Consider the following 46,302-nt stretch of genomic DNA (forward strand, 5'->3'; position numbering starts at 1 on the left):
GCCACCTTTGCCCCGTGCTCAGATAGAAAAACTGGTGCCGCAGCCGCAGCTTGCGACCGCGTTGGGGTTCTGGATCTGGAAGGACTGGCCGAGAAGGTTGTCCACGAAGTCGATTTCGGAGCCGGCCATGTAGACCAGCGAAATCTCGTCGATCAGCACTTTTGCATCGCCGCGGGTAATCACCACGTCATCGGCTTCCTCCTCTTCGGCGAGATCGAACTTGTAGGAGAAACCGGAGCAGCCGCCGCCTTCCACGGCAACGCGCAGGGCTTTCTTGCCGTCTTCGGCTGCGATGATTGCGGCGATCCTCTTGGCCGCCGCCTCTGAAAGCGTGACAGTCTTGGTGTCCATTGTCAGTCTCCTGAGCCCGGCAGGCGGGCTGAAATCGGTGTTTTGGCGCACGGAATGATCCACGCCTTCCAATGGCCTTTGATCTTAGTTAAGAACGGCGATGACAGCCGTCAACGGTCTATCTGCAACCGGGTGGCCGGCAGGACGCAAGCAGGAACACTTCCCGCGACAGGAATAAGCATGACAATCGACAAATCGGCATTGGGTTTCGGCGATGTGGCGCTCGCGCCCTATGCCTGCAATCCGTGGCAGAGCCGCGGCCGGCTCTATCCCGAGCCCGACAGCCTGACGCGCTCGCCGTTTCAGCGCGACCGCGACCGGATCATCCATACCACCGCCTTCCGCCGGCTGAAACACAAGACGCAGGTCTTCATCGCCAATGACGGCGATCATTACCGAACCCGCCTGACCCATACGATCGAGGTGGCGCAGGTGGCCCGTTCGCTCGCCCGCGCGCTCCGTCTGGACGAGGATCTTGCCGAGGGCGTGGCGCTGGTGCATGATTTCGGCCATACGCCGTTCGGCCACACCGGCGAGGACGCGCTGCACGAGAAGATGGCGGCCTATGGCGGCTTTGACCATAATGCGCAATCGCTCAGGATCGTGACCAAGCTGGAGCGCCGTTATGCCGAATTCGACGGCATCAACCTGACCTGGGAGGCGCTTGAGGGGCTGGTCAAGCATAATGGCCCTCTGCAGGACGCGGAGGGGAAGGGCGTTGGCGGGCCGGTTCCGCAGCCGATCCTCGATTATTGCGCCCGCCACGATCTCTGGCTTTCGACCCATGCCAGCATGGAAGCGCAGGTGGCTGCGATCGCCGACGATATCGCCTACAACACGCACGATATCGATGACGGGCTGCGTTCGGGCTATCTGAGCTACGACATGCTGGAGGAGGTGCCGTTTCTGGCCGGCCTGATGTATGAGGTTCGCGATCGCTATCCCGGTCTGGAATCGAGCCGGTTCACCAACGAGATCATGCGTCGCCAGATCACCGCCATGGTCGAGGATGTGATCGGCGTTGCCCAGGAAAACCTGCGCACGGTCGCGCCGCAATCGGCCGATGAGGTGCGCCGCGCCGGCATGACGCTGGCAACCTTCTCGCCCGCGATGGCGGAGATCGACCGGCAGATCAAGAAACTGCTGTTTCATCATATCTACCGCAATCCGGATATCATGGTGATCCGCAAGGGTGCGGCCCAGATCGTGACCGACCTTTTCGACGCCTATATCGCCGACCCGAAGCTGATGGGTGCGCATTCATGGAGCGAGGGGATCGAGCGGCTGGAGGACGCGCAGCTTGCCCGCCATGTGGCCGACTATCTCGCCGGCATGACCGATACCTACGCCTACAACACGCACCGCCAGTTGTTTGACCATACCCCTGATTTACGGTAGGAGCCCGGCAAACTGCGCCCTTTTGCGCCGGCCGCGTGGCGGCGGATGGAAATTGACATGAACCTTTTTACCGATTTCGAACAGAGACTGAACGAACAACTGCTGACGATTGCCGAAATCGCCGAAAAGCGCGACACGCTGGATTTCACCCGCATCGTGGTGGAGCCGCCGCGCGACCCGAGCCATGGCGATATTGCCGTCAACGCCGCGCTGGTGCTGTCCAAGCCGCTGCAGACCAAGCCGCGCGACCTTGCCGAAAAGATCGTCGCCGCGCTTGAGGCCGATGAGGATATCGCCGAGCTTTCGATTGCCGGTCCGGGCTTCATCAATATCCGGTTTTCTGCGCGCTACTGGCAGCGCGTTCTGCTTGCGCTGGTCCGCGAAGGTGAGGATTTCGGCCGCAGCGAAATCGGCAAGGGCCGCAAGATCAACGTCGAATATGTCTCCGCCAACCCGACGGGGCCGATGCATGTCGGCCATTGCCGCGGCGCGGTGGTGGGCGATACGCTCGCCAATATCCTGGATTACGCCGGCTTTGCGGTGACCAAGGAATATTACATCAACGATGCCGGCGCGCAGGTCGACGTGCTCGCCCGCTCCGCATTCCTGCGCTATCGCGAGGCGCTCGGCGAGACGATCGGCGACATCCCCGAGGGGCTTTATCCAGGCGATTATCTCGTGCCGGTCGGTGAGGCGCTGAAGGCGGAATTCGGTCCGTCGCTGCACAATCTGCCGGAAGACCAGTGGATGCCGATCGTCAAGGAAAAGGCGATCGACGCCATGATGGAGATGATCCGCGCCGATCTCGCCGCGCTCAACGTCACCCATGAGGTGTTCTTCTCCGAGCGTCAGCTTCACGCCGACGATGCCGCGGCGATCCGGTCCGCGATCAATGACCTCACCTTCAAGGGCCATGTCTACAAGGGCACGCTGCCGCCGCCGAAGGGGCAGACGCCGGAGGACTGGGAGGACCGCGAGCAGACGCTGTTCCGCTCCACTGAAGTTGGCGACGATATCGACCGTCCGCTGATCAAGTCCGATGGCAGCTACACCTATTTCGCCGCCGACGTCGCCTATTTCCGCGACAAGTACGAGCGCGGCTTCGACGAGATGGTCTATATTCTTGGGGCCGATCACGGCGGCTATGTGAAGCGGCTGGAGGCGCTCGCCAAGGCGGTGTCTGGCGGCAAGACCAAGCTGACGGTGCTGCTGTGCCAGATGGTCAAGCTCATGCGCGATGGCCAGGAGCTCAAGATGTCCAAGCGGTCGGGCAATTTCGTGACGCTGCGCGAGGTCGTCGACGAGGTTGGCCGGGATTCCGTGCGGTTCATGATGCTTTATCGCAAGAGCAGCGAGCCGCTCGATTTCGACTTCGCCAAGGTGACAGAGCAATCGAAAGACAATCCTGTATTCTACGTACAGTATGCCCATGCGCGCTGCATGTCGGTCCTGCGGCAGGCCCAGGAGAACTTTCCGGGACTGGATATTTCACAAAAAACACTGGAAGATGCGGTAAAGCAGGCGACTTATGAGCCGGAAGAACTTAGAGTTGTGGCCAAGCTTGCGGAATATCCGCGGGTAGTCGAATCGGCGGCGACAATGCGCGAGCCGCATCGGCTGGCGTTTTATCTCTATGATCTGGCGTCGCAATTCCATTCCCACTGGAATAAAGGGAAGGAAAAGCAGGAGTTACGCTTTATTAATGAGAGTGACAGACAATCAACGATTGCGAAGCTCGGACTCGTATCTTCTGTCGCTGCCGTATTGCGTTCCGGACTGGCTCTCACGGGAACCGACGCGCCGCAGGAAATGCGTTAGGTCCACCTGCACTCTCCCGTCGGCCTTTTAGGCCGATGGCAGCCTCGGTGGTTTGAAAATGGCAGACAAGAACAAGCCGGGTAACGGCAATAATGGCGGCTTTGACGAGGACGATCCCTTTGCCGAACTGGCGAGGCTGATCGGCACGTCCGACAATGAGCCGCCGCGCCGACAGGAAGGTCCGTATCCGCCGGAAACGGCAGATGACCTGACGGACGAGCTTCTGCGCGAGTTCGACAACTTTTCCGCTCCGTCCGAACGGTCCGAGCCGCCGTCGCGCCACGCGGCCGAGCCGTCCTTCGCGCCGGAAGAGGAGGACCGTTACGACGAGCCTCCGCCCTTTGAACCCGAAGAGAGGCCGGCTTCGATCTGGGACAGCATGCCGGCCGAACCCGCGCCCGAGAACGAGCAGCCGGATGATTTCGGAAGCTTCGAATTGCGCGGTTCGCTTGGCGGATACCAGCCGGAAGAACCCCGCCAGACCGATGTGACGCCGCCCGCCGAGGAACCTGTCGCGCCCCCGCCGCCATATCAGCCGGAGCCGAGCTACGCGCCGACGGCGGAATACGAGCCGGAGCCGCCGCACCAACCGGAACCGGAATACCAGACGGAACCCGCATACGAGCCCGAGCCGCGGCAGCCGGCGGCGCATGAGGATCAGGAGCTCGATCTCGACCTCGACGAAATCGCGCTTGAGCTTTCGGAGCTCGAACTGGCCGATGACGGCCCGGGACCGCTGGACGAGGTGGCGGCTGGCGACGACGATCGCGACGGCGATTTCGATCCGGCCGCGCTGATTTCGACGGAGGAACCGCCCGCGCCGGTCGATGAACTCGACCTGCCGCCGATGGGCGACGACGAGGTCGTGCCGGCCCGCGCCTCCGCCGAGCCCTACGAATTCGACCTCGACGAGGAGCTTGCCGATGTGCTGGCGAGCCAGCCGGCTCTGGTCGATCCACTGCAGGAGCCGCCCGCCCAGCCGGACCTGCCGGAGGAGGTCGACTATTACGCCGCCGCTCACAGCGAAGCCTATGACGAACCCCTCAGGCAGGCCGTTCCGCCGCAGGCCGGCTACAATGAGGCTGCCGAGGGCTTTGAAGCTGCGGTCGATGACGATTATTACGACTTTGACGATCGCGAGCGTCGTCCGGGCCTGCTGCCCGCCACCTTCCTCGGAGCAGGGCGTGTCGCCCTGATCGGCATCGCCGCAATTGCGCTGGCCGTGTTGTTCGTGTTCGCGGGCATGCGCTATTTCGCCGGCGACGGCGGCGGCGAACCGGTGGTCATCACCGCTGACAATTCAAGCGTCAAGGAAGCGCCGGAGGATCCGGGCGGCGAGGTTGTGCCCAACCAGGACAACGCCGTTTTCAACGATGTGTCCGGAACGCTGGCCGAACCGCCGCGCCAGGGCAGCCTGATCGCCTCCGATCAGCAGCCGACCGATGTTGAAAGCGTCGCGCCCAATCCGTTGGCCGGCAGCGCGTCGAGCGGCACTGCCGATACCGGTGGTCTCGAGCCGCGCAAGGTCAGAACCATGATCGTGAGGCCCGATGGCACGCTGGTCGAACGCGATGCGGCTCAGCTCAGCCCGTCGTCGTCGACCGGGATCAGAAGAATTGAGACGCAGACGGCGCTTCCCGATGAAACCGGTCAACTCGTCACCTCCGTGCCTCAGGACAGCGTAAACGCCGGATCCAGCGGCGAGAACGCGGCGCCCTCGCTGGCGCCTCCGTCATCGCAGGCGACCGAGACCCCGCCGGCGTCTGCAACGCCCGAAGACACGGCAATTTCGCCGGTTACCGAACCCAGCACTGTGGCTGAGGCTGCTGCCGCGAATACGGCCGAAGCGACGGAAGAACCGGAACAACCGGCTGCCGAGGACGCGCCAGTACAGGATTTCGGCATCGCCAACGTGCCGCTGCCGACGCGGCGGCCGCCCGGCGGCGCGCCCGCGCGCGTTGCCGCCGCCAGCCCGGCTCCTGCGACGACCGCGCCTGCCGCAGCAGCGCCTGCCGCGGCAGCGCCGCAGGCGAGCGCGCAGTCGACTTCCGCCTATGCGATGCAGATAGCATCGCTGCCTTCGGTGGAAGAGGCGCAGCAGGCCTATCGGCGGCTCAGCGCCCAGCATCCTTCGGTGCTGGGGCGGCGACCGGTGGAGATCGTTCCTGCGACGATTGCGGGCAAGGGGACGTTCTATCGGGTGCGCATCGGCGCTTCCAGCCTTTCAGAAGCGCTTTCGCTGTGCGAACGCTACAAGGCGGAAGGCGGAAGCTGCTTCGTACCGCGCTGATTCTGGCCGCGCCGCGCGTAGAAGTGGCGCTTTTGCCGTGCAGAGCCGCACAAAATTGTGCATGAATGTCGGGGCTTATTCGTGCTTTGGTCCCGATCTCATATGATTCGCTCATGACAAACGCCCCGAAAGCCACGATTCTCGGTTGCGCCGGCGCCCGCCTCAGCGACGAGGAGAAAGCATTCTTCCGCGCGGAGCAGCCCTGGGGCTTCATCCTGTTCGGCCGCAATGTCGAAACCATGGAGCAGGTAAGGGCGCTGACCGCGGAGCTGCGCGCGGCTGTCGGCCGAAATGCACCGGTGCTGATCGATCAGGAGGGAGGAACCGTGCGCCGTCTGCGCCCGCCGCTGGTGCGCGATTATCCCGCCGCCTCGGTGATCGGGAAGCGCTATGCCGGCGCTCCCGATGAGGCGAAAGAGGCGGCTTACGCCTGCGGTCGGCTGATTGCGGCGGACCTTCTGTCGGTTGGCGTCGATGTCGACTGCGCCCCGGTTCTCGACATGCCGCCGGAACCCGATACCGGCTTCATCGCCAATCGCGCTTTCGGTTCGGATCCCGACCAGGTGCGGGTTCTGGCTCAGGCCATGGCCGACGGGCTGAAGGCCGGCGGCGTGCTGCCGGTGATCAAGCATATGCCGGGCCACGGGCGCGGCCTTGCCGATTCCCATATCGGACTTCCGGTGGTCAGGGAGCCGCTGGCGCTGCTCGCCGAACGCGATTTCCGGCCGTTCCGCGAGCTCACCGACATCCTGATGGCGATGACCTGCCATGTGCTTTTCGAGGCGGTCGATGCCGAAAACCCGGCCTCCACCTCGGCAAAGGTTGTCGAGCAGGTCATGCGCGGCGCGATCGGTTTCGACGGGCTGATCATCTCCGACGATATCTCGATGAATGCGCTGGCCGGCGATATCAGTGCGCGCGCCGGCGCGGTCGCGGCCGCCGGCATTGACATCATTCTTCACTGCAACGGCAAGATGGATGAGATGCGGGCCGTCGCCGATGCCGCCCCGGCGCTTGCCGGCGCAGCCCTGATCCGCGGCGAACGGGCGCTGGCGGCCCGGCCCGCGGCCGATGACGCCGATCTCGATGCGCTCTCCCGCAGGCTCGACGACCTTCTTCAGGCGGGGAGCTGATCATGCAGGAAAGCTTCTTCCCCGAAAGCGAAAACGCCACCGTCGAGGTGCGCGCGTCGGGCGAGGCGGTGCTGGTCATCGATGTCGGCGGTTTCGAAGGGCCGCTTGACCTGCTGCTGCATCTGGCGCGCACGCAGAAGGTGGATCTGGCGCGAATCTCGGTTCTGGCGCTTGCCGAGCAATATCTCGCCTTCATCGAGAGCGCGCGCCGCATCCGCATCGAGCTTGCCGCCGATTATCTCGTCATGGCGGCCTGGCTCGCCTATCTGAAATCGCGGCTGCTGATCCCCAAAAGGCCGAGCGACGAGGAGCCTTCGGGCGAGGACATGGCCGCCACGCTCGCCTTCCGCCTCAAGCGGCTGGAGGCGATGCGCGATGCCGCAAGCCAGCTCATCAACCGCAACCGGCTCGACCGCGACGTCTTCCGCCGCGGCGCGCCGGAGCATATCCCCGATGAAACCGGCTCCAGCTACATGGCGACGCTTTACGAACTTCTGGACGCCTATGCCAATATGCGCCAGCGCGAGGCGATCAGCGAGGTGACGATTGCCATGCGCCATGTCTGGTCGCTCACCGATGCGCGCGAGCTGTTGCAGGGCCTGATCGGCGAGATCGGCGAATGGACGGCGCTCGATCGTTATCTGCTGCGCTATCTCACCCGGCCTGAGGATCTGCGGACCGCGATCGCCAGCACCTTCGCCGCCTCGCTGGAACTGGCGCGCGAGGGCCGGCTTGATCTGAGACAGGACGAAGCCTTCGCGCCGCTGATGATGCGTCGCGGCAGAAGCAGGATCGAGCCCTTCCCCGGCGAGGCCGCCGAATGAGCGAGCCCGAGGACAACGAAGAATCGTTGAGCCCGGAACGCATGCTGGAGGCAGAGCGCATTGCCGAGGCGCTGGTCTTCGCCTCCGCCGAGCCGGTGAGCGAGGCCTATATCGCCGAGCGCATTCCCGAGGGCGTCGATGTCGCGGAGCTGATGGCGGGGCTTGCCGAGCAGTATCGCAATCGCGGCGTCAATCTGGTGCGCGTCGAGGATCACTGGGCGTTCCGCACCGCAGCCGACCTTTCCTTCGTCATCCACCGCGGCGAGCGCGAGGCGCGCAAGCTCACCCGTGCGGCACTCGAAGTGCTGTCGATCATCGCCTACCACCAGCCGGTCACCCGCGCCGAGATCGAGGAAATCCGCGGCGTCCAGACCTCCAAGGGCACGCTCGACGTGCTGATGGAGGCGGGCTGGGTGCGGTTTCGCGGGCGCCGGCGCACGCCCGGCCGCCCGGTGACCATGGGCACGACCCGCAGCTTTCTCGATCATTTCGGCCTTGAGGAAATCCGCGATCTGCCGGGGCTGGAGGAACTGCGCGGCGCGGGTCTGCTGTCCGGCCGGATACCGCCCGGCTTCCAGATACCGCTGCCGCTCAATGACGACGAAGACCTCACCGATGACGAGGAGCCGTTGGATGCCGCGGACCTTGAGGATCTGGGGCTTTTGACACCGGGCGGTAAACATGATGAATAAGCTCTAGAAAAAGTGGCCACGCCATTGTAAGGCGAGGCAAAACGTTCTGGAGCGGCGATGAATTTTGCCCGGCGCCCTATAGCCGAAAGCGGTTTGACCGCGCGGCTCGGTTTCGAAGATATCCGCCACGGCTATGGCCAGGGCGACGTCGTCAAGGGCGTGTCGCTGTCGGCCGCGCCCGGCGAGGTGTTGTGCCTGCTGGGGCCGTCCGGTTCGGGGAAAAGCACGCTTCTGCGCATCGCGGCGGGCCTCGAACGGCCACATCACGGCCGGTTGCTGATTGATGGCGTCGAGGTGACTGGGCCGTCGACCTTCCTGCCGCCGGAGCGGCGCGGCATCGGGTTGATGTTTCAGGATTTCGCGCTGTTTCCGCATATGACGGTCGCCGACAATGTCGCCTTCGGGCTGCAGCGCCTGCCGAAAGCCTCCCGTCAGGCCGCCGTCGGCGAAGCGCTGGCGCGCGTCGGGCTTGCCGGCTACCGCGACAAATATCCGCATATGCTGTCGGGCGGCGAGCAGCAGCGGGTGGCGCTTGCGCGTGCCGTCGCCCCGCGCCCTTCCGTACTGTTGATGGACGAGCCGTTCTCCGGCCTCGATTCGCGGTTGAAGGATCAGGTGCGGGCCGAAACGCTTGCCGTTCTTCGTGAGACCGGCGCAACCGTCATGATCGTCACCCACGACCCCGGCGAGGCGATGGGGGTGGCCGACAGGATCGCCTTGCTGAAGGACGGATATCTGGTGCAGACCGGCACGCCGCGCGCGCTATTCTCCCGGCCGGAGAGCCTGTTCGCCGCCTCTTTCTTCTCTGAAATCAATCGCTTCGAGGGAAAAGTTGAAGCGGGAAGGGTCGAGACCCCGTTTGGCAACCGTCCGCTGGCCGTCGCCATGGCCAATGGTCCTGTCACGATCGCGATCCGCCCCGGCGATATCCGGGTGAACCAGGAAGCGACGCTTTCCGGCCAGCCGGCAGAGGTGCTCGAGCGCCGCTTTCTCGGGACCCAGGAACTCTTCCGGCTGAGGATCGAGGGCACGCCGCATGTTCTCGATGCCAGCGTTTCCGCCGGCGCGATCGGCGAGGGCGCGGAACGGGTTTTTGTCGAAGTCGACGATCAGACTATTTTGGTATTTGAAAATCGCGAGCAAACGCCTTACACCAGAGACACCTAAGTAACAGGAGATTTGGTTATGGGTAATCTCGGTATCTGGCAGCTGCTCATCATTCTGGCGATTGTCGTGCTGCTTTTCGGCCGCGGCAAGATTCCCGAACTCATGGGCGATGTCGCCAAGGGCATCAAGAGCTTCAAGAAGGGCATTTCGGACGACGACGAAAAGCCGGCGGACAAGGACAAGACCGTCGAGCACACTGTTGAGCACAGGGCAGACGAGACCAAGCAGGGCTGATGCCGGGCAGCCGGCAACGGCTGGCCGCAGGAGAATGTGAATGCTTGACATTGGCTGGACCGAGCTCTTGGTCGTGGCGATCGTGCTGGTCGTTGTCGTCGGGCCCCGCGAACTTCCGCATGTGCTGAGAACCTTCGGCAAGACCATGACGAAGTTCCGGCGCATGGCGTCCGATTTCCGCTCCCAGATGGACGATGCGCTGAAAGAGGCGGATATGGAAGACGTCTCGACGGCGATCCGGGACGTCAGAAAAATCAATCCCGCCAATCAGTTGCGCGACGCGATCAATCCTTTGCGACAGACCGCTCGCGATATCGATTCCGACCTCTGGAAATCGACAGCCCTCGATAACAAGCCGAAGTCCAAAGCCGATGGGCCGGAGCTGAAGAAAGCGTCCTATCCCACGCCGGGCGTCAATCCCGATTTCTCCTCCGTCAACGCCTTCGACAAGGCTGCGGCGAAAAAGGACGAGGCGGAGCCCGTGCTGGTGTCCAAGCGACAGGAAGAACGGCTCGTCAGCCACAGGCCCGGCTTCAAGGCCGCCCCGAGGCCCGTCAAGCCGAAATCGTCCGGTGGACGCAGGAGCGGACGATGAGCGCGAACAACGATATCGATGACAAGCCGCAGCCGCTTGTCGAGCATCTGATCGAGCTCAGGAAGCGCCTTGTCTGGTCGCTGGTGGCCTTCTTCCTTGGCTTCCTGCTCTGTTTCGCCTTTGCGAAGGATCTCTTCAACATTCTGGTGCTGCCCTATAAATGGGCGGTGATGTGGTCCGGGCATGACCCGGAGAAGATGCAGCTCATCTATACCGCGCCGCAGGAATTCTTCTTCACCCAGATCAAGATCTCGCTGTTTGGCGGCCTGCTGCTGGCCTTCCCGGTGATCGCCTTTCAGGTCTACAGTTTTGTGGCGCCCGGTCTTTACCGCAACGAGCGTTCGGCCTTTCTGCCGTTTCTCGTAGCCTCGCCGATCCTGTTCATCATCGGCGGCGCCATCGTCTATTTCTTCCTGATTCCCGTGGTCATGCTGTTCTTCCTCGGCATGCAGCAATCCGCGGGAGAGGGCGAGGTGGCGATCTCGCTGCTGCCGAAGGTGTCGGAATATCTCAGTCTTATCATGTCGCTGGTGCTGGCTTTCGGCCTGGTGTTCCAGTTGCCGGTGGTCACCACGCTGATGGCGCGCGTCGGGCTTGTCTCGTCGAAATGGCTTGCCAAGCAGCGCAAATTCGCGATCGTGATCGCCTTCATTATCGCCGCCGTCCTGACCCCGCCCGACCCGCTTTCGCAGCTCGGTCTCGCGCTTCCGACCGTGCTTCTCTACGAGGTCGCGATCTACGCGGCGCGGATCGTGGAACGCAAGCGCGTCGAAGCCGCAGAGGAAGAGAGCGCATCGGAAGAGGACGAGGCTTAAGCCTTTCACTTGCGCTTTCGATATGAGTTGGGCACAAGAGGGCCGCCGGTAAATCGACCGGCGACCCTTTTATTTTTCTGGAAGCTTCATCATGCTCGATATCAAATGGATTCGCGAAAACCCGGAGGCGCTCGACAAGGCGCTGGCCGCGCGCGGCGCCAGGCCGCTTGCCGCAGAAATCGTCGACCTGGATGAGAAGCGCCGCTCCGTCGTGCAGCGCCTCCAGGAAATGCAGTCCCGCCGCAACGCCGCATCCAAGGAAATTGGCATGGCGATGGGCAAGAAAGATACGGAGCTTGCCGAAAAGCTGAAGGCCGAGGTCTCGGAGATCAAGACCGCCATGCCGACGCTGGAGGCGGAGGAGCGCGAGGCCACGGCGGCGCTCGACGACCTTCTCGCCGGCATCCCCAACGTGCCGCTCGACGATGTGCCGGTCGGCGAGGACGAGGAGGCCAATGTCGAAATCCGCCGCTGGGGCGAAAAACCCGGCTGGAACCACGCCGCGAAGGAGCATTTCGAAATCGGCGAGGCGCTCGGCGGCATGGATTTCGAGCGGGCGGCGAAGCTTTCGGGCTCGCGCTTCACGGTGCTCACCGGCGCGTTCGCAAGGCTCGAGCGTGCGCTCGGCCAGTTCATGATCGACATGCATACCTCCGAGCACGGCTATCAGGAAGTCAGCCCGCCGCTTCTGGTGCGCGACGAGGCCCTGTTCGGCACCGGCCAGTTGCCGAAATTCGCCGACGACCTTTTCAAGGCCTCGGAGGATCGCTGGATGATCCCGACGGCGGAGGTGCCGCTCACCAATCTGGTCGCGGGCGAGATCCTGCCGGCGGAGGAGCTGCCGCTGCGCTATTCGGCGCTCACCTATTGCTTCCGTTCCGAGGCGGGGTCTGCAGGGCGTGATACTCGCGGCATGCTGCGCCAGCATCAGTTTCTGAAATGCGAGATGGTCTCGATTACCGATGCCGAAAGCTCGCTCGATGAACTGGAGCGGATGACGGCGGCGGCCGAGGACGTGCTGAAGAAGCTCGGCCTGCATTACCGCGTCATGGCGCTTTCGACCGGCGATATGGGCTTTTCGGCGCGCAAGACCTATGACATCGAGGTCTGGCTGCCGGGGCAGGATACCTATCGCGAAATCTCGTCCTGCTCGGTCTGCGGCGATTTCCAGGCGCGACGCATGAATGCGCGTTATCGCGGCAAGGAGGAGAAGCAGACCCGCTTCGTGCATACGCTGAACGGTTCCGGCGTGGCTGTCGGCCGCGCACTGATCGCCGTCGTCGAGAATTATCTGAATGAAGACGGTTCTGTCACCGTTCCGGATGCACTGGTGCCGTATATGGGCGGCATGACCCGCATCGAGAAGGCGAAGTGACATGCGCATTCTGCTGACCAATGACGACGGCATTCACGGCCCCGGCCTTGCGGTGCTGCAATCCCTTGCCGCCCAGCTTTCCGACGACGTCTGGACGGTGGCGCCGGAAACCGACCAGAGCGGCCTTGCCCATTCGCTGACCCTGTCGGAGCCCCTGCGGCTCCGACAGATGGGCGAGAAGGAATATGCCCTGCGCGGCACGCCGACCGATTGCGTGATCATGGCGGTGCGCGAGGTATTGCCCGAGCCGCCGGACCTGATCCTATCCGGCATCAACTCCGGGGCCAACATGGCCGACGACGTCACCTATTCCGGCACGATCGCCGCGGCCATCGAAGGCACGATGCAGGGCGTCCGCTCGATCGCGCTCAGCCAGACCGGCAATTACGATGATGGACGGCGCTATTTCCCCTGGGAGGTGGCCGAGCGCCATGCCCCGGCGCTGATCGACAAGCTGCTGACGCTCGACCTTCCCGATGGCACCTTCCTGAACGTCAATTTCCCGTGCTGCGCGCCGGAGGAGGTCAAGGGCGTGCGGGTCACCGCGCAGGGCAAGCTTGAGTCGGGCCTCTCTGTCGACAAGCGCACCGATGGCCGCGGACTTCCCTATTACTGGCTGACCTTCCGCGATCGGCTCAGCGCCTTTGCCGATGACAGCGATCTGCAGGCGATTGGCGAGAATTATCTCTCGGTCACGCCGCTCAAGCTCGACTTGACCGACCATGCGGTTCGCGACAGGATCAAGGCTGCGATCGGTTGATTTGAAGAGGGATGGCGGTGGCGACGAAGCTTCAGGAACGGGAAGGGTTTGCGGCCCTTGTCATGCGCCTTCGCGCCGGCGGCGTCACCAATCTCGACCTGCTGTCGGCGGTGGAGGCCACGCCGCGCTCGCTGTTCACGCCCTCGCATCTTTCGCCCTATGCCTATAGCGGCCGCTCCGTGCCGATCGAATGCGGGGCGTTCATGGAAAGCGCCGATCTCGCCATCCGCCTTATTGACATCCTCAAGGTGAAGCCCGGCCAGCGCGTGCTCGAGGTCGGCACGGGCTCGGGCTATACCGCCGCGATCATGGGCCGCATCGCCGAGCGGGTGCTGACGGTGGAGCGCTATCGCACGCTTGCCGATCTAGCGCGTCGGCGACTTGCCGAACTTTCGCTGCAACGCGTCGTCGTGCGCCAGGCTGATGGCCGCGAGGGCATGAGCGGCGAGGGCACCTTCGACCGTATCCTCTATACCGTGGCGCTGCCGGAAATTCCCCGCGCGCGCGTGGAACAGCTCGTCTCCAACGGCGTCATCATGGCGCCGCTGATCCGGGAGGGCGCCCGGCCGCTGATGGTGCGCATGACGCGAATCGGCAGCCGCTTCGAACGTGAGGACCTGTTCGAGGTGCCGTATCTTGCCGCCGAGCGCGGTCTCTCAAAGGCCTTGTAGGGCCCCGTTTTCCGGCTGACCGGACTTTTTGCGCCCGATTTTCACGCTTCACCGTCGGCTTTAACCGTGCGGTAACTCTGATGTGGTTAAAACCGGTGCAGTAAAGAGTTCAAGCGTACAGGGTCGGTTCATGCGTATTTCTGGGCTGCCGGAAGTCGGCAAAGCAACACAAGGCGTACTGCTCGTTTCGTCGCTGGCCATATTGGCCGCCGGGTGCAGTTCTGAAACCTCGCGCCTGAGCAACGGGCCGGACACGATGACCACCGGCTCGGTCGTTCCGCAATATCAGCAGCTCGTTCCCCCCGCCAATGTCGGCGGCGGCGGATATCAGGGCCTGCCATCCGCCTCGTCCGGCCAGGCCGTTTACAGCAACCAGCCGATCAATACCGCGACCACCGCCGGTTCGGGCGCGCGCATGGCAACCACGCCGGTGACGGTGCAGACCAACACGCTGCCGCCGCCGTCAGCGCCGACGCAGACCGCGGCGCTCGCGCAGCCGGCCAATCCCGCACCGCAGCCGGCCGCCGTCGGCGCGCCGAGCACGCTTCCTTCCAGCACGCAGGATGTGGCGACGCGCCGCGTGATGATGCGCTCGGACGAATCGCTTTCCGCCTTCGCCAGCCGCAATGGCGTCAGCGAGCAGGAAATCCTCCGGCTGAACGGCCTTACCAGCGCCTCGCAGGTGCGTCCCGGCCAGGTTCTCGTTATCCCGGTGGGTTCGACGCAGCAGTCGGTTGCCAAGTCCGCGAGCCAGTCCCAGGGTCTGCCGCCGGCAGCGCCGACACAGCTCCCCTCCGATACGCCCGATCAGCGCGTCGCGGTTCTGCCGGGAACGGCGGGCGTGCGCGAGCGCCAGAGCGTGGAGGCGACCAGCACGGCTTCAGCAGCCCGCAACGGCGAGAGCGGCGACGGCAACACCTACACCGTCAAGAGCGGCGACAGCCTCTACACGATCGCGAAATCCTATGGCGTCACGGTTGATTCGCTGAAGGCGGCCAATGGACTGACGTCGGCCAATATCCGCATCGGCCAGAAGCTCGCCATTCCGAGCAAGGGCGCGCCGGCGCAGACGACCGCGCCGGTGCAAACGGCTGCCGCCGCGCCGACCACCCCGGTCAACAAGACCGCTCAGACCACAGACAACCCCAAGCCCTATCAGCCCCCGGCCGCCGAAACGACCGCCGTCGTGGAAGAGGTTGCCGTTCGTTCCGATGCGGGCGAGGAGGTGCCGGAAGGCACCGGCATCGCCACCTATCGCTGGCCCGTCAAGGGCGCGGTGGTTGTCGGGTTCGGCCAGCCATATGGCGACGATATTTCCGAGGGCATAGACATTTCGGTTCCCCAGGGCACGCCGATCAAGGCCGCCGAAAACGGCGTCGTGGTCTATGCCGATGACGGGCTCTCCGATTATGGCAACGCCATCCTGATCCGCCACGACGACGGGCGGGTGACGGTCTACGGTTACGCCGAGGAACTGAAGGTCAAGCGCGGCGACAGCGTCCAGCGCGGCCAGACGATCGCCACATCCGGCATGAGCGGCAAGGCGCAGCGCCCCATGGTTCACTTCGAGGTCCGCGACAACACCACCGCCGTCGATCCGATGCCGTTCCTGAACGGTTGACGGGCCGCCATTTCACCACGCGATAGCTCTGCGGCGCCAAGGGCGCCGTCAGTTTGTTGACAAAGCACGTTGCAGACATTTTGAGCTTGCCGCCCCCTCTGTCCGTCACCCCGGACTTGATCCGGGGTCCAGGGCGGGAAAACACCTTACGTTCAAGGGGCTCTACTCGCGGTCGTTGTCGAAATTGGCCCTGGATGCCGGCTCAAGGCCGGCATGACGGAGGAGGAGGAAAAGGGACTTTGTCAGCAGTCTGACGGCGACAAGGAGCGCCGTTTTGCCTTTCCAGGCAATATGCGGCGGCCGGGTTCGCATTTCCGTCTCGCCGTCTCACAGCGGTCAGCGGTGTGCAGCGCCGCATCTCTGCTGTACCATGCTTCATCAAGGGCTTGCGCAAACTCGGCAAGCTATATAAAGACATCTTTATGTCTTGATGAAAGTCGGAAGATGGCGAAGTTCGATCTGGAGACCATGGTGGAGGTGCTGAAGGCGGTGGGCGAGCCCACGCGTCTCAGGCTGATCGCGCTGCTTTCGGCGGGCGACCTCACGGTTTCCGATCTTACCGATATCCTGGGGCAGTCGCAGCCGCGCATTTCCCGCCACCTGAAACTGCTGGCAGAGGCCGGACTGATCGACCGCTATCAGGAAGGCGCGTGGGCCTATTTCCGACTGAAGGACGAGGGCTTGCCCGCGCGGCTTGTGCGCCAGCTTCTCGATAACGTTTCGCCGGAGGATTCGGCGCTGAAACGCGACATGGCCCGTCTTGCAGCGGTCAAGCAGGCGCGGGCGGAAAAGGCGGAAGCCTATTTCGCCCAGCATGCCGGCGAGTGGGACCAGATGCGCCGCCTCCACATTTCCGAGGCCGAGGTGGAAAACTGCCTCGTGGGCCTGATCGGCAACAAACCGGTGCAGAACATGCTCGATCTCGGCACCGGCACCGGGCGCATGCTGCTGTTGCTGAAGGATGTCTATCGCCGCGCCGTCGGCATCGATGCCAGCCGCGACATGCTGGCCGTCGCCCGCGCCAATCTCGATGCCGAGGGACTGACCCGCGCCGTTGTCCGGCTCGGCGATATCCTGAACCTGCCGCTGGAGAGCGAGGATTTCGATCTGGTGCTCATCCATCAGGTGCTGCATTTCCTTGAAAACCCGGACGAAGCGATTGCCGAGGCCGCGCGCGTGATGCGGCCGGGCGGGCGGCTGGCGGTCATCGATTTCGCGCCGCACAATCTGGAATATCTGCGCGCCGACCATGCGCATCTGCGTCTCGGCTTTTCCCATCAGGCGATGGAAGACTGGATGCAGGCAGCCGGGCTCGATGTGGAAAAGGTGATCGATCTTCCCTTCGCGGCAGCAAACGAACCGTCGCTGACGGTGACGGTCTGGCTTGCACGCGATCCCCGTCTGCTGGTGGCCGGCGGCAATGAAAAGACTTTTGCTAGGAGTGTCTAAGGCAATGACCGATGGAACCGGCGCGCTGACGCGGCCGATCGAGTATTCGTTCGAATTTTTTCCGCCCAAGAGCGAGGACGCCGCCGCCGGCTGGTGGCGGGCGGTTCAGGCGCTCTCGGCCTATGATCCCGGCTTCGTCTCGGTCACCTATGGCGCCGGCGCTTCCAGTCAGGCCCCGACCTTCGACGCCGTCAAGCGCCTGATCGATGAGACAGATCTGGTCACCGCATCGCACCTGACAGTGGTCAAGGCCACCAGCGGCGAGGTCGATGATGTGATCCGGCGGTTCCGCGATGCCGGCGTGAGGCGTTTCGTCGCCCTGCGCGGCGATGCGCCGGATGGCGTCGGCGCTGCCTACCGCCCGCATCCGGGCGGCTACGCCAATGCCGCGGCATTGGTGGCGGGGCTGAAGGCGATCGACGATTTCGATATCTCGGTTTCTGCCTATCCGGAAAAACACCCCGAAAGCGCCGATCGCGCCGCCGATATCGCCATGCTCAAGGCCAAGGTCGATAACGGCGCCGACCGCGCCCTGACCCAGTTCTTTTTCGACAATGACGTGTTCGAGGACTACCTGAACGACGTCCGCAGGGCAGGGGTGTCGATCCCGGTTCTACCCGGCATCATGCCGGTGCAGAACCTCAACCAGCTCAAGCGCTTCGCCGCGATGTGCGGGGCGAGCATCCCGGATTTCCTCGAGAGGCGACTCGGAACCCTTGTGGATGACCCCGCGGCCCATTTCGAGGTGGCCGCCGATATCGCCGCCGAGCAGGTGCTCGATCTGCAAAGGCGCGGAATCTCAGAGTTTCATTTCTATACCATGAACCGCTCCAAGCTGCTGATCGCGGTATTCGAACGCCTCGGCATCGAGCCTTCCGAAAGCGCGTCGGATGAGAGGATGCTGGGGCGCACGGGATAGAAGCGAGGTGGCGCGTTCCCGGACAGATGCCGGTGATCACACCGGCAGCGCTTCCGCGGCTGTCAGTCAGTCCGCCATGCCGGCTTCGTATTTCGCCGATAGCGCCAGCCATTCCTCCTCGACCTTGGAAAGCTCCGCCGCCGCGTTGGCGCGCGCCTGGATCATCACCTTCGCTTTTTCGGGCGACTGGGTGTAGAGCTTGGGATTGGCGAGATCGGCGTCGAGCTTGGCGATGATCGCCTCGATCTTTGCCGTCTTCTTCTCGGCCTGATCGATCTGCTTCTTCAGCGGCGCGAGCGAAGCGCGCCGGTCGGCGGCGCTCCGGCGCTGCTCGGCTTTCGAGCGGGTGTCCTCGACCGGCGCCTTTGTTGCCTTCGGCTTGCCGCCGGAGATGATCAGCTCGCGGTAATCCTCGAGGTCGCCGTCATAATTCTTCACCGTTCCGTCGTGGACCAGCCACAGCCGGTCGACGGTGGCCTCGATCAGGTGACGGTCATGCGAGATCAGGATCACCGCGCCGGGATAATCGTTCAACGCCTGGATCAGCGCGTTGCGGCTGTCGATGTCGAGGTGGTTGGTGGGCTCGTCGAGGATCAGCAGGTTGGGCGCGTGGAAGGCGGCAAGGCCCATCAGCAGCCGCGCCTTCTCGCCGCCGGAAAGATCGCGCGCGGGCGTATCCATCTTTTCCGTCGCAAGGCCCATCTGGGCGACGCGGGCGCGCACCTTCGGCTCGGGAGCGGCCGGCATCAGCTTGCGCACATGGGCAATCGCGCTTTCCTCGGGCACAAGATCGTCGATCTGGTGCTGGGCGAAGAAGCCGGTCAGGAGGTTAGGCGCAAGCTTCAGCGTGCCGCTTTCCGGCTTCAGCCGGCCGGAGATGAATTTCGCGAAGGTCGACTTGCCGTTGCCGTTGGCCCCAAGCAGCGCAATCCGGTCGTCATTGTCGAGGCGCAGGTTGAGCCCGGTGAGAATCGGCTTGCCCGGCGCATAGCCGACCGCGCCGTCCTCGATCGCGACGATCGGGGAGGCGGGTATCTTTTCCGGCGCGGGGAAGGAGAAGCCCTGCACGTGATCCTCGATCACCGCCGAAACCGTACCCATCCGCTCCAGCGCCTTGACGCGGCTTTGCGCCTGGCGGGCCTTGGAGGCCTTGGCCTTGAACCGGTCGATGAAGCTTTGCAGGTGCTTGCGCTGGGCCTCGTTCTTGGCATGCGCCTTCATCTGCAATTCGTCCTGGGCCGCCTTCTGGCGGGCGAACTGGTCGTAGGAGCCGCGATAGAAGGTCAGCTTCTTCTGGTCGAGATGGACGATGGCATTGGCCGCGGTGTTCAACAGGTCGCGGTCATGCGAGATGATGATCACGCTGTAGGGATAGCGGCGGATGTAATCCTCCAGCCACAGCGTGCCTTCCAGATCGAGATAGTTGGTTGGCTCGTCGAGCAGCAGCAGGTCGGGCTCGGAAAACAGCACCGCCGCCAGCGCCACGCGCATGCGCCAGCCGCCGGAAAAGGACGAGGCCGGGCGCTTCTGGGCGGCTTCGTCGAAACCGAGGCCGGAGAGAATGCTGGCCGCGCGCGCTTCGGCCGAATGGGCGTCGATATCGGCAAGACGCGTGTGGATTTCGGCGATCCGGTCGGGGTCTTTCGCGGTCTCGGCCTCGGCAAGCAGGGCGGCGCGCTCCTTGTCGGCGGCGAGCACGATCTCGATCAGCGGATCTTCCGTGCCGGGCGCTTCCTGCGCCACCTGGCCGATGCGCGCGCGTTTGGGCAGTGACACCGTGCCGGTTTCGGGGGCAAGCGCGCCGGTCAGCACGCGAAACAGCGTCGACTTGCCGGCGCCGTTGCGGCCGACAAGCCCCGCCTTCATCCCATCGGGGATAGAGACGGAGGCGTTTTCGATGAGCAGGCGTCCGGCGACGCGGACTGTAAGGTCGGATATCGAGATCATGGTGGGGTTTTGTCTGAAACCGCACCGCTTGGCAAGCGATCTTCAGCCTTGCGGCAGCGCGCGTCCTTCAGGGGTGCGCAGGAAGTAGATCATGTCCAGCGCCAGCGACGGCTGGCCCAGCACGGTCAGCATCATATGCGCTTGACCGCGGTGGTGGGTCTGGTGATTGAAGAAATGCGCGAGCGTGGTGCCGAGCCTGTCGGTATAGGTCTTGGGCGGGTTGCCGCGCTGATAGGAAAATGTTCCTTCCACGCTTTGAAGCCCGTCGATGAAGCCGATGATATTGTCGTCCATCGCCGCGCGCGCCACCCTTAACGCCGTGAAGTCATCGAACAGGATGGTGTCGAGCACAACCGGGCCGGTGTCCTTGCCCGAAAACCGCGTCATCCACACCCCGTCGGCATAGAGAATATGGTTGAGCGTTGCATGCACGGAGGGAAAGAACGCGCCGAGATCGCGTCGGTATTCCTCGTCCGAAAGCCTGGCCACAATGTCATAAATCTGGCGGTTGGCCCAGGCATTGTAAGCGGCGAACCTGCGGTAGTGCTGCAACATCTCTTTCTCCGTTCTTTTGCGCGAGAATAACGCGGCCTTCGTCGCAAACCAGCGCCAAATTTTGATGGGTGACAGAAACAAGTTTCATGAGTCATCATCGGTAAACTTGCTAGGCTTGCTCCCAGGACGGAAGGAACTCATCCATGGCTCGTATTCTCTACACGCTTTGCGGCGCGGATCCGGACATCCGCTTTTCCCCCCATTGCTGGAAAATTATCCTGGCCCTCAGACACAAGGGGCTCGACTTTGAGGAAAAGCCCGTCGGCTTCACCGAGATCGCGAAGCTCGAGAACGGGTTTTCGAAAACCGTGCCGATCCTGAAGGATGGCGACAAGCTGATCGCCGACAGTTTCGCGATCGCGCTCTATCTGGAGCAGACCTATCCGGAAGCGCCGTCGCTGTTCAAGGGCGAGGGCGGAACCGGCATGGCGCGGTTCGTCGAGGCCTATTCCCAGTCGACACTGCATCCCGCCATCACCCGGATCGCGGTCAAGCATATCCACGACATGCTCTCCCCGGTCGATCAGGCCTATTTCCGCGAAAGTAGGGAAGCCCGTCTGGGAGCCACGCTGGAAGAGGTTGCGACCGGGCGTGAGGCGGAAATCGCCGCCTTCGCCGACAAGCTGAAGCCGCTGAGGGTGATGCTGGCGAAGCAACCCTTCATCGGCGGCAGCGAGCCGCTGTTTGCCGACTACATCATCTTCGGCGCGCTGCAATGGGCCTTCCTAACCGGCAATCCGGGGCTTCTCGATCCCAACGATCCGGTGATGAACTGGTTCGAGCGCTGCGAGGGCTTCACCGAAACGTCATAAACGCGAGCCGCGCAAATTCGTCGTCTCCGCCTGCTTCCATTTTGGCCGAAACCGCTTTATACACCGGCCAAATTTCATGAACGCAAAGGACGACAACATGGCGATTGAACGCACTTTTTCGATGATCAAGCCGGATGCCACCAAGCGCAACCTGACCGGCGCGATCACCAAGGTTTTCGAGGAAAACGGCCTCCGCGTCGTCGCCTCCAAGCGGGTATGGATGGCAAAGCGCGAGGCGGAAGCCTTCTACGCCGAGCACAAGGAGCGTCCGTTCTTCGGTGAGCTCGTCGAGTTTATGTGCTCGGGTCCGACCATCGTTCAGGTTCTGGAAGGCGAAAACGCCGTGCTGAAGAACCGCGAGATCATGGGTGCGACCAACCCGGAAAAGGCCGATGAGGGCACGATCCGCAAGACCTTCGCGCTGTCCATGGGCGAGAATTCGGTTCACGGCTCGGACGCGCCGGAAACCGCCAAGCGCGAAATCGCCTTCTGGTTCTCCGAAACCGAAATCGTCGGCTGATTTACCGGCCGAACCGACTTTCAGAACCCGCGGCTTGCCCGCGGGTTTTTTGTATCAGCCCTTGCGCGCGGCGAGGCGTTCGGCGGCGCGTTCGCTGGCAGAGCGGCGGCTGGACTGGAACATGTGGAGGCGGGCCCTGACGGCGTCGACGATCTCCGGCGGCGCGGTTTTCGGCGTGCCGCAGCGATAGGGCGGCTCGGGATCGTATTCCATCTGCAGCTGGATCTGCTGCGCCGTGGCCCTGTCGGTCATGTCTTCCACCACCCGCAAGGCGAAATCGATGCCGGAGGTGACGCCGGCGCCGGTGATGCGATTGCGATCCACGACCACGCGCTCATGCACCGGCTTGGCGCCGAACAGCGCGAGCTGCTCGACCGAGGTCCAGTGCGAGGTGGCGCGGTAGCCCTCCAGCAGGCCCGCCGCTCCCAGCACCAGCGAACCGGTGCAGACCGAGGTCACCAGCCGGCAGCCCGGCGCAATCCGCCGCAGGAAGTTCAGCGTCTCGTCGTCGTCCATCAGCGCGATCTGGCCGGGGCCGCCGGGAACGCAGACGATATCGAGGCTCTGGCACTGGCCGAAGGTGGTGTTGGGCAGTACGCGCAGCCCGCGATCGACGATCACCGGATCGAGGTTTTTCCAGAGAAACTTGATGTTGGTGCCCGGCATGCGGTTGAGAACGTCGGCGGGCCCGAACAGATCCAGCTGGGTCAGGCCAGGATACATGATCAAGCCGACATCTATGGAAGCGGCATTGGCGGGCATGGCGGACCTCGTCGCGCGGTAAATCGATTGAAAGACGTCATAAGCAGGATAGAGCGATTTACAATCCGGGCAAGCCCTGCAATCGCGCTTCTACAGCAAGATCGTGACCGTTTTATTGCCAGCGGTCGCGGGCATGGTCATCCTGTTCGCGGGCGCTGACCCATTCGCCGGCGCCGCCATCCTTCAGGTGTTCCTTCTTCCAGAACGGCGCGTCGGTCTTCAGGAAGTCCATGACGAAGGATGCGCCATCGAAGGCGGCATGGCGGTGGCTGGCGGCGGCAATCACCACCACGATCGGATCGCCGGGCAGCATGCGGCCGAACCGGTGGATCACCGTCAGACCCAGCAGGCCGAAGCGGTCGATCGCTTGAGCGCCGATCCGGACAATCTCCTCCTCGGCCATGCCGGGATAGTGTTCGAGCTCCAGCGCCTCAAGCCTGCCGCCCTCATCGCGGCAATGACCGGTGAAGCTCACCGTCGCTCCGATATCCGGGCGGCCTCTTGCGATATCGTCAATTTCTGCGGCGATATCAAACGCTTCTGCCTGTATCCTGATCTTCGGTGTGATCTGCATTACCTTACCCGCCCGTCATCGGGGGAAACAGCGCGATCTCGCGCGCGCCGGCGATCGGGGCGTCATGCTCGGCATGGAACTTGTCGAGCGCGACCCGGATCACCTCCGGTTCGGCAAGGGCCGCGGCATAATTGTCGCCGCGCGCCTGCAGGAAGGCGAGCAGGCCGGCGACGTCCGTCACTTCGGCCGGAATCTCCAGTTCCTCCTCGCTGGTCCCGATCCGCTCGCGCACCCATGCGAAATAGACGAGCCTGGTCATCGCTCCGCCTCCACGACATGTTTCAGCCCGGCGCGGAAGTAGTCATAGCCGGTATACATCGTCAACGCGGCCGCGACCCAGAGCAGAACGATGCCGAGATTGGTCGTGTAGGGGATCACCTTGTCGCCGGCGGGGCCGGCCAGCAGCAGGCCGATCGCCACCATCTGGAAGGTGGTCTTCCATTTGGCGATGCGGGTGACCGGAACCGAGACCTTTAGCCCTGCAAGATATTCGCGCAGGCCCGAGACCAGCACCTCGCGGCACAGGATGATGATCGCCGCCCACAGCGACCAGCCGGCAATCGTACGCTCGACATCGGCGGCGAGCAGCAGAAGGCAGGTCGAAACCAGCAGCTTATCGGCGATCGGGTCGAGCATGCGCCCGATATTGGAGGTCTGGTTCCAGGCGCGCGCCAGATAGCCGTCGAAGAAATCGGTGATCGAGGCGATCAGGAAGATCGTCAGCGCCGCCCAGCGGGCGAAATCGGAGCTTGAAAGCTTCCCCTCCAGGAAAAAGCAGAGCACGATCAGCGGAACCGCCAGAATGCGCCCATAGGTCAGGAGGTTGGGTAGATTGTAAGCTTTCGATGCCATCGCGTCATTCCGTGTGCTCGGGCGGGCCGGTCGCGCCCCGCCGCAAGATGCTTCCAATGCAACCCCTCGGTCAATGCGGCGCGGCATTAAACCTGTGACAGGTTTTCAGATTCTCCGAAAGCCGGCCGTCATTTGCCGCCGCCCTCGTGAAAATGGTCGTAGATCAGCCGCGCCATCGCCTCGGAAATCCCGTCGACGCCGGCAAGGTCGGAAAGCCCGGCACGCGAGACGGCCTTGGCCGAGCCGAAATGCTGAAGCAGCGCGCGCTTGCGCGACGGCCCGATTCCCGCGATCTCGTCGAGCGGGTTCCTGACCATCTCCTTCTTGCGCCGCGCCCGGTGGGAGCCGATCGCGAAGCGATGGGCCTCGTCGCGCAGGCGCTGGATGAAGTAAAGCACCGGATCGCGCGGCGGCAGCGAGAAATCGGGCCGGCCCGTCATGAAGAAGCGCTCGCGGCCGGCCTCGCGGTCGGCGCCCTTGGCGACGCCGATCGCGGTGACCGCTTCGGTGATGCCGAGGTCTTCCAGGATCTTGCGCACGGCCGACATCTGCCCCTGTCCGCCGTCGATCAGGATCACGTCCGGCCAGGCGGGGAAGGGAGCTTCTCCGTCGCCCTCCGGCGCAGCACCTCGGTCGGGAATGCCGTGCTCCTTGATCAGCCTTGCGAACCGGCGGGTCATGACCTCGCGCATCATGCCGAAATCGTCGCCGGGCGTGATCTCGGTCGATTTGATGTTGAACTTGCGGTACTGCGCCTTCACGAAGCCATCGGGACCGGCGACGATCATGCCGCCCACAGCATTCGTGCCCGTGATGTGGGAGTTGTCGTAGACCTCGATCCGGCGCGGCGGGTGGGGCAGGCCGAAGGTTTCCGCAAAGCCTTCCAGCAGGCGCGATTGCGTGGCGGTCTCGGCAAGCTTCCGGCCATGGGCCTCGCGGGCATTGGCAAGGCCGTGCTCCACCGCCTCGCGCTTTTCGCCGCGCTTCGGCACGGTGATCTGTACCTTGCGCTCGGCGCGCTCCGAAAGCGCCAGTTCCAGCAGCGCCTGCTCCTCGATCTCTTCCGACAGGAATATATTCCTCGGGATCGGTTTGTCGTCGTAGAACTGCGCCAGGAAGGCGTTCAGGATTTCCGCGCCGGTGAGCGACGGGTCGGCCTTCGGGAAATAGGCGCGATTGCCCCAGTTCTGGCCGGTGCGATAGAAAAACACCTGAATGCAGCAGAGCCCGCCCTCATTGTGGATCGCGAACACATCCGCTTCCTCGATGCCGGCCGGATTGACACCCTGATGGCCGAGCACGTGCGAAAGCGCGGACAACCGGTCGCGATAGATCGCTGCGCGCTCGAAATCGAGGTTTTCGGAGGCCGCATTCATCGCATCGGCGAGTTCGGCATGGACCTGCTTGCTCTTGCCCGACAGGAAGGCGCGGGCCTCGTTCACCAGTTCGGCATAATCCTCTTTCGATATCTCGCCGGTGCAGGGCGCGGCGCAGCGCTTGATCTGGTAGAGCAGGCAGGGGCGCGTGCGGCTTTCATAAACGCTGTCGGTGCAGGACCGGATCAGGAAGGCGCGCTGCATGGCATTGATGGTGCGCCCGACCGCGCCGGCAGACGCGAAGGGGCCGTAATAATCGCCCTTGCGGGCGCGCGCGCCGCGGTGCTTGAACAGGGCCGGCGCCTCGTGATCGCCGGTGATCAGGATATAGGGAAAGGACTTGTCGTCGCGCAGCAGAACGTTAAAGCGCGGCCGCAACCTCTTGATAAGGTTGGCTTCGAGCAGCAGCGCCTCGGTTTCCGTCCTTGTGGTGACGAATTCCATATGGGCCGTCTGGGCGACCATGCGGGTGATGCGGTTGGAATGGCCGCGGCCTTGCGCATAATTGGTGACGCGCTTTTTCAGCGACCGCGCCTTGCCGACATAGAGCACGTCGCCATTGGCGTTGAACATGCGGTAGACGCCGGGCGCATTCGGCAGGCGCTTGACGAATTCGGCGATCAGCGCCGCGCCCTTCAGCGCGTGTTCTTCGCTCGCAGCGTCATTCCACTGGATCGCGTCGGGCGAGGGCACCACCGCTTCCGGCAGACCGTCGTCGTCATCTTTTTCGTCGTAAACAATGCCGCCGTCAGGCGCGTTGCGTGTCATTCATTGATACCCGTTACGTCAGGTGTTTCCCAGGCCAGGTGCTGCCCGCCATCAAGCGCGATCATCTGGCCGGTGATCGAGGGCGTTTCATAGAGATAGCGAATCGTCGCCGCGAACTCCGACAACGCCGGTCCTCGTCTTAAGATAAGCGTTCCGATCTGGCTTTCAAAATCCTCGTCGCTCTGGCGGATGTTTTTCAGTGTCGGACCGGGGCCGATGGCGTTGACGCGGATCTTCGGCGCGAAGGCCTGCGCCATGGTCTGCGTGGCGGTCCAGAGCGTGCTCTTGGACAGCGTGTAGCTGAAGAAGCGCGGCGTGAGCGCCCAGACCCGCTGGTCGATCATGTTGACGATCAGGCCGTCATCCGTCTGTTTGGCGAAATGCTCCGCCAGGATCAGCGGCGCCTTCACATGGATCGCGAAATGACGGTCGAAACGTTCGGCGTTAAAATGCGCGGCCGCGTCGTCCTCGAACAGCGAGGCGTTGTTGACCAGAATATCGACCGGCCCCATCGCCTCATTCACGGCCGCAATCAGCCCGCCCGTCTGGTCGCCGTCGAGAAGGTCGGCCGTGAAAACCCGCGCATCGATTCCGGCTTCACGCAGCGATTGCGCGACCGATTCCGCCGCCTCGACGCTGCGATTGGCATGGATTGCCACATTGAAGCCGTAATTGGCCATGCCCTCGGCGATGGCGCGGCCAAGTCTTTTCGCGCCGCCGGTGACAAGAACGGTTCTGGAGCGCGGGTTTTGCTGCATATGTCGATCCTTTGGACGGCGTTGCGAAGCTTATATCGTCTTGTCGCAGCAACAACAAAGTGGAAGTTGGCGCGCTTACGGCGCGGGGCGGAAGCGTCGACCACGCAGCAATACGGCAAAATTTAAATATAAATAATGTATTAACTCTGATTTTCTCAGTTTATTTTTGTATAAATCCATTGTTAACGATATATATGACGTGTTCAGCGGAAGCATTGATAACATAATTAATCGCGCCTATCTCATTTCTTAAGTGCTATACGCGCAGATACGATAGCGAAGCACAAAAAGGAGAGACAAGATGCGGAATTTCAAAACGACGACCGCCGTCGCGATGGCGGTACTGGTAAGCGCTGGCGCGGCACAGGCCGCAGACGCCATCGTCTCCACCCCTTATGAGCCGAGCCCGGTCAGCTACGCCCCGCCGGCCAAGATTTCGAACTGGAGCGGCTTCTACCTCGGCGGCGCCGCCAACTGGGACTGGGGCACGTTCGACGAGGGCGACTTCAACGCTGATGGTTGGGGCGGCACGCTGTTCGGTGGCTACAACATGCAGAACGGCAACATCGTCTACGGCGTCGAAGCCGACCTCGCCACCTCGAATCAGAGCGAAGTCGTGTTCCCGAGCGTGAAGATGGAACAGGGCGTCAACGGCTCGCTCCGCGGCCGCGTTGGTTACGCCATGGATCCGGTTCTGCTTTACGGCACCGCCGGTCTCGCCGGTTCCAAGCTGGTCGCCAAGCAGGCCGGCGACAAGGATACGCAGATGGGCTGGGGCTGGACGGCCGGCGCCGGCGCGGAAGCCATGCTGACGGACAATATCTCCGCCCGCCTGGAATACCGCTACACCGATTACGGCAAGCAGGATTTCAAGCTGAACGGCGCGACCTATGAACGCGGCTTTCAGGAAAACACCGTCAAGGTCGGTCTCGGCGTTCACTTCTGAGAACCCGACAATGCCTGATGCAGGGGAGGCTCGCCGCAAGGCGGGCCTTTTTTCGTTCGGGCGGGAACCGCGGCGGGCTATGCCTGCGGGCGCAGACGGCCATAATCGGGAAAGCGTTCCTCGAATGCCGCCGGCCAGTTGACGAGGCGCACGCGGTGCTCTTCCCACTGACCGGGAAAGCGCAGCATCAGATAGCCGAGCAGGCTCGCAAGCGCGAAATGGCCGGCATTGAGCCGCTTGCCGAATTTCGGCGGATGGGCATCCAGATGATCAAGCCCGCGGCGCACCTTGTCCCACTGGCGGTCGACCCAGGGCTGGTGCCAGGCCTCCGGAGAGCGAAACCGCGTCTCGTAGATCACCAGAATGGCGGCGTCGCAGATGCCGTCGCAGAGTGCCTCGGTGCGTTCCACCGCCGCGCGCTTTTCCGGGCTGCGCGGATAGATGCGGGCATCCTCGCCGGCAATCGCGTTCAGATAATGCATGATGGTGCGGCTGTCGTAGAAGGTCTCGCCCTCGTCGGTGACCAGCGTCGGGATCTTGCCGAGCGGGTTGGCGACCAGCAGGTCCTCCGGATTGTCCTGCGTCGCCGTCGGCACAAGCTCGAGCCCGATGCCAAGATGGTGGGCCGCCATCACCACCTTGGTGGAGAAGGGCGAGGCGGGGGCGTAAAACAGTTTCATCGGCCGTCTTCTTTCTCGTGAGCGGTCTCGCCGGCGATCCAGAAGCTTCTGGCGCGGGCGAAACGGTCCTGCGCCAGGCAGGTCTTCAGATAGGGCAGCAGAATATCGAGTTCACCCGCCAGCGTATAGGGCGGATTGACGATGACGAGGCCCGAGCCCGCAAGCCCCTCGGTGTCGCGCTCGCTTTTGACGACAAGCTCCGCGCAGAGGATTTTCGGGATCGCCAGTTGCTTCAGTTTCTGGTGGAAGGCGGCAACCGGTGCGCCGTTCTTGATCGGATACCAAAGCAGGTAGGTGCCGGTCGCGAATCGGCGGTGGGCCTTCGCCAGACCGTCGGCGAGACGATCGAACTCGCCCGGCTCCTCGAACGGCGGATCGACCAGAACGATGCCGCGCCGCTCCTTCGGCGGCAGATGGCCGGCTAGCGCAAGCCAGCCGTTGAGATGGGTCGCGCGGACCTGATAGTCGCCCTCGAAGGCCGCATGCAGGGTCTCGAAATCGGCAGGATGCAGCTCCATCAGCGAGAGCCGGTCCTGCTTGCGAAGCAGCATGCGGGCAAGCCGCGGCGAACCCGGATAGGATTTTATTCCGCTGTTCGGCCCCATTCCCGGATTGAGCGCGCGCACGCAGTCGAGATAGGGGGCGAGCAGGCGAGCGATAGTGTCGGGCAGGTCGGCGTCCAGCAGCCGGCCGATGCCGTCGCGCCATTCTCCGGTCTTTTCCGCTTCCCCGCTCGAAAGATCGTACTGGCCGATGCCCGCATGGGTGTCGAGAACCCGGAAGGCTGCGTCCTTGCGCTTGAAATAGCCGATGACATTGGCGAGCACAGCGTGTTTCAGGACGTCGGCGAAATTGCCGGCGTGGTAGATATGGCGGTAATTCATCGCGTCCTCGCATTGCCTTTGGCCGGGATGGTATTAAGAGTCTCGCCATCGCTTTACAAGCGGCTCGCCGCCCGCTCGCTTTCAACAAGGACTTCCCCATGACCACGGATCGCGCCCGAATCCTCCAGAAAAACGTGCTGTTCGAAGGCTGGAGCCGGATCGTCGAATATGTTTTCCATTACCGCGACAGTAAGGGGCGTGACAGCGACCGGTCCTGGGAGGTCTGCGAGCGGCCGGAGGCCGCTTCCGTTCTGGTCTATGACCGCGATCTCGGCAGGTTCGTGCTGGTGCGCCAGTTCCGCGTTCCGGTCTTCGCGCTGGGCGGGCGCGACGGCTTTCTGCTCGAGGCCGCCGCCGGTCTGGTTGATGACGGCGAGACGCCGCGCGAGGCCGCGATCCGCGAGGCTCGCGAGGAAACCGGCTATGCGGTCGGCGAACTCATCCCCGTCAGCGCGATGATCCCCGCGCCGGGCATCCTCACCGAGGTGGTCCACTGTTTCGCAGCGATCGCCGACGGCAGCATGCGGGTTGAAGATGGCGGCGGGCTCGCCGACGAGCACGAGGACATCGAGATCGTCACGCTCACGCTCGACGAAGCAATGGCAATGGTCACTTCCGGCGAGATCAGCGACGCCAAGACGATCATCATGCTGCAATGGGCGGCGATGAACCGTCAGATTTTCGGACTGTGAGAGAAAGGCGGGTGCGCTAATCCTTCTCATAGACCTTCAGCGCGCGCGGCACCTGCAGCGCGTCGAAGCCGATAGCGACAAGCATGCCGTGCTCTTTAAGAAGCCCGTCGACCACTTCGATATCGCCGGCCCCGAGCACGAGGGCCGTCGGGCTGATCGGCGTCGCCGCGAGCCGTTCCACGATCGCATCGCGTCTGCCCCAGTTCCCCATGACTTGTGGGGTTGCGTCAAGCCATTCGCGCATTCTGCGGATCACGTCGACGGTATCGCGCACCACGGGTGGGCGAGGGTAGAGAATCGCCAGAGGCGTGGCGGTGAAATTGCCGGATGGTTCCTCAGCATAAAATCGTACGGAAACGATGTCGGCGGAAGCCGCTATCGGCGCCAGCGCCTGATCATCGAAGGCTTCGACAACCATCGGCTCGAGGCGGCGGATGGTGGTGGCGGGGCTGCCCCATAACGCCGCCTGGCGCTCCGCCGACAACTCGCCGGCATAGTCGAGCATGCCGGCGGCTTCGCTCGTGCCGTCAAGGTCGGCATGGTCGGCATCGGGATAGAGGGAGAAAGCGCCTTCTTGCGGCAGGTAATACCGGGCGAAGCGTGTCGTCGCGAAATGTCCGAGCAGTTCGCCAACCGTCTCCTTTTCCGTTTCCGTCGCATCGCTCCAGACATATCGCGTCAGAAACCGGAAGCCGCGATCCTGGTCAATGATCCAGCGGTGCTGGCCGTCGGGGGTGTCGGGCATCGGACGGGAGAGACCGGCAATGGCCGAGGCGAAGATGCGGTCGGTATAGCGCAACGGCATGTCGGGGTGGATATTGTTGCCATCGGAATCGACGAACATCTTGATGATCTTGCCGCTGTCGCCGATATCGCCGCCGCCGATCATTTCGCCGGTGCTTCTGTCGCGCGGCCCCCACAGGCCGGTCTTAGGGTTCTGATTGTCATAGAACCACTGATAGAAAGCGTGTTTCCACTCATCGGAGAAACCATAAATGCCGAGCCGTTCATCCTGTTCGATGAGATCCTGAAGCTCGATCGCGCTGACGAAGGCCGGCTTGATCTTTCGTCCGATCCAGCCGACGCGGGACACGTCATCGAGCATGGCCCTCAGCCCGTCGGGCGTGCCGATCTCGTCGAGAAACGCCAAAGGGTATTCTAGCGAAAACGGCTCGCCGGCCTCCAGGGACAGCGTCTCGATCAGGTTGATCATATTTGCCGTGACGCCGATATAGGCAACCACCGCATCGCTGCCGTTCGGATAGAAGGCGCCGGTCTCGGGATTTTGAAGGTTGCGGTAGAAATCCAGCTTCTCATCCGGACTGGCGAAGGCAGGTATTTTGACAAGTCCTTCTCTGGACGTCATCACATGATGAATCCCGTTCAGGCGTGAAATGCCCGCAAGATACTGCCCGGTATCGAGATAGTAGGAAACGCTCAGCAATTCGAACTCGAAGGGCGAAAGGTAATACCCTTCTTCCTTCAGTTCCTCATTCGCCGCGAAGATCGCCTTGACCTGGTTGATCTCAAAGCCGACCAGCGCGGCAACCGATACGATCGCCAGCGTGACAAGCGACAGGACTGCCACAAGCATTCTCTTGCTGCCAGACATAGGTCACTCCATGAACGCGTTGCCGGAGGACGGCTATCTTCCGACCGCTCATTGTTCATGGTTGAAGGACGATGTCTTTGATGTCGCGCAAATGGCCTCAGTCCGAAAACTGCTCCGCCAGTATCCGCTCCGACCATGATCGGTTCGGGTCGGAGAGCACCTTGGCGCGGGCGTCGGGGTCCTGTTCGATGCGGACATGGAGCACGTGCTTGACCTCGGTGTGGTCGGCGAAGGCGTTGACCAGGCGCTTTTCGGGCTCCAGCGCCACGATATCGACGACGGCGGTGTTGGGCAGCAGTGCGCCGCGCCAGCGCCGGGGGCGGAAGGCGCTGACGGGGGTGATCGCCAGAAGCGGCGCCTCCAGCGGGATGATCGGGCCGTGGACGGAGAGGTTGTAAGCGGTCGATCCGGCGGGTGTGGCGACCAGAATGCCGTCGCAGGCGAGCTCCGGCAGGCGCACCCTGCCATCGACGCTGACCTGCAGCTTGGCGGCCTGGTGCGACTGGCGCAGCATAGAGACCTCGTTGATCGCGAGGGCGATCGACGAGGTTCCGTCGGCATTGCGCGTGGTCATGCGCAGCGGCCGCAACTCGTTGACGTCGGCGGCCGCCAGACGCTCCAGCAGGCCGCCGGTCGCGTACTCGTTCATCAGGAAGCCCACCGAGCCGCGGTTCATGCCGTAGACCGGGGTTTCGGAGTTCATGTATTCGTGCAGCGTCTGCAGCATGAAGCCGTCGCCGCCCAGCGCCACGATGAAATCCGCCTCGTCCGGGGGCACATTGCCGTAAAGACTTGTGAGTTCGGCTAGGGCCACCTCGGCATCTTCGGTTCCGGAAGACAGAAAGCAGAGGGCGGGTGTGGTCTTTGGCATATCGCTTTTCCGTTCGGGTTTGGCGCGGGGGCCAGATCACCCGAGCGGGCCGTCATTTGCAAGCCCTTCGCGCCGCCGATCTTCCCGGCTGCGCCAAAATAGCGGCGAAATAGATGATTTTTTCGTTTTACAGCTGGGCCAAATCTGATAGTTGGCATGCCCAATGCCCTTGTAGCTCAGTTGGTAGAGCATCTGATTTGTAATCAGAGGGTCGCGGGTTCGAATCCTGCCGGGGGCACCAAGCCGCTTTCAGGGTGACCGCCAGGGCGTCGAATTCGACACTTCCGGCAGGTAGACGCCCTGGCGCCATTTTGCCCAAGCCCGGAAAAGCTTGTCAAAATGCCAAGGATATTGCAAGAAGTCGCGCCCGGCCATGACGCCGCGTTTGCGCATGTAACCCAACGGCTTTCAAGCCGATATGAAATGAAGGTATGGATATGCAGGTAACCGAAACGCTCGCCGAAGGGCTGAAGCGCGAAATCAAGATCACAGTTCCTGCGGATGATCTGAAGGCGCGCATGAACGAACGCCTGGCGGACGCCAAGGACAAGGTCCGCATCAACGGCTTCCGTCCGGGCAAGGTGCCGATGTCGCACCTCAAGAAGCTCTACGGCAAGTCGGTCATGGCTGAAATCGTCAACGAGACGCTGCAGGAAAAGCCGCAGGCCGTGATCGCCGAGCGCGGCGAGCGCGCCGCCGGCCAGCCGAAGATCGACATGACCGAGGACGAGGGCGAGGCCAACAAGGTCCTGAACGGCGAAATCGATTTCGAATTCACCGTATCCTACGAAATTCTGCCGAAGTTCGAACTGCAGCCGACCGACGGCCTGAAGGTCGAGCGCCCGGTCGTCGACATTTCCGATGAGGAAGTCGAGGAGCAGGTCAAGGCCGTTGCCGAAAACGCCCGCGAATACGAGACCAAGAAGGGCAAGGCCGCCAATGGTGACCGCGTCACCATCGACTATGTCGGCAAGATCGACGGCGAAGCCTTTGATGGCGGCGCCGACACCGATTCGCAGCTCGTGCTCGGGTCCAACCGCTTCATCCCGGGCTTCGAAGAGCAACTCGTCGGCGTCAAGGCCGAAGACGAGAAGCAGGTCAAGGTCACCTTCCCGGAAGACTATCCGGCCGCCCACCTCGCCGGCAAGGAAGCCGTTTTCGACGTCACCGTGAAGGAAGTCGCCTCTGCCGGCGAAATCGAGATCAACGATGCGCTGGCTGAAAAGCTGGGTCTGGAATCGGCCGATCGCCTGCGCGAACTCGTGCGTGAACAGATCGTCGGTCAGTACAACCAGTTCACCCGCCAGAAGGTCAAGCGTCAGATCCTCGATCAGCTCGACGAACAGTATTCCTTCGAAGCCCCGCAGTCGCTGGTCGATGCCGAGTTCGAAAACATCTGGCGTCAGGTTCAGGCCGATCTGGAGCGTTCGGGCAAGACCTTCGAGGATGAGGACACCACGGAAGAGGAAGCCCGCGGCGAATACCGCAAGCTCGCCGAGCGCCGCGTCCGTCTCGGCCTGGTGCTCTCCGAAATCGGCGAGAAGGCCGGCGTTCAGGTTTCCGACGAGGAAATGCAGCGCGCGCTTTACTACCAGATGCGTCAGTATCCCGGCCAGGAGCAGGAAATCCTGAAGTTCTTCCGCGAAACCCCTGGCGCTCAGGCCTCGCTGCGCGCACCGATCTTCGAGGAAAAGGTTGTCGACCATCTGCTCGAAGGCATCGACGTCAAGGATGTCACGGTCTCGAAGGAAGAGCTGATGGCGGACGACGACGACGAGGTTGCTGCGGCAACCAAGAAGTCTGACGAAAAGCCCGCCGCCAAGAAAAAGGCCGCGCCGAAGAAGGCCGCTGCCAAGGCCGACGATGCCGCGACCGAAGAAAAGCCTGCCGCCAAGAAGGCGCCGGCCAAGAAGGCCGCTCCGAAGAAGGCTGCTGCTGCCAAGGCTGACGCCGACGCTGACGAGAAGCCTGCGCCGAAGAGAAAGGCTCCGGCCAAGAAGGCTGCACCGAAGAAAGCCGACGACAGCGCCGAATAAGCCTGCGGCTTTGTTGATTTCAAGCCCGCCCGGTTCGTCCGGGCGGGTTTTTTTTGTTGCCTGTCGATCTCCAAGGTTCTCGACTGTCAGCCTTGCGCAAGCCGGTCGAGCGCGAACCCTCCGACCGTCAGTGGAATTTCGGCTCGGGGATCGTCATCCCGCTGGAACCAGATGGCCGAAAGGCCGCACCAGGCGATGATCCAGCGGAGCAGGCGCGTCCGGTCGAGATCGGCGGCCGCTGAAATGATGTCCAGTCGGCGGTCGAAGCGGTTCTGGTCGCGCGCGATCATCGCGTCCGGGACATCGATATCCGGATTGCAGAAGATATTGGCGAAGTCGAAGGCGCGCTCGCCGTAAAGCCCCTTGGGATCGATGGCGAGAAAGCCGCGTTCGCCGAAATCCAGAATGTTGCCGTGATGCAGGTCGCCGTGTAGCGGGCGGAGATCTAGCGGATCATCCAACAGGCGGCGCGCCTCGGCTGCCGCGCGGGTGAGGAATGGATGCTGACCGGTCCTTGCCTCCAGCAGCGCCCGGAAATAGCGGTCGAGCGGCGTCATCGCGGGCAAAGGGGCAGGGCGGTCGACATGCAGCCGCGCGGCGGTGGCGCAAATATGGCGGCAGGCGCGGTTATCCTCGCCGGCCAGCGACAGGGCGGTGAGCGCGACCGCTCCCGTCGCCCGTTCCATCAATATCGCATCGTCGGTTTCGGCGAGGACGCGGACGGCGCCATCGCCGTCCCACCATTTGAGCAGGCCGGCACCGATGGCTTCCTCCGGATCGGTGAACCGCTTCAGCATCGCCGGCTGGCCGTCGCGGAGCACCGGCAGCAATGTGCCGGTCGCCGTCACGATCGGCGGTCCGTCCGAGGTCAGCCGCCATTTGGCCAGCAGCGTGTCGAACACGCCCTATTCCTGCTCGGCGGCTTCCAGCATCGCGATCCTGTTGGAGGCATCGAGGCCGGCGATCTTGTAGGCTTCGGCAAGGGTAGGATAGTTGAAGGTGTTCTCGACGAAGTATTCCACCGTTCCCTTCAGGTTCAGCACCGCCTGGCCGATGTGGATCAGTTCGGTCGCACCCTCGCCGACGATATGGACGCCGAGCAGGCGATGGGTCTTCAGCGAGAAGATCATCTTCAAAAGGCCGTTCTGAATGCCCATGATGTGGCCGCGCGAGGTTTCGCGGAAGAAGGCGATGCCGCATTCATAGGCGATGCCGCGCTCCTGGATTTCCTCCTCGGTCATGCCGCAGGTCGACATTTCCGGCACGGCATAGATGCCGTAGGGGAAGAATTGCGGCGGCTCCTCGGCTTCAGCGCCCACGGCGTGGCGGGCGGCGATCCGGCCCTGTTCCATCGAGGTCGAGGCAAGGGCCGGAAAACCGATCACATCGCCGGCGGCGTAGATATGCGGCACATCGGTCTGGAAGGTGATCGGATCGACCTTGATGCGGCCGCGACGATCGGCCTCCAGCCCAACGGACTGCAGGTTCAGCGTGTCGGTCGCGCCCTGGCGGCCGGCGGCGAAAAGCACCGATTCGGCCATCAGCACCCGGCCGTTGGAGAGCGTGACGCGGGCCTTGCCGTCGGCGATCTTCTCGACCTTGTCGGCGCCCGCGCCGAACAGCAGCTTGACGTTGCGGTCACGCAGTTGGGCGGCGAAATTGTCGCGGATCTCGCGGTCGATGAAATCCAGCATGCTGTCGCGCGGCTCGACCACGATCACCTGGGTATCGAGCGCGGAGAAGATCGTTGCGTATTCGATGCCGATCACGCCGGCGCCGACGACGATCATCGAGCGGGGAATATGCGGGATGTTCAGCAGCTCGTCGCTGTCCATCACCGTCTGGCCATCGAAGGGCACGTTCGGCGGGCGATAGGGCCGCGTGCCGACCGAGATCAGCACCGCTTCGGCATGCACCCGCTGGATCTCGCCGCTGTCCTTCTCGATCTCGATCGTATGGGGATCGACGAAATGGGCGAAGCCGCGCACCTGCTCGACGCGGTTGCGCTCGAACTGCCATTCCAGCACGTCGATCTCGTAATCCAGCGTCTTGATCAGGCGGGCGCGCAGATCGTCGGCGGTGATCTTCTGCTTGACCCGGTAGGAGCGGCCGTAGAAGCCGCGCTCGCGCCAGCCGGTGAGGTTCAGCACGGTCTCGCGCATCGTCTTGGAGGGGATGGTGCCGGTGTGGACCGAGACGCCGCCCACCTGAGAGCCCTTGTCGATGACGAGCGCGGTCTTGCCGAGTTTGGCGGCCTGCACCGCGGCGCGCCGGCCGGCCGGACCGCTGCCGATGACGACCAGATCGTAAGAATTCATAAAATCACCCCGATTTGGTTATTCAAATTCAAAGACATGTGCCGGAAGGCACAATCCTGTCGTTCTGCCGCATGTCCGCCGTCGCCGGATGATACCGCCTGACATGCGAAATGCTCTACGTGAGATGGTTCCCGCGCCGCAACAGCGCGGAGTTCGCGGCGCAATATGGTCCCGCTCCGTGATGTTTTCATTACATACAGCCACAAGCTGCATGCCGAGTCCATGGCCTCAGATCAGCTTTAACCCCTTGAAGCTGACATAGCCATCCTTGCCGATGATGATGTGGTCATGAACCGTGATGCCCAGCGGCTTGGCGCTGTTGATGATCATATGGGTCATGTCGATATCCGCGCGCGACGGGGTCGGATCGCCGGAGGGGTGATTGTGGACAAGAATGATCGCCGTTGCCGACAGTTCCAGCGCCCGCTTGATCACCTCGCGCGGATAGACCGGGGTGTGGTCGATCGTGCCGATGCCCTGGATTTCATCGGCGATCAGCTTGTTGCGCTTGTCGAGGAACAGGATGCGGAACTGTTCGCGGGTCTCGTGCGCCATCGCGGCATTGCAATAATCGATAACCGATGACCACGATCCGAGGATCGGCCGATCCTTCAGCGAGCTCTTCAGGCTGCGCTGGGCAAGCGCGGACATCAGCTTCAGATCGAAGGCGACGGATTCGCCGATGCCCGAAACCTCCTGCAGCAGTTCCGCCGGCGCGCCGAACACGCCGCCAAGCGAGCCGAACCGTTCGATCAGCGCCTTGGCGATCGGCTTGGTGTCGCGGCGCGGGATCAGCCGGAACAGCAGCAGTTCGAGGATTTCGTAGTCGGCGAGCGCGTTGGCACCGCTTTCCCTGAAACGGGCGCGCAGCCGGTCGCGATGGCCGTGGACATGGCTTGGCGTCTTGTCACGGATATCGCCGCCCCTAAACGGGCGTTCGGGCGGCTGGTCGGCGAAGAAGGTCCGCTCGTCGGGTCCGTCTTCTTCAAGGCCGGCTGGTTTGCCTTTGGCGGGCGGTTTCTTCATGCGGCTCCTGGAGCGATAGCAGGCAACATCGGTTCCAATCCTGAAACGGCCTAAAGCGCGGGCGTCAGCCCCGGACGGTCGAAGCCGCCGGGCGACAGCGTGAAAACCTCGCAGCCATCGCTGGTGACGCCGACGGTGTGCTCGTACTGGGCCGAAAGCGAGCGGTCGCGGGTGACCGCGGTCCAGCCGTCGTTCAGCACCTTCACATGCGGCTTGCCGAGGTTGAGCATCGGCTCGATGGTGAAGATCATGCCTTCCTTCAGTTCGGGCCCCTCGTTCTTGCGGCCGTAATGCAGAATGTTCGGCGCGTCATGAAACAGCCGGCCGACGCCGTGGCCGCAGAAATCGCGCACCACCGAGCAGCGCTCGGTTTCGGCATAGGTCTGGATCGCCTCGCCGATCGCGCCGGTGCGCGCGCCGGGCTTCACGGCGGCAATGCCGCGCAGCAGCGATTCGTAGGTTACTTCCAGCAGCCGTTCGGCCGCCCGCTTCAATTGCCCCACCGGATACATCCGGCTCGAATCGCCGTGCCAGCCGTCGAGGATATAGGTAACGTCGACATTGATGATGTCGCCCTCGCGCAGCGGCTTGGCATTGGGCATGCCGTGGCAGACGACATGGTTGATCGAGGTGCAGCTTGCATATTTGTAACCGCGATAGCCGAGCGTTGCCGGCACCACGCCGTGGTCGAGGCCGTACTGCAGCACGTGGCGGTCGATTTCTTCGGTGGTGACGCCGGGCTTGATCAGATCGGCGAGGCTGTCGAGACAGCCGGCGGTGATGCGGCAGACCTGGCGCATCTTCTCAAAACCTGCCTCATCATAAAGGCGGATCGTACCGTCATTCTTCAGCGGCGCTGTTGCCGCATCGGCGTAATTTACCATGGTCATCCTCCGCACCGCCCTGGCGTGTGCGCTTACATGTTATCAACCAATACTGTACCATCTGGCGTGATGCTGTCACGGGATACATTGCATTTTATCGCATAGGCCTCGACGCCGGCGCGACGGGCGCATTTGAAGGCCTCGGCATAGACCGGGTCAAGATCGGCGGCGATGGCGAAGCGTTCGCAATCGCCGCGCTGGATCAGGTAGACCATCGCCGCCCGTTTTCCAGCCGCGACCATATCCGCGAGCTCGGCCAGATGCCGGGTTCCGCGCGCCGTCGGCGTATCGGGAAATTCCGCAAGGCCGGGCGTGCGGATGAAATGGACATTCTTGACCTCGATGTAAAGGTCGGGCCGATCCTCGGCCGACAGCAGCATGTCGATGCGGCTCTGGCGGCCATATTTCTGCTCGCGCCGGATCACGGGATACTCGGCAAAATCGTCCACCAACCCCATCCGGATCGCCTCTTCGGCAAGCCGGTTCGGCAGACCGGTATTGACGCCGACGACGGTGCCATCGGCCTCGATCAGTTCGAAGCGGTGGGGATATTTGCGCTTGCCGTCGTCATTGCGCGACAGCCAGATGCGCGAGCCGGGCGTATTGAGCCCGAGCATCGACCCGGTATTGGGGCAGGAACCGGTGATCGTCTCGCCGGTTTCCTCCAGAACGGCATCGAACAGGAAGCGCTTGTAGCGCCGGATCAGCGTTGCCGGTATCAAGGGAGGATCGAACTGCATGGCCATGCGTTTTAGCCTTTCAAGCGGCGCTGGCAAGTGGCTGCCGCCAACATGGAGTGAAGCTGATGGAATGGACAACGGGCGGATGCCTTTGCGGCAGGGTGCGGATTGCGGTCTCGGGAGAGCCCTATCGGGTGGGTGTGTGCCATTGCCTCGATTGCCGCAAGCACCACGGCGCGCCGTTTCAGTCCTTCGCCATCTTCCCGGAGACCTCCGTCAGCATTGAAGGGGAGGCCAGTTGCTTCGAGGATCGTTATTTCTGCCAGACCTGCGGTTCTCCGGTCTATGCGGTGAGCGGCGATGAGATCGAGATCAATCTCGGCACGTTCGATCAGCCCGACCGCTTCAAACCGACCTACGAATTGTGGACCATCCGCCGCGAATCCTGGCTTCCGCTGCTGCCGGTCGCCCATCGCTACGAGCGCGACCGGGAAGGCGAGGGGCGAACGGAAGACTGACCAGCTTGCGCCGCGCTTCCAAACCGGGCAGATTTGCCGGGACTGATTTGCGCCGCCGCGGCGAACGGAGAGATGCGATGAAATTCGGCCGGATGATCTTGAGTGTAACCCTTGTGGCGGCGGCCTCGCTTCTTGCCGCCTGCTCCACCACCTGCGGCGAGCCGGACGTCTGCGATACCGGAACGGCGGCCTATCCCCAGTTTACCGATGAGGAGGTCGCGACCATGACGACCAAGCTCGACGGGCTGGCCGGGATCCCGGCCCCGCAGTAGCCTTCGAAACCCTCCGTCCTGGGCCCATCCTGTGGCAAGGATGAAACAGAGTATTAGGATTTCTGCCGCAAAATCGACGCAAGTGCAGTTGATTGTTGCGTCGGGCCGGTTTTTCCTGCTCTCGTTTCGATGATCCTTCGAAAGGCAAGGATCGTTCAACCCAGTGTTCCAAGAGGAAGAAGATGGAAGAGTTCCACAAGGTCAGGCGACTGCCGCCATACGTTTTCGAACAGGTCAACCGTTTGAAAGCGAGCGCGCGAGCGGCGGGCGCCGATATCATCGACCTTGGCATGGGCAATCCCGATCTTCCGACCCCGCAATCCGTGGTCGACAAGCTGTGCGAAGTGGTACGCGATCCGCGCACCCACCGTTATTCTTCGTCGAAGGGCATACCGGGTCTGCGCCGCGCCCAGGCCGGCTATTACGCCCGCCGTTTCGGCGTCAAGCTGAACCCGGAGACGGAAATCGTCGCCACGCTCGGCTCCAAGGAAGGCTTCGCCAACATGGCGCAGGCGATCACCGCGCCGGGCGACATGATCCTTTGCCCGAACCCGACCTATCCGATCCACGCCTTCGGCTTCCTGATGGCCGGCGGCGTGATCCGCTCGATCCCGGTGGAGCCGGATGACAGCTTCTTCGGACCGGTCGAGCGGGCGGTCAAGCACTCGATCCCCAAGCCGATCGCGCTGGTGCTCAACTATCCGTCGAACCCGACCGCGCAGGTCGCAAGCCTTGATTTCTACCGCGAGGTCGTGGCCTTCGCGAAGAAGCACGAGCTTATCGTGCTCTCCGATCTCGCCTATTCGGAAATCTATTTCGACGGCGCGCCGCCACCCTCCGTGCTGCAGGTTCCGGGCGCAAAGGATGTGGCCGTCGAGTTCACCTCGATGTCCAAGACCTATTCGATGCCCGGCTGGCGCATGGGCTTTGCTGTTGGCAATGAACGGCTGATCTCGGCGCTGGCGCGGGTGAAGTCCTATCTCGATTACGGCGCCTTCACCCCGATCCAGGTCGCCGCGACCCATGCGTTGAACGGCGACGGCTCGGATATCGAGGAGGTGCGCTCGATCTACCACAAGCGCCGCGACGTCATGGTCGAAAGCTTCGCCAAGGCCGGCTGGCAGGTGACGCCGCCGGCGGCGACCATGTTCGCCTGGGCGAAGATCCCTGAGCCGTTTGCGGAGATGGGCTCGCTCGAATTCTCAAAGCTGCTGGTGGAAAAGGCCGACGTCGCCGTGGCTCCCGGCATCGGCTTCGGCGAGCAGGGCGATGATCATGTGCGCATCGCGCTGGTCGAAAACGAACACCGCATCCGCCAGGCCGCGCGCAACCTCAAGCGCTTCTTCGCCACCACTGAGGTCGCGCCCGACAACATCGTGTCGCTGAAGGCGCACCGGTAATCGCTCGCACGCTTCCCCTGCTGTCCCTCAATCACAGGAAGGCGAAAGCCTTCCTGTTTTGGTGTGTGGAGTGGTATAACTCAGTGCTAGGGATGGCGCTTGTGTCGCCAATAGTAAAAGAAGACAATTAATTTCGAAAATACTAAAGTATTGAATTGCAGAATATAACTATTTTTCAAATGTGAATTGTATTGTAAATCTATGGTGGCGAAACAATACGTCATCATCCCAGGCCGAATTCAGGGCTTTGATATTTTGACGGAAGCGCTTGTGCCTATCCATCGAGTGGGACGGGAGTGGAGGTCGTGGGAAATGTCGGCGAAGACAGGGAGAGCATAGATTTGAAACCCAGTCTTTCCCTTCGATCACTCAGGAGTCGGAAGCGCCTTTTTCAGCCTTCCGCGACGCTGTTCATGCCGAACTTCGGACATGGCACGGAGCGCAGGAACGGTGATGTTGAATTTCGGTCAATGGAAAGGAACCGGGAAGAAGGGAGAGAGGGCGATACTTTCTCCCGCGTGAAGACAACAATCATGGGTGTTATTGGCTCAGCCGAGCGCGACGTGCACGAAGCAGCGATCCTTGATGACCTGGGCATAAATTCGCTGGATATTCTCGAGCTGGGAATGGCCCTTGAGGAAGAGTTCGGGGTGATGATCCTGGATGAGTATCTGCTTTCCAGCGAGACCGTGGGCGATCTGGTCGAAACCATTCACCACGCACGCCCGATCTAGAGGCGGGTCTGCTCCGAAGGTGAAGCGTGAGCGTGAATGCCAGCGATCATGCGTATCTCTTCGCTCGCTCTCCCAAAATTCCCGGCGCTGATGTTTCATTTGCCTCCGAAACGATCTAAATGAAGCGCGGACGCTTGTGTCCGGACGTGAAATTCGGTCAGTAGGAATACCCCATGGCAGATGCCCTGAAAATCGGCGTCGCCGGTCTTGGAACCGTCGGCGCTTCGCTTGTGCGCATCATCAGCGAGCGACATGAAAACCTCGCCACCGCCTGCGGTCGCGCCATTACGGTGACGGCGGTTGCGGCGCGCGACCGCGGCAAGGATCGGGGCATCGATGTCACTTCGGCCAAATGGTACGACGATCCGGCGGCCATGGCGCGCGAGGGCGATATCGATGTGCTGGTCGAACTGATCGGCGGCGCGAGCGGGGCAGCGAAGGACGCGGTGAACGCGGCGCTGGAGCGGGGCATTCATGTCGTGACCGCCAACAAGGCGCTTCTTGCCGAAGCCGGCGTGGCGCTTGCCGCCAAGGCCGAGGAAAAGGGCGTGCTGCTGAACTTCGAGGCGGCCGTCGCCGGCGGCATTCCGGTGATCAAGGCGGTGCGGGAATCGCTTACCGGCAACACCATGACCCGTGTCTACGGCATCATGAACGGCACCTGCAATTACATCCTGACCCGGATGGAGAAGGAAGGGCTTTCCTTCGAGGACTGCCTGAAGGAAGCCCAGCGGCTCGGTTATGCCGAGGCCGATCCCTCCTTCGACATCAACGGCAATGACACCGCCCACAAGCTCGCGATCCTGACATCGCTCGCCTTTGGCTGCGAGATTTCCTGCGACGATATCTATCTCGAGGGCATCTCGAACATCACCCAGGACGATATCCGCGCGGCGGCCGAGCTCGGCTATCGCATCAAGCTCCTGGGCGTTGCCCAGCGCACCGGCGGCGGCATCGAGCAGCGTGTGCATCCGACCATGGTGCCGCATGACACCGTGATCGCCCAAGTCGACGGCGTCACCAATGCGGTGGCGATCGAATCCGATATTCTCGGCGACCTGCTGATGGTCGGCCCGGGGGCAGGCGGCGACGCCACGGCGTCTGCCGTGCTCGGCGACATCGCCGACATCGCCAAGTCGCGCCCCGGCGCGCAGACGGTGCCGGCGCTCGGCCGGCCGGCGAAATCGCTGGAGCCCTACAAGCGGGCGCGGATGCGCAGCCATGAGGGCGGCTATTTCATCCGCATGCGGGTCGCCGACCGGATCGGAGTCATCGCGGCGATTGCCCGGCGCATGGCCGACAACCAGATTTCTCTGGAGTCGATCGTCCAGCATTCGGCCAACGGCGAGCGCGACGCGCCGACCAAGACCATCATCATGGTGACCCACGCGACCACCGAGCTTTCGATCCGCAACGCGGTGAAGGCGATGGAGAGCGATGGCTATATCGTCGGCAAGCCGCAGGTCATCCGCATCGAGAAGCCCTGAGCGGTCTCTGGCGTCCGGGCGGCGCGCCCGTCACTTTCGGGCCGCCTACAATCGGGCGATGACATTGCCGCACACTTGGCGCTATGAAGGGCGGGACTTCAAAGCGGAGCCGAGGCCTGATGACTGACCATGCTGCCCAGCGAAAGCCGAGCCCAAGGGCGTTCCTGGGCGTGGAGCGTTCCGCGCGCGAATTGCGCTGGGTGCCGCGTCTGGGGCCCGCCGGCGAAAACCGGGCGCTGGCCATGGCGCAGAACCATGGTCTTTCCGAACTGATCGCCCGCGTTCTCGCCGGCCGCGATGTGCCGGTTGACGATGCCCCCGCCTTTCTCGACCCGACCTTGCGCTCGCTGATGCCGGATCCGTTCAGCCTGACCGATTGCGAGGCGGCCGTCGCCCGGCTCCTCGATGCCGTGAAGCGGTCCGAGAAGGTCGCGATCTTCGGCGATTATGACGTTGACGGAGCCTGTTCGTCGGCGCTGATGTACCGCTTTCTCACCATGCTTGACCTTGAGGTCGAGATCTACATTCCCGACCGCATCTTCGAAGGCTATGGGCCCAACCCGCAGGCGATCGAAAGCCTGATACGGGACGGCGCGAAACTGATCGTGACCGTCGACTGCGGCTCCACAAGCCACGAATCGCTCGCCGCCGCGAAAGCGCGCGGGGTCGATGTCGTGGTCATCGACCACCATCAGGTTGGCGTCGACCTGCCGGAATGCGCGGCCCTGGTGAACCCAAACCGCGAAGACGATCTTTCGGGGCAGGGGCATCTCTGTGCCGCGGGCGTGGTATTCCTTGTTCTGGTGGCCGCACACCGCGCGCTGCGACAGGCCGGCGATATGCGCGCCGGGCGCATCGATCTTCTCTCCTGGCTCGATCTGGTGGCGCTGGCCACCGTTTGCGATGTGGTGCCACTGAAGGGCCTGAACCGCGCCTATGTGGTCAAGGGCCTGATCATTGCCCGTTCGCTCGCCAATCCCGGCCTTGCCGCGCTGTTCAAGCGGGCGGGCCTCGCCGGGCCGGTGACGCCCTATCATCTCGGCTTCCTGATCGGCCCGCGCATCAATGCCGGCGGGCGGATCGGCGACGCGGCGCTCGGAAGCAGGCTTCTGACCGTCGATGACACGGAGGAGGCGGAGGCGATTGCCGAACGCCTCGACCAGCTCAACCGCGAGCGCCAGGCGATCGAGGCGGCGATGCTGCAGGAGGCCGAGGCCGACGCAATCGCCGAATTCGGCGATGGCAGCGGCGCGGGCGTGATCGTCACCGCGCGGCAGGGCTGGCATCCCGGCATTGTCGGTCTTTTGGCCTCGCGGCTGAAGGATCGATTCGGGCGACCGGCCTTCGCCATCGCCTTCGATGCCAATGGCCGCGGCACCGGCTCCGGGCGCTCGATCTCGGGTTTCGATCTCGGGCGCATGGTGCGTCTCGCGGTGGAGCAGGGGCTGCTGGTCAAGGGCGGAGGCCATGCCATGGCCGCCGGTCTGACGGTGACGCGCGAGAAGCTCTCGGCGCTTCGGGCCTTCTTTGAAGATCATGCCCGCGATGCCGTCGAGGCGCTCGCGGCCGACGCCGTGCTGAAGATCGACGGCGCGCTCAGCGCCTCTGGCGCAACGCTTGATCTGATCGACAGACTTGAGGCGGCGGGTCCCTATGGCTCCGGCCATCCGCAGCCGGTGTTCGCGCTGCCGCAGCACCGGGTGCGCGACGCCCGCGTGATCGGCGCCGGCGGACATGTGAAGGTGCGGCTTGAAAGCGCGGAGGGGACGGCGCTGGACGGCATCGCCTTCCGCGCCGCCGACAAGCCTCTGGGCGAGCTTCTGCTTGGCAGCCGCGGGCGCAGCCTGCATGTCGCGGGAACGCTTGCCGGTGATCACTGGCAGGGCCAGCGCCGGGTGCAGCTGCGAATCATTGATGCAGCCGTTACATCATAAGATGAAATGCGGGGAATTCTTTCGGCCGGGAAACCGAAGGTATTGAAATGGCACGCCCTAGGGGAATCGAACCCCTCTTTCCAGAATGAAAATCTGGCGTCCTAACCGATAGACGAAGGGCGCACATTTCAAAAACGGCGGTCACCGCAAAGCCGGAACCGCCGCCGCAGCAAACATCATTCTCGGAGATTTAACTCCGGATACATCCCGCAAAAGGCCAAAGACCTGCAGCAAAGGATGGCACGCCCTAGGGGAATCGAACCCCTCTTTCCAGAATGAAAATCTGGCGTCC

The 46,302-nt window shown here is 63.0% G+C and carries 45 protein-coding genes and 3 tRNA genes (1 of these 48 cut by a window edge); 28 read left to right on the top strand and 20 right to left on the bottom strand.

The genetic code is table 11. The features are described 5' to 3' along the window. Positions 1 to 18: 18 nt before the first annotated feature. Positions 19 to 351, bottom strand: a complete 333-nt coding sequence (gene erpA / locus V6765_RS10790) for an iron-sulfur cluster insertion protein ErpA (protein WP_448428562.1) — start codon at positions 349 to 351, stop codon at positions 19 to 21. Positions 352 to 531: 180 nt separating this feature from the next. Here erpA and V6765_RS10795 point away from each other — a divergent pair, with 180 nt between their 5' ends. From V6765_RS10795 to metF, 16 genes are all read left to right on the top strand, one after another. Continuing rightward, the gene (locus V6765_RS10795) at positions 532 to 1,749 is read left to right on the top strand and encodes a deoxyguanosinetriphosphate triphosphohydrolase (protein WP_448428564.1); all 1,218 of its coding nucleotides are present in this window, start codon (positions 532 to 534) and stop codon (positions 1,747 to 1,749) included. A 57-nt stretch (positions 1,750 to 1,806) separates the two neighbouring features. After that, complete coding sequence (gene argS, locus V6765_RS10800; RefSeq protein ID WP_448428566.1) at positions 1,807 to 3,567, top strand: arginine--tRNA ligase; 1,761 nt, start codon at positions 1,807 to 1,809, stop codon at positions 3,565 to 3,567. 58 nt (positions 3,568 to 3,625) lie between these two features. Further along, positions 3,626 to 5,857, top strand: coding sequence for an SPOR domain-containing protein (locus V6765_RS10805; protein ID WP_448428568.1), 2,232 nt, complete (start codon positions 3,626 to 3,628; stop codon positions 5,855 to 5,857). A 113-nt stretch (positions 5,858 to 5,970) separates the two neighbouring features. Continuing rightward, entirely contained in the window at positions 5,971 to 6,990 is a 1,020-nt protein-coding gene (gene nagZ / locus V6765_RS10810) for a beta-N-acetylhexosaminidase (RefSeq protein WP_448428570.1), read from the top strand. 2 nt (positions 6,991 to 6,992) lie between these two features. Then, positions 6,993 to 7,814, top strand: coding sequence for a segregation and condensation protein A (locus tag V6765_RS10815; protein ID WP_448428572.1), 822 nt, complete (start codon positions 6,993 to 6,995; stop codon positions 7,812 to 7,814). Continuing rightward, positions 7,811 to 8,506: an SMC-Scp complex subunit ScpB gene (gene scpB, locus V6765_RS10820; protein WP_448428574.1), complete on the top strand. Its 696-nt coding sequence runs from the start codon at positions 7,811 to 7,813 to the stop codon at positions 8,504 to 8,506. Before V6765_RS10815 ends, scpB begins: the two co-directional genes overlap by 4 nt. A 57-nt stretch (positions 8,507 to 8,563) precedes the next feature. Further along, positions 8,564 to 9,673, top strand: coding sequence for an ABC transporter ATP-binding protein (locus V6765_RS10825; RefSeq protein WP_448428576.1), 1,110 nt, complete (start codon positions 8,564 to 8,566; stop codon positions 9,671 to 9,673). 18 nt (positions 9,674 to 9,691) lie between these two features. Continuing rightward, positions 9,692 to 9,907 carry a twin-arginine translocase TatA/TatE family subunit gene (locus V6765_RS10830; protein ID WP_448428578.1) on the top strand — a complete coding sequence of 72 codons (216 nt, stop codon included), beginning with the start codon at positions 9,692 to 9,694 and terminating at the stop codon, positions 9,905 to 9,907. A gap of 40 nt (positions 9,908 to 9,947) precedes the next feature. Then, positions 9,948 to 10,502, top strand: a complete 555-nt coding sequence (gene tatB, locus V6765_RS10835) for a Sec-independent protein translocase protein TatB (protein ID WP_448428580.1) — start codon at positions 9,948 to 9,950, stop codon at positions 10,500 to 10,502. Beyond that, positions 10,499 to 11,317 carry a twin-arginine translocase subunit TatC gene (gene tatC / locus V6765_RS10840; protein WP_448428582.1) on the top strand — a complete coding sequence of 273 codons (819 nt, stop codon included), beginning with the start codon at positions 10,499 to 10,501 and terminating at the stop codon, positions 11,315 to 11,317. The genes tatB and tatC overlap by 4 nt, the downstream gene beginning before the upstream one ends. A 91-nt stretch (positions 11,318 to 11,408) precedes the next feature. Further along, positions 11,409 to 12,692, top strand: a complete 1,284-nt coding sequence (serS, locus tag V6765_RS10845) for a serine--tRNA ligase (RefSeq protein ID WP_448428584.1) — start codon at positions 11,409 to 11,411, stop codon at positions 12,690 to 12,692. 1 nt (position 12,693) lies between these two features. Further along, positions 12,694 to 13,452, top strand: coding sequence for a 5'/3'-nucleotidase SurE (gene surE, locus V6765_RS10850; RefSeq protein ID WP_448428586.1), 759 nt, complete (start codon positions 12,694 to 12,696; stop codon positions 13,450 to 13,452). A 17-nt stretch (positions 13,453 to 13,469) separates the two neighbouring features. Continuing rightward, complete coding sequence (locus V6765_RS10855; protein ID WP_448428588.1) at positions 13,470 to 14,123, top strand: protein-L-isoaspartate(D-aspartate) O-methyltransferase; 654 nt, start codon at positions 13,470 to 13,472, stop codon at positions 14,121 to 14,123. A gap of 130 nt (positions 14,124 to 14,253) precedes the next feature. After that, positions 14,254 to 15,744: a LysM peptidoglycan-binding domain-containing protein gene (locus V6765_RS10860; RefSeq protein WP_448428590.1), complete on the top strand. Its 1,491-nt coding sequence runs from the start codon at positions 14,254 to 14,256 to the stop codon at positions 15,742 to 15,744. Between the two features lie 444 nt (positions 15,745 to 16,188). Then, complete coding sequence (locus tag V6765_RS10865) at positions 16,189 to 17,193, top strand: ArsR/SmtB family transcription factor (RefSeq protein ID WP_448428592.1); 1,005 nt, start codon at positions 16,189 to 16,191, stop codon at positions 17,191 to 17,193. 4 nt (positions 17,194 to 17,197) lie between these two features. After that, positions 17,198 to 18,112 (top strand): methylenetetrahydrofolate reductase [NAD(P)H], encoded by a 915-nt coding sequence (gene metF, locus V6765_RS10870; RefSeq protein WP_448428594.1) that lies wholly within the window; start codon positions 17,198 to 17,200, stop codon positions 18,110 to 18,112. A gap of 66 nt (positions 18,113 to 18,178) precedes the next feature. Here the strand turns inward: metF and V6765_RS10875 are convergent, their stop codons facing one another. Then, positions 18,179 to 20,059 (bottom strand): ABC-F family ATP-binding cassette domain-containing protein, encoded by a 1,881-nt coding sequence (locus tag V6765_RS10875; protein WP_448428596.1) that lies wholly within the window; start codon positions 20,057 to 20,059, stop codon positions 18,179 to 18,181. Between the two features lie 42 nt (positions 20,060 to 20,101). Continuing rightward, on the bottom strand, positions 20,102 to 20,614 hold the full coding sequence (locus V6765_RS10880) for a DinB family protein (protein ID WP_448428598.1): 513 nt from the start codon (positions 20,612 to 20,614) through the stop codon (positions 20,102 to 20,104). A gap of 143 nt (positions 20,615 to 20,757) precedes the next feature. On the opposite strand from V6765_RS10880, the gene V6765_RS10885 reads away from it, so the two are divergent. Further along, on the top strand, positions 20,758 to 21,426 hold the full coding sequence (locus V6765_RS10885) for a glutathione S-transferase family protein (RefSeq protein ID WP_448428600.1): 669 nt from the start codon (positions 20,758 to 20,760) through the stop codon (positions 21,424 to 21,426). Positions 21,427 to 21,523: 97 nt separating this feature from the next. After that, positions 21,524 to 21,946: a nucleoside-diphosphate kinase gene (gene ndk, locus V6765_RS10890; protein WP_448428602.1), complete on the top strand. Its 423-nt coding sequence runs from the start codon at positions 21,524 to 21,526 to the stop codon at positions 21,944 to 21,946. Between the two features lie 54 nt (positions 21,947 to 22,000). Here the strand turns inward: ndk and V6765_RS10895 are convergent, their stop codons facing one another. The 6 genes from V6765_RS10895 to V6765_RS10920 all read right to left on the bottom strand — a co-directional run bounded on the left by V6765_RS10895 (position 22,001) and on the right by V6765_RS10920 (position 27,036). Beyond that, positions 22,001 to 22,708 (bottom strand): DJ-1/PfpI family protein, encoded by a 708-nt coding sequence (locus tag V6765_RS10895; RefSeq protein WP_292058409.1) that lies wholly within the window; start codon positions 22,706 to 22,708, stop codon positions 22,001 to 22,003. A 112-nt stretch (positions 22,709 to 22,820) separates the two neighbouring features. Then, positions 22,821 to 23,282 (bottom strand): molybdenum cofactor biosynthesis protein MoaE, encoded by a 462-nt coding sequence (locus V6765_RS10900; protein ID WP_448428604.1) that lies wholly within the window; start codon positions 23,280 to 23,282, stop codon positions 22,821 to 22,823. A 4-nt stretch (positions 23,283 to 23,286) separates the two neighbouring features. Next, complete coding sequence (gene moaD, locus V6765_RS10905; protein WP_448428606.1) at positions 23,287 to 23,541, bottom strand: molybdopterin converting factor subunit 1; 255 nt, start codon at positions 23,539 to 23,541, stop codon at positions 23,287 to 23,289. Next, a complete protein-coding gene (pgsA, locus tag V6765_RS10910; RefSeq protein ID WP_230718245.1) occupies positions 23,538 to 24,134 on the bottom strand; it encodes a CDP-diacylglycerol--glycerol-3-phosphate 3-phosphatidyltransferase in 597 nt (198 codons plus the stop codon). Before pgsA ends, moaD begins: the two co-directional genes overlap by 4 nt. A 128-nt stretch (positions 24,135 to 24,262) precedes the next feature. Beyond that, the gene (gene uvrC / locus V6765_RS10915; protein ID WP_448428609.1) at positions 24,263 to 26,278 is read right to left on the bottom strand and encodes an excinuclease ABC subunit UvrC; all 2,016 of its coding nucleotides are present in this window, start codon (positions 26,276 to 26,278) and stop codon (positions 24,263 to 24,265) included. Continuing rightward, the gene (locus V6765_RS10920; RefSeq protein WP_448428611.1) at positions 26,275 to 27,036 is read right to left on the bottom strand and encodes an SDR family oxidoreductase; all 762 of its coding nucleotides are present in this window, start codon (positions 27,034 to 27,036) and stop codon (positions 26,275 to 26,277) included. The genes uvrC and V6765_RS10920 overlap by 4 nt, the downstream gene beginning before the upstream one ends. Before the next feature lie 301 nt (positions 27,037 to 27,337). On the opposite strand from V6765_RS10920, the gene V6765_RS10925 reads away from it, so the two are divergent. Then, on the top strand, positions 27,338 to 27,982 hold the full coding sequence (locus tag V6765_RS10925; protein ID WP_448428613.1) for an outer membrane protein: 645 nt from the start codon (positions 27,338 to 27,340) through the stop codon (positions 27,980 to 27,982). Positions 27,983 to 28,059: 77 nt separating this feature from the next. On the opposite strand, the gene V6765_RS10930 is transcribed toward V6765_RS10925, so the two are convergent. Continuing rightward, a complete protein-coding gene (locus V6765_RS10930; RefSeq protein WP_448428615.1) occupies positions 28,060 to 28,662 on the bottom strand; it encodes a glutathione S-transferase in 603 nt (200 codons plus the stop codon). After that, a complete protein-coding gene (locus V6765_RS10935) occupies positions 28,659 to 29,546 on the bottom strand; it encodes a 23S rRNA (adenine(2030)-N(6))-methyltransferase RlmJ (protein WP_448428617.1) in 888 nt (295 codons plus the stop codon). The genes V6765_RS10930 and V6765_RS10935 overlap by 4 nt, the downstream gene beginning before the upstream one ends. 98 nt (positions 29,547 to 29,644) lie before the next feature. Here V6765_RS10935 and V6765_RS10940 point away from each other — a divergent pair, with 98 nt between their 5' ends. Further along, positions 29,645 to 30,238, top strand: coding sequence for an NUDIX domain-containing protein (locus tag V6765_RS10940; RefSeq protein WP_448428619.1), 594 nt, complete (start codon positions 29,645 to 29,647; stop codon positions 30,236 to 30,238). Between the two features lie 16 nt (positions 30,239 to 30,254). Here the strand turns inward: V6765_RS10940 and V6765_RS10945 are convergent, their stop codons facing one another. Continuing rightward, positions 30,255 to 31,832, bottom strand: coding sequence for a hypothetical protein (locus V6765_RS10945; RefSeq protein WP_448428621.1), 1,578 nt, complete (start codon positions 31,830 to 31,832; stop codon positions 30,255 to 30,257). A 115-nt stretch (positions 31,833 to 31,947) separates the two neighbouring features. Then, the gene (locus V6765_RS10950; protein ID WP_448428623.1) at positions 31,948 to 32,721 is read right to left on the bottom strand and encodes an NAD kinase; all 774 of its coding nucleotides are present in this window, start codon (positions 32,719 to 32,721) and stop codon (positions 31,948 to 31,950) included. Positions 32,722 to 32,886: 165 nt separating this feature from the next. Here V6765_RS10950 and V6765_RS10955 point away from each other — a divergent pair. Next, positions 32,887 to 32,962: transfer RNA gene (locus tag V6765_RS10955), tRNA-Thr, on the top strand. Between the two features lie 196 nt (positions 32,963 to 33,158). After that, complete coding sequence (gene tig, locus V6765_RS10960) at positions 33,159 to 34,757, top strand: trigger factor (protein ID WP_448428804.1); 1,599 nt, start codon at positions 33,159 to 33,161, stop codon at positions 34,755 to 34,757. An 86-nt stretch (positions 34,758 to 34,843) separates the two neighbouring features. Here tig and V6765_RS10965 read toward each other — a convergent pair whose 3' ends face one another. The 5 genes from V6765_RS10965 to sfsA all read right to left on the bottom strand — a co-directional run bounded on the left by V6765_RS10965 (position 34,844) and on the right by sfsA (position 39,725). Next, the gene (locus V6765_RS10965; RefSeq protein WP_448428625.1) at positions 34,844 to 35,659 is read right to left on the bottom strand and encodes an aminoglycoside phosphotransferase family protein; all 816 of its coding nucleotides are present in this window, start codon (positions 35,657 to 35,659) and stop codon (positions 34,844 to 34,846) included. A 3-nt stretch (positions 35,660 to 35,662) separates the two neighbouring features. After that, positions 35,663 to 37,075: a Si-specific NAD(P)(+) transhydrogenase gene (gene sthA / locus V6765_RS10970; protein WP_448428627.1), complete on the bottom strand. Its 1,413-nt coding sequence runs from the start codon at positions 37,073 to 37,075 to the stop codon at positions 35,663 to 35,665. Positions 37,076 to 37,303: 228 nt separating this feature from the next. Next, on the bottom strand, positions 37,304 to 38,101 hold the full coding sequence (radC, locus tag V6765_RS10975; protein ID WP_448428629.1) for a RadC family protein: 798 nt from the start codon (positions 38,099 to 38,101) through the stop codon (positions 37,304 to 37,306). 50 nt (positions 38,102 to 38,151) lie between these two features. Continuing rightward, positions 38,152 to 38,985 (bottom strand): type I methionyl aminopeptidase, encoded by an 834-nt coding sequence (map, locus tag V6765_RS10980; protein ID WP_448428631.1) that lies wholly within the window; start codon positions 38,983 to 38,985, stop codon positions 38,152 to 38,154. 32 nt (positions 38,986 to 39,017) lie between these two features. Further along, positions 39,018 to 39,725, bottom strand: coding sequence for a DNA/RNA nuclease SfsA (gene sfsA / locus V6765_RS10985; protein ID WP_448428806.1), 708 nt, complete (start codon positions 39,723 to 39,725; stop codon positions 39,018 to 39,020). Positions 39,726 to 39,790: 65 nt separating this feature from the next. Here sfsA and V6765_RS10990 point away from each other — a divergent pair, with 65 nt between their 5' ends. The 6 genes from V6765_RS10990 to recJ all read left to right on the top strand — a co-directional run bounded on the left by V6765_RS10990 (position 39,791) and on the right by recJ (position 46,010). Beyond that, on the top strand, positions 39,791 to 40,183 hold the full coding sequence (locus tag V6765_RS10990; RefSeq protein ID WP_448428633.1) for a GFA family protein: 393 nt from the start codon (positions 39,791 to 39,793) through the stop codon (positions 40,181 to 40,183). A 77-nt stretch (positions 40,184 to 40,260) separates the two neighbouring features. Continuing rightward, positions 40,261 to 40,455 (top strand): hypothetical protein, encoded by a 195-nt coding sequence (locus tag V6765_RS10995; RefSeq protein ID WP_018065958.1) that lies wholly within the window; start codon positions 40,261 to 40,263, stop codon positions 40,453 to 40,455. 182 nt (positions 40,456 to 40,637) lie between these two features. After that, positions 40,638 to 41,855: an LL-diaminopimelate aminotransferase gene (locus V6765_RS11000; protein ID WP_448428636.1), complete on the top strand. Its 1,218-nt coding sequence runs from the start codon at positions 40,638 to 40,640 to the stop codon at positions 41,853 to 41,855. Positions 41,856 to 42,160: 305 nt separating this feature from the next. Further along, positions 42,161 to 42,589: an acyl carrier protein gene (locus V6765_RS11005; protein ID WP_448428638.1), complete on the top strand. Its 429-nt coding sequence runs from the start codon at positions 42,161 to 42,163 to the stop codon at positions 42,587 to 42,589. Positions 42,590 to 42,762: 173 nt separating this feature from the next. After that, positions 42,763 to 44,076, top strand: a complete 1,314-nt coding sequence (locus V6765_RS11010; protein WP_448428640.1) for a homoserine dehydrogenase — start codon at positions 42,763 to 42,765, stop codon at positions 44,074 to 44,076. A gap of 119 nt (positions 44,077 to 44,195) precedes the next feature. Then, on the top strand, positions 44,196 to 46,010 hold the full coding sequence (recJ, locus tag V6765_RS11015; RefSeq protein WP_448428642.1) for a single-stranded-DNA-specific exonuclease RecJ: 1,815 nt from the start codon (positions 44,196 to 44,198) through the stop codon (positions 46,008 to 46,010). A 48-nt stretch (positions 46,011 to 46,058) separates the two neighbouring features. On the opposite strand, the gene V6765_RS11020 is transcribed toward recJ, so the two are convergent. Together V6765_RS11020 and V6765_RS11025 are read right to left on the bottom strand one after the other, a co-directional pair. After that, positions 46,059 to 46,133, bottom strand: a tRNA-Glu gene (locus V6765_RS11020). A 115-nt stretch (positions 46,134 to 46,248) separates the two neighbouring features. Beyond that, positions 46,249 to 46,302: transfer RNA gene (locus tag V6765_RS11025), tRNA-Glu, on the bottom strand (it continues 121 nt past the right edge of the window).

The organism is Martelella sp. FOR1707 (genome assembly GCF_053484265.1).

Bases quoted from the DNA above. Each gene is read 5' to 3' on its own strand.
- erpA (WP_448428562.1), bottom strand. From the start codon at position 351: ATGGACACCAAGACTGTCACGCTTTCAGAGGCGGCGGCCAAGAGGATC.
- V6765_RS10795 (WP_448428564.1), top strand. From the start codon at position 532: ATGACAATCGACAAATCGGCATTGGGTTTCGGCGATGTGGCGCTCGCG.
- argS (WP_448428566.1), top strand. From the start codon at position 1,807: ATGAACCTTTTTACCGATTTCGAACAGAGACTGAACGAACAACTGCTG.
- V6765_RS10805 (WP_448428568.1), top strand. From the start codon at position 3,626: ATGGCAGACAAGAACAAGCCGGGTAACGGCAATAATGGCGGCTTTGAC.
- nagZ (WP_448428570.1), top strand. From the start codon at position 5,971: ATGACAAACGCCCCGAAAGCCACGATTCTCGGTTGCGCCGGCGCCCGC.
- V6765_RS10815 (WP_448428572.1), top strand. From the start codon at position 6,993: ATGCAGGAAAGCTTCTTCCCCGAAAGCGAAAACGCCACCGTCGAGGTG.
- scpB (WP_448428574.1), top strand. From the start codon at position 7,811: ATGAGCGAGCCCGAGGACAACGAAGAATCGTTGAGCCCGGAACGCATG.
- V6765_RS10825 (WP_448428576.1), top strand. From the start codon at position 8,564: ATGAATTTTGCCCGGCGCCCTATAGCCGAAAGCGGTTTGACCGCGCGG.
- V6765_RS10830 (WP_448428578.1), top strand. From the start codon at position 9,692: ATGGGTAATCTCGGTATCTGGCAGCTGCTCATCATTCTGGCGATTGTC.
- tatB (WP_448428580.1), top strand. From the start codon at position 9,948: ATGCTTGACATTGGCTGGACCGAGCTCTTGGTCGTGGCGATCGTGCTG.
- tatC (WP_448428582.1), top strand. From the start codon at position 10,499: ATGAGCGCGAACAACGATATCGATGACAAGCCGCAGCCGCTTGTCGAG.
- serS (WP_448428584.1), top strand. From the start codon at position 11,409: ATGCTCGATATCAAATGGATTCGCGAAAACCCGGAGGCGCTCGACAAG.
- surE (WP_448428586.1), top strand. From the start codon at position 12,694: ATGCGCATTCTGCTGACCAATGACGACGGCATTCACGGCCCCGGCCTT.
- V6765_RS10860 (WP_448428590.1), top strand. From the start codon at position 14,254: ATGCGTATTTCTGGGCTGCCGGAAGTCGGCAAAGCAACACAAGGCGTA.
- V6765_RS10865 (WP_448428592.1), top strand. From the start codon at position 16,189: ATGGCGAAGTTCGATCTGGAGACCATGGTGGAGGTGCTGAAGGCGGTG.
- metF (WP_448428594.1), top strand. From the start codon at position 17,198: ATGACCGATGGAACCGGCGCGCTGACGCGGCCGATCGAGTATTCGTTC.
- V6765_RS10875 (WP_448428596.1), bottom strand. From the start codon at position 20,059: ATGATCTCGATATCCGACCTTACAGTCCGCGTCGCCGGACGCCTGCTC.
- V6765_RS10880 (WP_448428598.1), bottom strand. From the start codon at position 20,614: ATGTTGCAGCACTACCGCAGGTTCGCCGCTTACAATGCCTGGGCCAAC.
- V6765_RS10885 (WP_448428600.1), top strand. From the start codon at position 20,758: ATGGCTCGTATTCTCTACACGCTTTGCGGCGCGGATCCGGACATCCGC.
- ndk (WP_448428602.1), top strand. From the start codon at position 21,524: ATGGCGATTGAACGCACTTTTTCGATGATCAAGCCGGATGCCACCAAG.
- V6765_RS10895 (WP_292058409.1), bottom strand. From the start codon at position 22,708: ATGCCCGCCAATGCCGCTTCCATAGATGTCGGCTTGATCATGTATCCT.
- V6765_RS10900 (WP_448428604.1), bottom strand. From the start codon at position 23,282: ATGCAGATCACACCGAAGATCAGGATACAGGCAGAAGCGTTTGATATC.
- moaD (WP_448428606.1), bottom strand. From the start codon at position 23,541: ATGACCAGGCTCGTCTATTTCGCATGGGTGCGCGAGCGGATCGGGACC.
- pgsA (WP_230718245.1), bottom strand. From the start codon at position 24,134: ATGGCATCGAAAGCTTACAATCTACCCAACCTCCTGACCTATGGGCGC.
- uvrC (WP_448428609.1), bottom strand. From the start codon at position 26,278: ATGACACGCAACGCGCCTGACGGCGGCATTGTTTACGACGAAAAAGAT.
- V6765_RS10920 (WP_448428611.1), bottom strand. From the start codon at position 27,036: ATGCAGCAAAACCCGCGCTCCAGAACCGTTCTTGTCACCGGCGGCGCG.
- V6765_RS10925 (WP_448428613.1), top strand. From the start codon at position 27,338: ATGCGGAATTTCAAAACGACGACCGCCGTCGCGATGGCGGTACTGGTA.
- V6765_RS10930 (WP_448428615.1), bottom strand. From the start codon at position 28,662: ATGAAACTGTTTTACGCCCCCGCCTCGCCCTTCTCCACCAAGGTGGTG.
- V6765_RS10935 (WP_448428617.1), bottom strand. From the start codon at position 29,546: ATGAATTACCGCCATATCTACCACGCCGGCAATTTCGCCGACGTCCTG.
- V6765_RS10940 (WP_448428619.1), top strand. From the start codon at position 29,645: ATGACCACGGATCGCGCCCGAATCCTCCAGAAAAACGTGCTGTTCGAA.
- V6765_RS10945 (WP_448428621.1), bottom strand. From the start codon at position 31,832: ATGCTTGTGGCAGTCCTGTCGCTTGTCACGCTGGCGATCGTATCGGTT.
- V6765_RS10950 (WP_448428623.1), bottom strand. From the start codon at position 32,721: ATGCCAAAGACCACACCCGCCCTCTGCTTTCTGTCTTCCGGAACCGAA.
- tig (WP_448428804.1), top strand. From the start codon at position 33,159: ATGCAGGTAACCGAAACGCTCGCCGAAGGGCTGAAGCGCGAAATCAAG.
- sthA (WP_448428627.1), bottom strand. From the start codon at position 37,075: ATGAATTCTTACGATCTGGTCGTCATCGGCAGCGGTCCGGCCGGCCGG.
- radC (WP_448428629.1), bottom strand. From the start codon at position 38,101: ATGAAGAAACCGCCCGCCAAAGGCAAACCAGCCGGCCTTGAAGAAGAC.
- map (WP_448428631.1), bottom strand. From the start codon at position 38,985: ATGGTAAATTACGCCGATGCGGCAACAGCGCCGCTGAAGAATGACGGT.
- sfsA (WP_448428806.1), bottom strand. From the start codon at position 39,725: ATGCAGTTCGATCCTCCCTTGATACCGGCAACGCTGATCCGGCGCTAC.
- V6765_RS10990 (WP_448428633.1), top strand. From the start codon at position 39,791: ATGGAATGGACAACGGGCGGATGCCTTTGCGGCAGGGTGCGGATTGCG.
- V6765_RS10995 (WP_018065958.1), top strand. From the start codon at position 40,261: ATGAAATTCGGCCGGATGATCTTGAGTGTAACCCTTGTGGCGGCGGCC.
- V6765_RS11000 (WP_448428636.1), top strand. From the start codon at position 40,638: ATGGAAGAGTTCCACAAGGTCAGGCGACTGCCGCCATACGTTTTCGAA.
- V6765_RS11010 (WP_448428640.1), top strand. From the start codon at position 42,763: ATGGCAGATGCCCTGAAAATCGGCGTCGCCGGTCTTGGAACCGTCGGC.
- recJ (WP_448428642.1), top strand. From the start codon at position 44,196: ATGACTGACCATGCTGCCCAGCGAAAGCCGAGCCCAAGGGCGTTCCTG.